Annotated in this window: 60 protein-coding genes, 1 tRNA gene and 1 pseudogene (2 of these 62 only partly in view); 34 read left to right on the top strand and 28 right to left on the bottom strand. The window is 62.7% G+C overall.

Annotated features, from left to right (window positions below; translation table 11 throughout):
- From NKH28_RS12465 to NKH28_RS12475, 3 genes are all read left to right on the top strand, one after another.
- Positions 1-616, top strand: the 3' portion of a protein-coding gene (locus tag NKH28_RS12465) for an adenosine deaminase (RefSeq protein WP_352469476.1). The gene continues 359 nt to the left of window position 1, outside the view; only the last 616 of its 975 coding nucleotides appear in the window; its start codon lies beyond the left edge, outside the window; the stop codon is at positions 614-616.
- Between the two features lie 128 nt (positions 617-744).
- Positions 745-1,374, top strand: a complete 630-nt coding sequence (gene upp / locus NKH28_RS12470; RefSeq protein ID WP_023675320.1) for a uracil phosphoribosyltransferase — start codon at positions 745-747, stop codon at positions 1,372-1,374.
- Between the two features lie 100 nt (positions 1,375-1,474).
- Entirely contained in the window at positions 1,475-2,035 is a 561-nt protein-coding gene (locus NKH28_RS12475) for a TIGR02281 family clan AA aspartic protease (protein WP_352539393.1), read from the top strand.
- Between the two features lie 110 nt (positions 2,036-2,145).
- On the opposite strand, the gene deoA is transcribed toward NKH28_RS12475, so the two are convergent.
- From deoA to NKH28_RS12505, 6 genes are read right to left on the bottom strand one after another with little or no spacing between them, the layout of a single operon-like run.
- Positions 2,146-3,465, bottom strand: a complete 1,320-nt coding sequence (deoA, locus tag NKH28_RS12480) for a thymidine phosphorylase (RefSeq protein ID WP_352539394.1) — start codon at positions 3,463-3,465, stop codon at positions 2,146-2,148.
- Positions 3,465-4,283, bottom strand: a complete 819-nt coding sequence (locus NKH28_RS12485; RefSeq protein WP_352539395.1) for a purine-nucleoside phosphorylase — start codon at positions 4,281-4,283, stop codon at positions 3,465-3,467. The genes deoA and NKH28_RS12485 overlap by 1 nt, the downstream gene beginning before the upstream one ends.
- Positions 4,280-4,672 (bottom strand): cytidine deaminase, encoded by a 393-nt coding sequence (cdd, locus tag NKH28_RS12490; protein ID WP_352488680.1) that lies wholly within the window; start codon positions 4,670-4,672, stop codon positions 4,280-4,282. Before cdd ends, NKH28_RS12485 begins: the two co-directional genes overlap by 4 nt.
- A 6-nt stretch (positions 4,673-4,678) precedes the next feature.
- Positions 4,679-5,650: an ABC transporter permease gene (locus NKH28_RS12495; RefSeq protein ID WP_352469471.1), complete on the bottom strand. Its 972-nt coding sequence runs from the start codon at positions 5,648-5,650 to the stop codon at positions 4,679-4,681.
- A 1-nt stretch (position 5,651) separates the two neighbouring features.
- On the bottom strand, positions 5,652-6,791 hold the full coding sequence (locus tag NKH28_RS12500) for an ABC transporter permease (protein ID WP_352979034.1): 1,140 nt from the start codon (positions 6,789-6,791) through the stop codon (positions 5,652-5,654).
- Entirely contained in the window at positions 6,788-8,320 is a 1,533-nt protein-coding gene (locus tag NKH28_RS12505) for an ABC transporter ATP-binding protein (RefSeq protein ID WP_352539397.1), read from the bottom strand. The genes NKH28_RS12500 and NKH28_RS12505 overlap by 4 nt, the downstream gene beginning before the upstream one ends.
- Before the next feature lie 180 nt (positions 8,321-8,500).
- Between NKH28_RS12505 and NKH28_RS12510 the strand changes: the two genes are divergently transcribed.
- Positions 8,501-8,710: a SlyX family protein gene (locus tag NKH28_RS12510; RefSeq protein ID WP_031211352.1), complete on the top strand. Its 210-nt coding sequence runs from the start codon at positions 8,501-8,503 to the stop codon at positions 8,708-8,710.
- An 84-nt stretch (positions 8,711-8,794) separates the two neighbouring features.
- Here NKH28_RS12510 and NKH28_RS12515 read toward each other — a convergent pair whose 3' ends face one another.
- The 3 genes from NKH28_RS12515 to NKH28_RS12525 all read right to left on the bottom strand — a co-directional run bounded on the left by NKH28_RS12515 (position 8,795) and on the right by NKH28_RS12525 (position 11,052).
- A complete protein-coding gene (locus NKH28_RS12515) occupies positions 8,795-9,784 on the bottom strand; it encodes a BMP family lipoprotein (protein WP_352469466.1) in 990 nt (329 codons plus the stop codon).
- A 215-nt stretch (positions 9,785-9,999) separates the two neighbouring features.
- Positions 10,000-10,662 carry a peptide-methionine (S)-S-oxide reductase MsrA gene (gene msrA, locus NKH28_RS12520; protein ID WP_352918295.1) on the bottom strand — a complete coding sequence of 221 codons (663 nt, stop codon included), beginning with the start codon at positions 10,660-10,662 and terminating at the stop codon, positions 10,000-10,002.
- A gap of 66 nt (positions 10,663-10,728) precedes the next feature.
- Positions 10,729-11,052 carry a hypothetical protein gene (locus NKH28_RS12525; protein WP_352469464.1) on the bottom strand — a complete coding sequence of 108 codons (324 nt, stop codon included), beginning with the start codon at positions 11,050-11,052 and terminating at the stop codon, positions 10,729-10,731.
- Positions 11,053-11,482: 430 nt separating this feature from the next.
- On the opposite strand from NKH28_RS12525, the gene NKH28_RS12530 reads away from it, so the two are divergent.
- Positions 11,483-11,572: transfer RNA gene (locus tag NKH28_RS12530), tRNA-Ser, on the top strand.
- Positions 11,573-11,773: 201 nt separating this feature from the next.
- On the opposite strand, the gene NKH28_RS12535 is transcribed toward NKH28_RS12530, so the two are convergent.
- The 4 genes from NKH28_RS12535 to NKH28_RS12550 form a co-directional block, all read right to left on the bottom strand.
- Positions 11,774-12,181: a hypothetical protein gene (locus NKH28_RS12535; RefSeq protein WP_352979036.1), complete on the bottom strand. Its 408-nt coding sequence runs from the start codon at positions 12,179-12,181 to the stop codon at positions 11,774-11,776.
- A gap of 270 nt (positions 12,182-12,451) precedes the next feature.
- Positions 12,452-12,724: a hypothetical protein gene (locus tag NKH28_RS12540; RefSeq protein WP_352469463.1), complete on the bottom strand. Its 273-nt coding sequence runs from the start codon at positions 12,722-12,724 to the stop codon at positions 12,452-12,454.
- A gap of 462 nt (positions 12,725-13,186) precedes the next feature.
- Positions 13,187-13,786 carry a YdeI/OmpD-associated family protein gene (locus tag NKH28_RS12545; protein ID WP_352501935.1) on the bottom strand — a complete coding sequence of 200 codons (600 nt, stop codon included), beginning with the start codon at positions 13,784-13,786 and terminating at the stop codon, positions 13,187-13,189.
- Between the two features lie 120 nt (positions 13,787-13,906).
- Positions 13,907-14,332: a cupin domain-containing protein gene (locus NKH28_RS12550; protein ID WP_352465923.1), complete on the bottom strand. Its 426-nt coding sequence runs from the start codon at positions 14,330-14,332 to the stop codon at positions 13,907-13,909.
- 321 nt (positions 14,333-14,653) lie between these two features.
- Between NKH28_RS12550 and NKH28_RS12555 the strand changes: the two genes are divergently transcribed.
- From NKH28_RS12555 to NKH28_RS12615, 13 genes are all read left to right on the top strand, one after another.
- Complete coding sequence (locus tag NKH28_RS12555) at positions 14,654-15,088, top strand: DUF3597 domain-containing protein (RefSeq protein ID WP_352979038.1); 435 nt, start codon at positions 14,654-14,656, stop codon at positions 15,086-15,088.
- A gap of 372 nt (positions 15,089-15,460) precedes the next feature.
- On the top strand, positions 15,461-15,691 hold the full coding sequence (locus NKH28_RS12560) for a hypothetical protein (protein WP_352469460.1): 231 nt from the start codon (positions 15,461-15,463) through the stop codon (positions 15,689-15,691).
- Positions 15,692-15,924: 233 nt separating this feature from the next.
- A complete protein-coding gene (locus NKH28_RS12565) occupies positions 15,925-16,113 on the top strand; it encodes a DUF3606 domain-containing protein (protein WP_352469459.1) in 189 nt (62 codons plus the stop codon).
- On the top strand, positions 16,113-16,295 hold the full coding sequence (locus NKH28_RS12570) for a hypothetical protein (protein ID WP_352469832.1): 183 nt from the start codon (positions 16,113-16,115) through the stop codon (positions 16,293-16,295). The genes NKH28_RS12565 and NKH28_RS12570 overlap by 1 nt, the downstream gene beginning before the upstream one ends.
- Before the next feature lie 113 nt (positions 16,296-16,408).
- A complete protein-coding gene (locus NKH28_RS12575; protein ID WP_352979040.1) occupies positions 16,409-17,890 on the top strand; it encodes a hypothetical protein in 1,482 nt (493 codons plus the stop codon).
- Between the two features lie 333 nt (positions 17,891-18,223).
- Entirely contained in the window at positions 18,224-18,313 is a 90-nt protein-coding gene (locus NKH28_RS12580) for a K(+)-transporting ATPase subunit F (RefSeq protein WP_023675300.1), read from the top strand.
- A gap of 25 nt (positions 18,314-18,338) precedes the next feature.
- Entirely contained in the window at positions 18,339-20,042 is a 1,704-nt protein-coding gene (kdpA, locus tag NKH28_RS12585; RefSeq protein WP_352684459.1) for a potassium-transporting ATPase subunit KdpA, read from the top strand.
- Between the two features lie 213 nt (positions 20,043-20,255).
- Positions 20,256-22,349, top strand: a complete 2,094-nt coding sequence (kdpB, locus tag NKH28_RS12590; protein ID WP_352979042.1) for a potassium-transporting ATPase subunit KdpB — start codon at positions 20,256-20,258, stop codon at positions 22,347-22,349.
- A 12-nt stretch (positions 22,350-22,361) separates the two neighbouring features.
- The gene (gene kdpC, locus NKH28_RS12595) at positions 22,362-22,931 is read left to right on the top strand and encodes a potassium-transporting ATPase subunit KdpC (RefSeq protein WP_352502664.1); all 570 of its coding nucleotides are present in this window, start codon (positions 22,362-22,364) and stop codon (positions 22,929-22,931) included.
- Positions 22,932-22,984: 53 nt separating this feature from the next.
- Positions 22,985-25,726: a DUF4118 domain-containing protein gene (locus tag NKH28_RS12600; protein WP_352539405.1), complete on the top strand. Its 2,742-nt coding sequence runs from the start codon at positions 22,985-22,987 to the stop codon at positions 25,724-25,726.
- Positions 25,723-26,415, top strand: a complete 693-nt coding sequence (locus NKH28_RS12605; RefSeq protein ID WP_352448298.1) for a response regulator transcription factor — start codon at positions 25,723-25,725, stop codon at positions 26,413-26,415. Before NKH28_RS12600 ends, NKH28_RS12605 begins: the two co-directional genes overlap by 4 nt.
- A gap of 160 nt (positions 26,416-26,575) precedes the next feature.
- Positions 26,576-26,842, top strand: a complete 267-nt coding sequence (locus tag NKH28_RS12610; RefSeq protein WP_352539406.1) for a hypothetical protein — start codon at positions 26,576-26,578, stop codon at positions 26,840-26,842.
- 130 nt (positions 26,843-26,972) lie between these two features.
- Positions 26,973-27,482, top strand: coding sequence for an NUDIX hydrolase (locus tag NKH28_RS12615; protein WP_352469451.1), 510 nt, complete (start codon positions 26,973-26,975; stop codon positions 27,480-27,482).
- 79 nt (positions 27,483-27,561) lie between these two features.
- Here NKH28_RS12615 and NKH28_RS12620 read toward each other — a convergent pair whose 3' ends face one another.
- From NKH28_RS12620 to NKH28_RS12645, 6 genes are all read right to left on the bottom strand, one after another.
- Complete coding sequence (locus NKH28_RS12620) at positions 27,562-28,413, bottom strand: citryl-CoA lyase (protein WP_352979044.1); 852 nt, start codon at positions 28,411-28,413, stop codon at positions 27,562-27,564.
- A gap of 19 nt (positions 28,414-28,432) precedes the next feature.
- Positions 28,433-29,617 (bottom strand): CaiB/BaiF CoA transferase family protein, encoded by a 1,185-nt coding sequence (locus NKH28_RS12625; RefSeq protein WP_352979047.1) that lies wholly within the window; start codon positions 29,615-29,617, stop codon positions 28,433-28,435.
- A 15-nt stretch (positions 29,618-29,632) separates the two neighbouring features.
- Positions 29,633-31,156: a tripartite tricarboxylate transporter permease gene (locus tag NKH28_RS12630; RefSeq protein WP_352979048.1), complete on the bottom strand. Its 1,524-nt coding sequence runs from the start codon at positions 31,154-31,156 to the stop codon at positions 29,633-29,635.
- A gap of 4 nt (positions 31,157-31,160) precedes the next feature.
- A complete protein-coding gene (locus tag NKH28_RS12635; RefSeq protein ID WP_352502673.1) occupies positions 31,161-31,694 on the bottom strand; it encodes a tripartite tricarboxylate transporter TctB family protein in 534 nt (177 codons plus the stop codon).
- A gap of 154 nt (positions 31,695-31,848) precedes the next feature.
- A complete protein-coding gene (locus NKH28_RS12640; RefSeq protein ID WP_352453995.1) occupies positions 31,849-32,826 on the bottom strand; it encodes a Bug family tripartite tricarboxylate transporter substrate binding protein in 978 nt (325 codons plus the stop codon).
- Between the two features lie 207 nt (positions 32,827-33,033).
- Positions 33,034-33,579 (bottom strand): GNAT family N-acetyltransferase, encoded by a 546-nt coding sequence (locus tag NKH28_RS12645; RefSeq protein WP_502896413.1) that lies wholly within the window; start codon positions 33,577-33,579, stop codon positions 33,034-33,036.
- 212 nt (positions 33,580-33,791) lie between these two features.
- On the opposite strand from NKH28_RS12645, the gene NKH28_RS12650 reads away from it, so the two are divergent.
- From NKH28_RS12650 to NKH28_RS12665, 4 genes and pseudogenes are all read left to right on the top strand, one after another.
- A complete protein-coding gene (locus NKH28_RS12650; protein WP_352979050.1) occupies positions 33,792-34,247 on the top strand; it encodes a DUF2214 family protein in 456 nt (151 codons plus the stop codon).
- A 185-nt stretch (positions 34,248-34,432) separates the two neighbouring features.
- Positions 34,433-35,410, top strand: a complete 978-nt coding sequence (locus NKH28_RS12655) for a tripartite tricarboxylate transporter substrate-binding protein (RefSeq protein ID WP_352469444.1) — start codon at positions 34,433-34,435, stop codon at positions 35,408-35,410.
- Between the two features lie 79 nt (positions 35,411-35,489).
- A pseudogene (locus NKH28_RS12660) lies at positions 35,490-35,956 on the top strand (tripartite tricarboxylate transporter TctB family protein).
- A 9-nt stretch (positions 35,957-35,965) separates the two neighbouring features.
- Positions 35,966-37,477 carry a tripartite tricarboxylate transporter permease gene (locus NKH28_RS12665; protein WP_352979051.1) on the top strand — a complete coding sequence of 504 codons (1,512 nt, stop codon included), beginning with the start codon at positions 35,966-35,968 and terminating at the stop codon, positions 37,475-37,477.
- Positions 37,478-37,505: 28 nt separating this feature from the next.
- Here NKH28_RS12665 and nth read toward each other — a convergent pair whose 3' ends face one another.
- Entirely contained in the window at positions 37,506-38,333 is an 828-nt protein-coding gene (nth, locus tag NKH28_RS12670; protein WP_352979053.1) for an endonuclease III, read from the bottom strand.
- Between the two features lie 22 nt (positions 38,334-38,355).
- On the opposite strand from nth, the gene NKH28_RS12675 reads away from it, so the two are divergent.
- On the top strand, positions 38,356-38,850 hold the full coding sequence (locus NKH28_RS12675) for a DUF2244 domain-containing protein (RefSeq protein ID WP_023675281.1): 495 nt from the start codon (positions 38,356-38,358) through the stop codon (positions 38,848-38,850).
- A 9-nt stretch (positions 38,851-38,859) separates the two neighbouring features.
- On the opposite strand, the gene NKH28_RS12680 is transcribed toward NKH28_RS12675, so the two are convergent.
- Positions 38,860-39,675, bottom strand: coding sequence for a class I SAM-dependent methyltransferase (locus NKH28_RS12680; RefSeq protein WP_352469440.1), 816 nt, complete (start codon positions 39,673-39,675; stop codon positions 38,860-38,862).
- A 115-nt stretch (positions 39,676-39,790) separates the two neighbouring features.
- Between NKH28_RS12680 and NKH28_RS12685 the strand changes: the two genes are divergently transcribed.
- From NKH28_RS12685 to NKH28_RS12705, 5 genes are all read left to right on the top strand, one after another.
- Entirely contained in the window at positions 39,791-40,684 is an 894-nt protein-coding gene (locus NKH28_RS12685; protein ID WP_352979055.1) for a methylated-DNA--[protein]-cysteine S-methyltransferase, read from the top strand.
- Between the two features lie 116 nt (positions 40,685-40,800).
- Complete coding sequence (locus NKH28_RS12690; protein ID WP_352502653.1) at positions 40,801-41,709, top strand: ribokinase; 909 nt, start codon at positions 40,801-40,803, stop codon at positions 41,707-41,709.
- 6 nt (positions 41,710-41,715) lie between these two features.
- A complete protein-coding gene (locus tag NKH28_RS12695) occupies positions 41,716-43,176 on the top strand; it encodes an amidase (RefSeq protein WP_352979056.1) in 1,461 nt (486 codons plus the stop codon).
- Between the two features lie 103 nt (positions 43,177-43,279).
- The gene (locus tag NKH28_RS12700) at positions 43,280-43,894 is read left to right on the top strand and encodes a LysE family translocator (protein WP_352469436.1); all 615 of its coding nucleotides are present in this window, start codon (positions 43,280-43,282) and stop codon (positions 43,892-43,894) included.
- 52 nt (positions 43,895-43,946) lie between these two features.
- Entirely contained in the window at positions 43,947-44,315 is a 369-nt protein-coding gene (locus NKH28_RS12705; protein ID WP_352979057.1) for a hypothetical protein, read from the top strand.
- A 489-nt stretch (positions 44,316-44,804) separates the two neighbouring features.
- Here the strand turns inward: NKH28_RS12705 and NKH28_RS12710 are convergent, their stop codons facing one another.
- Positions 44,805-45,746: a nucleoside hydrolase gene (locus tag NKH28_RS12710; RefSeq protein WP_352469434.1), complete on the bottom strand. Its 942-nt coding sequence runs from the start codon at positions 45,744-45,746 to the stop codon at positions 44,805-44,807.
- A 144-nt stretch (positions 45,747-45,890) separates the two neighbouring features.
- Between NKH28_RS12710 and NKH28_RS12715 the strand changes: the two genes are divergently transcribed.
- Both NKH28_RS12715 and NKH28_RS12720 read left to right on the top strand, forming a co-directional pair.
- Positions 45,891-46,316 carry an Hsp20 family protein gene (locus NKH28_RS12715; protein WP_023675270.1) on the top strand — a complete coding sequence of 142 codons (426 nt, stop codon included), beginning with the start codon at positions 45,891-45,893 and terminating at the stop codon, positions 46,314-46,316.
- 63 nt (positions 46,317-46,379) lie between these two features.
- Positions 46,380-46,637, top strand: a complete 258-nt coding sequence (locus NKH28_RS12720; RefSeq protein WP_023675269.1) for a BQ00720 family protein — start codon at positions 46,380-46,382, stop codon at positions 46,635-46,637.
- A 92-nt stretch (positions 46,638-46,729) separates the two neighbouring features.
- On the opposite strand, the gene ptsN is transcribed toward NKH28_RS12720, so the two are convergent.
- From ptsN to lptC, 6 genes are all read right to left on the bottom strand, one after another.
- Positions 46,730-47,194 (bottom strand): PTS IIA-like nitrogen regulatory protein PtsN, encoded by a 465-nt coding sequence (ptsN, locus tag NKH28_RS12725; RefSeq protein ID WP_023675268.1) that lies wholly within the window; start codon positions 47,192-47,194, stop codon positions 46,730-46,732.
- A 59-nt stretch (positions 47,195-47,253) separates the two neighbouring features.
- Positions 47,254-47,838, bottom strand: coding sequence for a ribosome hibernation-promoting factor, HPF/YfiA family (gene hpf / locus NKH28_RS12730; protein ID WP_023675267.1), 585 nt, complete (start codon positions 47,836-47,838; stop codon positions 47,254-47,256).
- A 291-nt stretch (positions 47,839-48,129) separates the two neighbouring features.
- The gene (gene rpoN, locus NKH28_RS12735) at positions 48,130-49,656 is read right to left on the bottom strand and encodes an RNA polymerase factor sigma-54 (protein ID WP_352469431.1); all 1,527 of its coding nucleotides are present in this window, start codon (positions 49,654-49,656) and stop codon (positions 48,130-48,132) included.
- 197 nt (positions 49,657-49,853) lie between these two features.
- Positions 49,854-50,672 (bottom strand): LPS export ABC transporter ATP-binding protein, encoded by an 819-nt coding sequence (gene lptB, locus NKH28_RS12740; protein WP_292664962.1) that lies wholly within the window; start codon positions 50,670-50,672, stop codon positions 49,854-49,856.
- Positions 50,672-51,280: an LptA/OstA family protein gene (locus NKH28_RS12745; RefSeq protein ID WP_292664963.1), complete on the bottom strand. Its 609-nt coding sequence runs from the start codon at positions 51,278-51,280 to the stop codon at positions 50,672-50,674. Before NKH28_RS12745 ends, lptB begins: the two co-directional genes overlap by 1 nt.
- Positions 51,267-51,980: an LPS export ABC transporter periplasmic protein LptC gene (lptC, locus tag NKH28_RS12750; protein WP_352469430.1), complete on the bottom strand. Its 714-nt coding sequence runs from the start codon at positions 51,978-51,980 to the stop codon at positions 51,267-51,269. The genes NKH28_RS12745 and lptC overlap by 14 nt, the downstream gene beginning before the upstream one ends.
- Before the next feature lie 306 nt (positions 51,981-52,286).
- On the opposite strand from lptC, the gene sppA reads away from it, so the two are divergent.
- The 4 genes from sppA to lhpI form a co-directional block, all read left to right on the top strand.
- Entirely contained in the window at positions 52,287-53,243 is a 957-nt protein-coding gene (gene sppA / locus NKH28_RS12755; RefSeq protein WP_352502648.1) for a signal peptide peptidase SppA, read from the top strand.
- An 81-nt stretch (positions 53,244-53,324) separates the two neighbouring features.
- Positions 53,325-53,609, top strand: a complete 285-nt coding sequence (locus NKH28_RS12760; protein WP_023675261.1) for an integration host factor subunit beta — start codon at positions 53,325-53,327, stop codon at positions 53,607-53,609.
- A 47-nt stretch (positions 53,610-53,656) separates the two neighbouring features.
- A complete protein-coding gene (locus NKH28_RS12765; RefSeq protein WP_352613047.1) occupies positions 53,657-53,989 on the top strand; it encodes a LapA family protein in 333 nt (110 codons plus the stop codon).
- Positions 53,990-54,022: 33 nt separating this feature from the next.
- Positions 54,023-54,953 carry the 5' portion of a bifunctional Delta(1)-pyrroline-2-carboxylate/Delta(1)-piperideine-2-carboxylate reductase gene (lhpI, locus tag NKH28_RS12770; protein WP_352979058.1) on the top strand. 38 nt of this gene lie beyond the right edge of the window, so only the first 931 of its 969 coding nucleotides appear in the window; the start codon lies at positions 54,023-54,025; its stop codon lies off the right edge, out of view.

Raw genomic sequence — 54,953 nt, forward strand, 5'->3', positions numbered from 1 at the left:
CGAAGGCCGCATGATCGTCACCGGCGTGCGCAATTTCGGTGTCGAATCGATCGAGCGGGCGGCGCGTTTCGCCGCGCGCTGCGGGCATCCGCTGGTCACCGGTTTCGGCGTCGCCGGCGACGAGCGGATAGGCGACCTGGAAGATTATGTCAGGGCCTTCGAGATCGCCCGCGAGGCCGGCCTCGGCATCACCGTCCATGCCGGCGAATTGATGGGCTGGGAGAGCGTCGAGGCGGCACTCGACCACATCCGCCCGTCTCGCATCGGCCATGGCGTGCGCGCCATCGAGAACCCCGAGCTTGTGCGGCGCATCGCCGACGAAGGCGTCGTGCTCGAATGCTGCCCTGGCTCCAACATCGCCCTGAAAATCTTCGACAGCTTCGCCGACCATCCCTTCCCCGCCTTGCGGGCAGCGGGCTGCAAGGTGACGCTCAACTCCGATGACCCGCCCTATTTCTGGACCTCGCTGAAACGCGAATACGACATCGCTGCCGAGCATTTTGCGATGGACGACAAGGCGCTCACCGCCGTCACCAGGACGGCCATCGAGGCAGCCTTCGTCGACAGGAAGACCAGGGCGGCGCTGCTGGGCAGGCTCGGCGCCAAGGGCAGGTGAATGGTGAATGGTTCACCCGGCGCTTCGGTCCGTCAGCCGCGAGTTTTTCCGCGCAACCAAGGACTCGCAAACCAGTTCACTATTCACTATTCACCATTCACCATTCACTTGCGCAGTTGGAGAACACCATGAAGGGCGTCACCGTCGTCGACCATCCGCTTGTCCAGCACAAGCTGACCATCATGCGCAAGAAGGAAACCTCGACGGCCGGCTTCCGGCGGCTGCTGCGCGAGATCTCGCTGCTGCTCGGCTACGAGGTCACCCGCAACCTGGAACTGACGACGACGACCATCGAGACGCCGATCGAGACGATGGAGGCGCCGACGCTGGAGGGCAAGAAACTGGTCTTCGCCTCGGTGCTGCGCGCCGGCAACGGCTTGCTCGAAGGCCTGCTCGATCTGGTGCCGGCGGCGCGTGTCGCCCATATCGGCCTCTACCGCGACCATGAGACGCTGGAAGCGGTCGAGTATTTCTTCAAGGCGCCGGGCGACCTCGCCGACCGGCTGGTGATCGTCGTCGACCCGATGCTGGCGACCGCCAATTCGGCGATCGCCGCGATCGACAAGCTGAAAGGCCGCGGTGCCACAAACATCCGCTTTCTCTGCCTGCTGGCGGCACCAGAGGGCCTCGAGCGGTTTACCCAGGCGCATCCCGATGTTCCGGTCTTCACCGCTTCGATCGACCGCCAACTCAATGAGAAGGGCTACATCATGCCGGGTCTCGGCGATGCCGGCGACCGCATGTACGGCACCAAATAGATCCGTTTACCGATTGTTTACGCAAACGGCTGGTTTCCGCATTCGTTAGAGCGGCAAACACCATGTCGGACTAAGGATCGGCAACCACAAAGGCCGGTCCATGCTGCGCAAGCTTCTCATCCTTGGCGTGTTTGCCGGAACGTCGGCATCGCTGCCGATCGTGTATCAGTCCAATTCACAGGTAATCGAGCGGCTGTTGAAATCAGCCATCGGAGCCAGGCCGGCCGACACACAAACCGACCTGAATCTCGCCGCCGTCCCGAACAGGCCCGCAACGCCGCAGCCGCTCGGCCGCAAGGTCGTCGTCACCGCGGACGCGCGCGGGCATTTCATGTCGCTCTTCAAGTTGAACGGTCGCCAGGTCGACGGCATGATCGACACCGGTGCGACGCTCGTCGCCATCAACACCTCGACCGCGCGCAGGATCGGCATCTCGCTCAATTCGACCGACTTCAGCCATCAGGTCAACACCGCCAATGGTGCGATCAAGGCCGCCGTGGTGACGATTGATCGCCTGCAGATCGGCAAGATCACCGTCGAGGGCGTCGAGGCCGTCGTGCTCGACGACAGGGCGCTGCACACCAACCTGATCGGCATGAGCTTTCTGCAGCGGCTCGAAAAATACCAGGTCGAAGGCGGCAAGCTGCTGCTGGTTCAGTAGAACGTGATCCCGAACCGCAGGTCCGCGCCTGCGAAAAGTTGGGGACCAGTCTTCGGACAAGATCGTGGTCCAAAGAAAGATAGAACCCATCCGATACCGTCGGAATGGCTCTACCCGCGGGGCAGGATCCGCCGGATGACGGTTTTCTCCGTGGCCGGTTTGAAAGTGCCGATGGTATACGCCGAAAGCACGGCGGCCGCGGCCGCTTCGGCATCCCCGGTATTGCGGGCATGGACCAGCGCCAGCGCTTCGCCGGCCCGCACTTCAGCGCCGACCGGCAACAGCCTGGTGATGCCAACGGCGTGATCGATCCTGTCGTCGGGCCGCGTCCGCCCGCCGCCAAGCCCGACCACGGCAAGCCCGATCTCGCGGGTCGCGATGCCGGTGACAAAGCCGTTCGCGCTCGCCTTGACCGCGAATTCCGTTGCCGCTTTCGGCAGATATTTTTCCGGATTGTCGACAAAGTCGACGGGACCGCCCAGTGCCGCCACCATGCGCGCGAAGATGGAAGCGGCGCGGCCGCCGGCCAGCGTCTCGGCGGCGCGGCGCAGGCCGTCCTGGTTGGACGACACCAGGCCTGCCGATTGCAGCATCTCGGCGGCCAGCGCCAGCGTCACGTCCTCCAGCCGCCGGTCGCGAAAGCGGCCGGTGAGAAAATCGACGGCGTTGCGCACCTCGACCGCATTGCCGGCGGCGGACGCCAGGGGCTCGTTCATGCCGGTGACCAGCGCCGAGGCCTTAAGGCCGGCGCCATTGGCGACGTCGACCAGGCTGTTGGCCAGTGCGGTTGCGTCGCGCGATTTCTCCATGAAGGCCCCGTTGCCGACCTTGACGTCAAGCACCAGCGAATTGAGGCCGGCGGCCAGCTTCTTCGACAGGATCGAAGCAGTGATCAGCGGCACCGATTCGACCGTTCCCGTCACATCGCGGATGGCGTAGAGCCTGGCGTCGGCGGGTGCGAGATCGGCGGTCTGGCCGATGATGGCGCAGCCGGTTTCGAGCACCGTCTTGCGGAAGCGCGCAACATCCGGCTGGCTGATATAGCCGGGGATGGCATCCATCTTGTCCAGCGTGCCGCCGGTATGGCCCAGACCCCTGCCGGAAATCATCGGCACATAGGCGCCGCAGGCAGCGACGATCGGCGCCAGCATCAAGGAGACATTGTCGCCGACGCCGCCGGTCGAATGCTTGTCGGTGACCGGACCGGGCAGATCCGACCAGTCGAGCACATCGCCGGAATCGCGCATCGCCATAGTCAGCGCCACCGCCTCGTCGCGGCTCATGCCGTTGAAGAACACCGCCATGGCAAAGGCGCCGACCTGCGCGTCGGTGACTGTGCCGGCGGTCAGACCCTCGATGAAGAACGCTGTCTCCTCAGCCGAGAGCTTCTGGCCGTCGCGCTTGCGGCGGATGATTTCCTGGGGAAGCATCAGGCGTCGACCCTGTGCTCCGGAAGCCCGTCCTGAAAAACACGCTGCAGAATGGTCGCCAGCCGCGCGCCGCCGACCGGTGCCATGTCCTTGGTCTCCTGGTGCGACAGCTCGGCTCCGGTCATGCCGGCGGCAAGGTTGGTCACGACCGAACACGCGGCGACGCGCAGCCCGAGGAAGCGGGCGAGAATGACCTCCGGCACCGTCGACATGCCGACGGCGTTGGCGCCCATGACGCGCGCCATGCGGATCTCGGCGGGCGTCTCGAAGCATGGGCCGGAGAACCACATATAGACGCCCTTGTGCAGCTTGGTACCGGTGGCCTTCGCCGCCTGCTCGATGGCGGAGCGGAGACCGGCGTCATAGGCTTCGGTCAGGCCGACGAAACGGCGGTCGCTCGGTTCGCCGATCAGCGGGTTGGAGCCCGAGAAATTGATGTGATCGGTGATCAGCATCACCGAGCCCGGGCCCATCCCGGGATCGACCGAACCGGCGGCGTTGGTGAGGATCAGCCTGGAGATGCCGAGGCCGGCGAGCACCTCGAGTGCCGGCCGCATCGCCGCCGCGTTGCCGTGCTCGTAATAATGCGCCCGGCCGGACAGCATCAGCACCGGCGTGCCGGCAAAGAGCCCCGCCACCACCTCGCCGGCATGGCCGCTGACTCCGCTTCGGGGAAACCCCGGCAAGTCGGCGTAGGAGATTCGCACCGCATCCTCGACTTGGTCGACAAGCCCGCCAAGCCCTGACCCCAGCACCAAGGCGGTAGTCGGCGCCAGCCCGTCCAGCCTTTCGACGAGGTGATCGAGCGCTTCCTTCATTTCAGCACATCGCCTTCAAACCCGTATGGCAGCAACTCGCCCATGGTCACGGTCTCGACCACGCCGCTATCATCGCAGAGATAGAACTTCGTCTCCGGCCGGCAGAATTCCGCCAGCCGCTGCCGGCAGCCGCCGCAGGGCGAGCATTTTGCCACGCGTTCGGCGATCACGGCGATTTCCGTGATTTTGCCGCCGCCGCCCATGATGTAGTTGGCAAGTGCGGTGGTTTCGGCGCACCAGCCCTCCGGATAGGACGCGATCTCGACATTGGCGCCGGTGAAGACACGGCCGTCCTCGGTGCGCAACGCCGCGCCGACTGGAAATTTCGAATAGGGCGCATAGGCCTTGGCCATGGCGGCTTTCGCCGCTTCGAACAGATCATGAGCCATAATAGATCAGCGTTCCTTGACATAAGGCACGCCGCCGGCGCGCGGCGGGATTGCCTTGCCGATGAAGCCGGCAAGCAGGATGACGGTCAGCACATAGGGCAGCGCCTGCATGAATTGCACCGGCACCTTGCCGATCAGCGGCAGCGGCGTGCCTTGCAGGCGGATCGACGCGGCGTCGAGGAAGCCGAACAGCAGGCAGGCGAACATGGCGTTGACCGGTTTCCATTTGGCGAAGATCAGCGCGGCCAGCGCGATATAGCCCTTGCCGGCGGTCATGTCCTTCACGAAGCCGCCATTCTGCACCATCGACAGATAGGCTCCGGCAATGCCGGTGAGCACGCCGGTGCAGATCAGCGCCCGATAGCGCAGCCAGGCGACTGATATGCCGGCGGTGTCGACCGCGGCCGGGTTCTCGCCGACGGCGCGCAGGCGCAAGCCGAAGCGGGTGCGAAATAGCACCCACCAGGTGAACGGCACGGCCAGGAAGGCGAGATAGACCAGCACGGAATGGCCGGAGATGAGTTCCGAATAGATCGGCCCGAGAATCGGAACGCTCCTGAGCGCCTCTGCGCCCGGCCAGATGATTGCCTCGAAGCGCTCGCCGGCGGCCAGCGCCGGCGTGCGCCCGCCTTGCTGGAACCAGGCCTGGCCGAGCATGATCGTCGATCCGGCGGCAATGAAATTGATCGCGACGCCGGAAACGATCTGGTTGCCGCGATGGGTGATCGAGGCAAAGCCGTGGATCAGCGCGAAGGCAACCGAGATGAGGATGGCCATGCCGAGGCCGAGATAGGCCGAGTGGAAGACCGAGGCGGCGGCCGCACCGGCGAAGGCGCCGACAAGCATCTTGCCCTCGAGCCCGATGTCGAAGACGCCGGCCCGCTCCGAATAGAGGCCGGCGAGACAGGCGAGCAGCAAGGGCACAGACAGGCGGATGGTCGAGTCCAGGACCTGTACGATGGCGTTGAAGAAATCCATCTCAGGCGCCCTTCCCCTTGACCGCTTCCATGCCGACCGATTTCGGGCTGAGCGAGGCGAACAACGCCTGGACGTAGGGCCGGAACATATGCTCGAGCGCGCCGGCGAACAGGATCACGAGGCCCTGGATGATGACGATCATGTCGCGGCTGATCACCGGCATCTCGAAGGCGAGCTCGGCGCCGCCCTGGTAGAGCATGCCGAACAGGATCGCCGCCAGCACGATGCCGACCGGGTGCAGGCGTCCCATCAGTGCCACCGCGATGCCGACGAAACCGGCGCCCGAAACGAATTCGAGCGCGACATTGTGCTGGTCGCCCATCGTCGGGTTGAGCGCCATCATGCCGGCCAGCGCGCCCGAGATCATCATCGCAATGATGATGATGCGGATCTCCGAAATCCCGGCATAACGCGCCGCTTTCGGGCTGTGGCCATAGGTGCGCATCTCGTAGCCGAGCTTCGTGCGCCAGATCAGCACCCACACCAGAAAGGCCATGGCTAGCGCCAGCAGGGAACTGACGTTGAATGGCGCCGAACGGATTTTGGCGCCGAACAATTCGATGACCCAGTTGAGCTTCGGCAATTGCGCGCCTTCGAGGAAGGTGCGCGTCTGCGGCGCCATCGAGCCGGGCGGCTTCAGCATCCCCACCAGCGCATAGACCATGACGCTGGCGGCGATGAAGTTGAACATGATGGTGGTGATGACGATATGCGAGCCGCGCTTGGCCTGCAGATAGGCCGGGATCAGCGCCCACAGCGCGCCCATCGCCGCGGCGGCGATAATGGCGATCGGGAAGGTCAGCCACCAAGGGAGCAGGCTGTCGAAGGCCAGGCAAACGATGCCTATGCCGAGACCGGCGATGTAGCCCTGGCCCTCGCCACCGATGTTGAACAGGCCGCAATGCGCCGCAACCGCCACCGAAAGCCCACTGAAGATGAAGGTGGTGGCATAGAAAAGCGTGAACGCGATGCCTTGGCCGCGGCCGAAGGCACCCTCGACCAGGATGACGGCTGCACGCAGCGGGTTCTCGCCGACCAATATGACGACGAAGCCGGCGACGACGAATGCGACGAACAGATTGATCAGCGGGATCAGCACGTAATCGGCCCAGGCCGGCAGCTTGGCATAGGGGGTGCTCACTCGGCGGCCTCCCGGTGCTCGACGCCGGCCATCAGCAGGCCGAGCTCGCCCTCGGTCGCGTCGGGGCCGCGTTCGCCGACGACGCGGCCGGCAAACATCACCAGGATGCGGTCGGACAGCGAGCGGATCTCGTCGAGCTCGACCGAAACCACCAGCACCGCCTTGCCCTGGTCGCGCATGGCTATGAGGCGCTTGTGGATGAATTCGATGGCGCCGACATCGACGCCGCGTGTCGGCTGGCCGACGATCAACACGCCGGGATCTTGTTCCATTTCCCGCGCCAGCACGATCTTCTGCTGGTTGCCGCCGGAGAAATTGGCGGTCTTGAGGCGGCAGTCCGCCGGGCGGATGTCATATTTGACGATCTTGTCCCTGGCATCGTTACGGATGGCATCGATGTCGAGGAACGGCCCCTTCAGATAGCGCGCGTCGTCCTGATAACCGAGGATCGAATTCTCGTTCTCCTCGAAGGCCAGCACGAGCCCGACATGATGGCGGTCCTCCGGCACATGGGCAAGGCCGCGCTCGCGCAACTCGCCAGGGTCGGCGGCGCCGGTGAGGTCGATCGGCTTGCCGTCGAGCATGACCGAGCCCGAAACGGCATGCCTGATGCCGGAAATCGCCTCGAGCAATTCGGACTGCCCGTTGCCGGCGACGCCGGCAATGCCGACGATCTCGCCGGCATGGACGTCGAAGGAGACGTCGTCGACCATGGTGACGCCGCGGGAATCCTTGACCGTCAGGTTCTTGACCGCAAGCTTGACGCCGCCGGCCTTCGCCTCGCCCTTTTCGACGCGCAGCAGCACGCGCCGGCCGACCATCAGCTCGGCCAGCTCCTCGACCGTGGTCTTCCTGGTTTCGCGTGTCGCCACCATCGTGCCCTGGCGCATCACCGACACCGTGTCGGTGATCGCCATGATCTCGCGCAGCTTGTGGGTGATCAGCACGATCGTCTTGCCCTGCTCCTTCAGCTGCCTGAGGATGCGGAACAGGTGGTCGGCCTCGGCCGGCGTCAGCACGCCTGTCGGCTCATCGAGGATCAGGATCTCGGCGCCGCGATAGAGCGCCTTGAGGATTTCGACGCGTTGCTGCAGGCCGACCGGCAACTCCTCGATGATGGCGTCGGGATCGACTTCGAGCCCGTATTCGCGCTCGAGCCGCTCCAGCTCGGAACGCGCCTTGGCAATGCTCTTCTTCAGCAGCGCATCGCTTTCGGCGCCGAGAATGACGTTTTCCAGCACCGAGAAATTGTCGACCAGCATGAAATGCTGATGCACCATGCCGATGCCGAGCGCGATCGCATCATTCGGTGTCTTGATCGATGCCGGCTGGCCGCCGACACGGATCTCGCCGGAATCGGCTTGGTAGAAACCATAGAGGATCGACATCAGCGTCGACTTGCCGGCGCCGTTTTCGCCGACGATGCCATGGATGGTGCCGCGCATAATCTCCAGATTGATGTCACGGTTGGCGCGCACGGCGCCAAAGCTCTTGTCGATGCCGATCAGCTCGATTGCGGCTTGCGCCATGCAGCCTGTTCCCACTGTTATTTTTTTACCGCTTGGTCAAACGCCTAGCATGACGCCCAGTCTGTGCCAATTGGGTCCGTAGCAATTGGCCGGAGCAGGTTCACTCTCGACAAATCCCGCCATGCTTGTCAATTTCCAACGTGGCCGCAGCCTGCACAATCGCCTGATCGAGGATTTCAAATGACCATGCCCGAGGACCGGCTGACGACGCTGGAAATCCGCGCCGCCGAGCAGGAGAAGACCATCGAGGAACTTTCCGGCCAGATCGCCGAGCAGTGGAAGGTGATCGAGCGCATGCAGCGCAAGCTCGACGCGCTGGCCGAGCGCTTCCTGGCGCTGGAGGAACAGGCCGCGCCCGACGTGCCGGTGACCAAGCCGCCGCACTGGTGAGCGGGCCGACAAGACAAAACCGCCGGGCTTTCACCCGGCGGCTCGTCACTTCAGCAGTGCCAGTCGATCAATAACAGCAATCGATCAATACGGGCAGGCATTGTCCGACATGTAGTCGTGCACCTTGATGGTGCCGGCGATGATGTCGGCCTTGGCTTTTTCGACCGCCGCTTTCATCGCATCGTCGACAAGCGCCTTGTTGTTGTCGTCCATGGCGTAGTCGACGCCGCCTTCCTTGAGGCCGAGATCGTTGACGCCCGCCGTGAACTTGTCGTTCTTGGCATCCATGAAGGTGTTGTAGACGGCAACGTCGACGCGCTTGACCATCGAGGTCAGCACCTTGCCGGGCTGCAGGCCGTTCTGGTTGGAATCAACGCCGATGCCGAGCTTGCCGGCGTCGGCCGCTGCCTGCAGCACACCGACACCGGTGCCGCCCGCCGCTGCGTAGATTACGTCGGCGCCCTGGTCGATTTGCGTCTTGGCGATCTCGCCGCCCTTGGCCGGATCGTTCCAGGCTGCCGGCGTATCGCCGGTCATGTTCTGGATGACGTCGGTGGCCCCGGCCGCCTTGGCGCCGCCGACATAGCCGCAGCCGAACCTGCGGATCAGCGGAATATCCATGCCGCCGACGAAGCCGACCTTCTTGGTCTTGGAAGCCATCGCCGCCATCACGCCGACGAGGTACGAGCCTTCCTGCTCCTTATAGACCAGGGAGCGGACATTGGGCTTGTCGACGACCATGTCGATGATGGCGAATTTGGTGTCGGGGAACTCGGTTGCGATCTTGTCAAGCGCGTCAGCCCACGAGAAGCCCGCCATGACGATCGGGTTGCGGCCGTCCTCGGCGAAACGGCGCAGCGCCTGCTCGCGCTGGGTGGCGTTGCTGACCTCGAATTCCACATAGGGGATGCCGGTCTCGGTCTTGAACTTTTCAGCGCCGTGGAAGGACGCCTCGTTGAACGACTTGTCAAACTTGCCGCCGAGATCATAGAGGATCGCGGGTTGAATGTCCGCGGCGAAGGCCGGAAGAACCATTGCAGCTGCGGCCATGAGGCCGAGAACGATACGTTTCATGTGATCCACACCCCTGTCGGTTATTTGTCCATTATGCACCGCATGCCGGCCCGGTTCTCCGGCAGGCATACGGTGTCGGGCAGGAGTGTCTTCCTCCCGCTTCGGGTCAATCTGGCACGGCCCGAAACAAAATTCACGTGGAATTTTGACCCTTTGGAAAAGCATGGCGCCGCATCGCGGCGCCACAGCATATTCCTTGCGTCAGGGGCATAAAATCAGGCGGAGACGGCGGCCGGAATGGCGCAGGTGACGCCGGTTCCCTGCAGGCCGCAATAGCCGTAAGGGTTCTTCGCCAGATATTGCTGGTGGTCTTCCTCGGCGAAGTAGAATTCCGGCGCCGGCGCGATCTCGGTGGTGATCTTGCCGCGTCCGGCACCGCGCAGCGAAGCCTCGTAGGCATCGCGCGAGGCGAGCGCCGCCTGGTACTGCGCGTCGTTGAACGTATAGATCGCCGAACGGTAGGTGGTGCCGACATCATTGCCCTGGCGCATGCCTTGCGTCGGGTCGTGGCTTTCCCAGAACAGCTTCAAGAGCTCGGCATAGGACACGATCTTGGGATCGTAGATGACGAGCACGACTTCGGCATGGCCTGTCAGGCCCGTGCAGGTTTCCTGATAGGTCGGGTTGGGCGTGACGCCGCCGGCATAGCCGGCCGCCGTGACCCATACGCCCTCGACTTGCCAGAACAGGCGCTCGGCGCCCCAGAAGCAGCCCAGCCCGAACGTCGCCATTTCCATCCCTTCGGGATAAGGACCCTTGAGCGGCCTGTTCGAGACAAAGTGCTTCGATGCCGTCGGGATCGGCCGGTCGCGGCCGGGCAACGCCTCGGAGGGTTTCGGCAGGTTGAGCTTCTTGTTCAGCATGTCGCTGAGAAACATGTGTGGCTTCCTTTTCTTCTTGGTTGAGCCTTCCTGGTACGGGATCACCGGGTCAGGCTGGAAATGTCAGGTTGCGGCGAACCGCCCGCTGGGGCGCTGCCGCCTGTAACCGATGGCATAAAGAATGAACGCCAGCACCGCGAACACGGCAAAGCCGGGCTGGCTGAGCACCCAGGCGATGGCACCGTCCCACAGCAGCGGGTTGACCTTGTCGCGGACGAAGCTTTCGAAGGCGCTGCGCGTATCCGGCGAAACCGCGAGCCAGCTGGTGTTGAGCGGAGTCATCACCAGCGCCGAAGCCGCCACCGAGCGGGTCGCATCGAGCACGGCCATGATGACCGAAACCGAAAGCGCGATCATTGCGGCAAGACGGAAGATAAAGCGGAACATCCGGACCCTTCCTCCCCAGGAGTTTATCAGAATGTCGTGTGGACTGTTAAATAGGATCTGCGTGCTTTATCCGCAATCGCGACACGCGAAGTTGAACCTGCGGCCGCCGGTTCGCCGGGACCGGTGGCGCGCCGGGGACGGCAAGCACACCTCCGCCGCCCCTTTCGATAGGCTCCCAACGGGTGCCCCAGCGGCATGGGCTGAGCATCCGTATCCGGCAAAGCGAATAGACTGCCGTTATGTCTTGGCATTCGGCACCGGATCGACTAGATGAGCCCCGCGCCTGTTGCTTTGACGGCTCAGGTGCGGGGAAAGGGTATCCGCTGGTTGACGGCGCCCACGGCCGGAATTCCGGCACCGGAATCCCAAAGGAGATGCATCTCCCCAACCCGCGCGGCGAAACCGGCCGCGTCGAAAATGCTAAAGAGACGGAGAGGTGGCCGAGTGGTTGAAGGCGCACGCCTGGAAAGTGTGTTTACGGGAAACCGTAACGCGGGTTCGAATCCCGCTCTCTCCGCCAGTTAAATCTCACCGGCTCGCCGAGTCTGAAGGGACACTGGACGGCGACTGCCGCTGCGATGCAGTATCTTGAGGCAGGCAGAGGGGGGCGCGAGCGGCTTTCATCTTCGCCGCACTCTTACCTCAGATCAGCCTACAACCGATCGGCCCGCGCTTCACCAGAAGCACGGGCTTGGTCGACTCGGCACCGTCGCCGCCCCGTCTAGCGCGGGACCGCTTGTATTCCCGAGACCGAGCGCTCTGTTTCGGCGGAGAAAACCACGAAGGCAAAGATCAGCACGGCGGCAGCGACAATCATTGAGCCGGTGGCGACGATCGGCTCGAGCGCCGGATTTCCCTGCAGCATCAGGTAAAGCGCCGGCAGCATCACGACCAGGCCGAGATTGTAGACGCCATAGTGGATCATCGCGCTCCTGCGGGCAGCCTTCGCCGGGTTCAGCGCATAATAGCCGCCGAATATTGCACTGGTGACCCACCCCAGCAGATTGATGTGCGCGTGAGCCGGAAACGCGCCGTGATCGCTTGAAATTGCCATCTGCAGGCCAGCTGCAATTCCCAGAATAAGAAAGATGATGGCTGTCTTGAAAAAGAGTTCCGAAACCTTAGGCATGTCATTCTCCCAAACCCGTTTTGCCGCCGCATCATGCTGTGGTTCCGGCGATCTTGCCAAGGGACCGTCGGGCCTGCGGAGCCATTTGTCGCCGGCCTGACAGCCCGTTGGCGGCCGGCCGCCGGGCCTGGCCGGTTGCGAGTCCAGCCAGCAAAAAAATATGCACTCACGCTAATTTAATTGCAACATTACCGGCCAGGCTTGCATGTCGTTCTCGCCAGGGAAGTGTCCTGCACGATGGTGGTGCCATACGCGCCAAAGGTCTGCCCGTCAGTGTTGCAGCAAGGCCTCGCCGAACTTCTCCCACAGCTGTGCGCAATCTGTTGCTCTGAGGCTGGGGGTTCCGACTGGGCCATATCTGATGACGGCGGCGTGAACATCATAGCCAACGATAGGTGCATTGGCGACAAAGTGGATAGCCTCGCCCAATCGGCGGGGGCCAATTGGCGCATCGGTTTTGTTGGTGATATCGAAGACACCACGAATATCCGCTTCCTGATTCCTGGCTGCCAACGCAGCCGCCATTACCCTTTCTTGCATCATCGAAATCTCTCCTATCGGTCTAAGTCTAAGAACCGCGGCTTGTGCCGATCCGGCAGCTGACAACCGGCAAATCGAAGTGCCTTTTGCAGCATCTCGATTGGCTCTTGCTGCGGGCCATTCCGCCCGCTCCCGCGGCAAGCCGATAAGGCAACTGCCAGCGAAATCCGCAGGCACATCCACGGTCGCATCAAACACGGCCCACGTGCCAGTCGGCTCCTGAACGGGCAAAAACCTCATAACAGCGCCTGCTAATATACTATGCCGACTGTGAGGACGAGACTTTTTCCTGCATCAACTAAACGAATGAGAGCTGGTGTCGAAGTGCCGGGCGACGCTCGTCGAAAACAAATCGTCGGCGACATCGCCTGGATCGAAGGTGGGCCTGAGCAGTGATCCGGCCGCATTCGGGGCTCGCCGACAGGGACAAGCACAAGACGCAGCGCCGGCACGCCTCGTCAGATGTTACTTTCTGCCCTGCGGATAGATCGTCTCGCCGCGCTTCAGCATCTCCACGAACGCCGCGATCTTCTTCTTGCGTCCGGCTTCGGTTTTCATGTTGTGGATGCGGAAGGCGAGTGCGAAGCGGTTTTGCCCGCTGAGCTTTGCCAGCATCTCTTTCGCCGTGGGCTCGGCGTCTATTGCCGCCTGGAGGTCGTCGGGGATCTTCATCTCCTTGCCGCTCTTGTAGGCGCGCGCCCAGCGGCCGTCGGCCTTGGCCGCATCGACCTGCCTCAGCCCGTGCTCGGTCATCCGGCCCTCCTCGATCAGCCGGGCGACATTGTCGACATTGATCTGGCTCCAGGTGCTCTTCCTGCCGCGCGGGGTGTAGCGCTGCAGGTAGCTTTTGCCGTCCAAGGCCTTGCGCACTGCATCGATCCAGCCCCAGCACAACGCCGCGTCGATGGCTTGCTTCGGCGTGATCGACGGCAGTCCCGAATCGAGCTTATGGATCTTGATCCAGACTTCGTCCTCGCTGTCGTGATGCTCGCCAAGCCAGGCATGGAAGCTTTCGGCATCCCTGAACTCGCGCACCTTGGCGGGGTCGACCTTGACGGGCGCCATCAGCCGGTCCGCCCATGACGCGAGCGCGTAACGACGCCAAACCGCTGGCCGGCCGCGCGCGCGCTCACCTCAGCTCCGAGTCCGCAATCCGCAGGCCTGGTGATTCTCGCCGGCACGCATTCAGCCCGCACGATTGGGCGTTCCGAGGACATGGGATTTCGGCGGCAGCATGACGTTGTCGAATGTCTGCGTGAACATCGCCGCCGCAAAGAAAGCGACGGCGCGCAGGGTTTCGGTGCCGGTGTTGACGAGGTCGTGCCTGACCGGCGTCGGAAGTACCAGGACGCTGCCCGGCCCGACCGGGTGGGTGGTGCCGCCCTCAATGTGTAGCTCGCCGGTGCCGGCGATGATGTATTGCGTCTCTTCGGTGGCGTCGCTGTGCCAGCCGAGCCGCTTGCCGGGCTCGATCTCGTAGACAATGACCGAGGACTGGGTGGTGCCGTGCCCGCCGTAAACCGCGAAAGCGCCGGCCCATTTGACCGACGGATCGTCCTCTGCCCAAACCAGCGAACGTTCGAGCCTGTCGGATGCGACGACTGCTGTCATGGCTTCGTTCCTCTCAGCGAATTGCGAACACGAATCTAGATGATTTTTCTGGTCTGCGTCAGCAAAACTGGCTGCTGACCGTTCCCTCGTGCATTGCGCGTGACGATTTGTCGGGCCGCGATCCGACCTATTCTACTCTCGGGCCGGATCACTGAGCCGATCCCCCAATGCAACCAAGCCTTTACCTTTTAGTCAGTTTTGAGTTGCCCCTGCGTTGCGTTCGTGGTCCGGTACAACCAGGGCGCTCAATGCGGCATTCGGCAACGGTCGCCTCACCGACCGTCAGGGCAACACACCGTCGAGCCAATACAGGAGATAGCAATGGGCATTTTCGACAGTATCAAAGGTGCGATTTTCGGAAACGCGGTTGCGGCCGAAGCGCCGCCGGCGCAACCGTCTCCCGCGCCTGCTTCGAGCACGGCCACCCAGCCGACGGCGCCTACCCGATCCGCCCCGGCTGCAACCCCGGCTCCGGCCGCGCCGGCCGCGCCGTCCTCTGCCCCGGACATCGCTGCCATTCTCGACAAGGCGGTGGCCGCGAGGGGGCAGAAACTCAACTGGAAGAATTCGATCGTCGACCTTATGAAGGCTCTGAATATCGACAGCAGCCTCGGCGCCCGCAAGGAGCTTGCCCACGAGCTGAACTACACCGGCGATATGAACGACACTGTAACGATGAATCTGTGGCTGCACGACGCACTGATGAAAAAGCTGGCCGAGAACGGCGGCGAGCTTCCGAGCGACCTGGCCGCCTAGAGTCACAAGACAAGCAATTCCAGGAAAACGTGTGAACGGTTTTCCGTCCGGAATTGCGTCAAACGAAAAAGACAGACCGGTTCTGCCCGCACCGTGGTTCTTGCTGCGCCGGCTTCGGCCGCAACCGAGCAGACCACACTGCCAAGCATCAGACTGCCATTAGATAAAACTGAGACCGATCCCGGCCGCCGGGATTGGGTCCATGGGAAGTCGCATGGCACAAAGCGCTGCCGCCTCGCGCCCGGATTGCCTCCCGCAAAACCGACGATTTCGGTCGCTGCCCACGCGCTGGTAGGACCACCATTTTGCTGGCGAAACGCGACGTTCGGCGTATCATTCTCTCGGGAGAGGGTTCATGGTGGGAGGAAGCCAATGAACGTGGTGAAGCGGGTGACGGTCGCCGACTTGACAGCCCAAGAGCTTGTTTCATCTGCGCTTTCACGGTTCGGTGCCGGCGACACCATATCGACGAGGGCGATGCTGGACATCGTTCGCAGGACGGCTCCGGCCTGCGGCAACAGTGACGACGATCTGGTCGAGCTTATCGTCATGACGGCGGTTGGTAGGACCATGGGCGTCGTGTTCGACCATCGCTCCCATTAAAACAATCTGGAACGAACATCAGGCTGCGCCCAGGAGCAGTGGCGGGCGGTGGCAGCGCCGCCAAAGAGGCCGGCCTGTTTGTGCGTGAAGGTCGGCCTGGCACCAAGCCCTTGCTTTGAGCAAAACCGCTGCTCATGCCGGGTCATGCCCGAAGCCGGTAGTTGGGCGACACGCTCGAAGGAACTCGCTGAAATCTTGCCCGTTATGCTCTCGTTGAGATGAGGAGAGCTGCCATGGCCGACGACAAAACCAAGACCGACAGTCGCGACCGCTCACGAATGGCGGGCGGCGAAGACTATGAGGTACGTCACTTCGCCGAGGAAGCGGGCATTACCCCTGAGCAGGCACGCACGCTGATCAAGCGCCACGGCACCGACCGCAAGGTGCTGAACGAAATCGCCGAAAGCATAAGAGCGTCGTAATGGCTGACAAGAAAACCGCAATGGCCGACCGCAAGACGCGCGATCTGGACGAAAAGGAGGCTCTGCGCCTGGCCGAAACCACCGACGTTTCGCCGAAGCAGGCGAAGGATCTGATGCGCAAGCACGGCAAGGACAGCCCGAAGGTCGAGAAGGAAGCCAAGAACTTCAAGGCCGAGGGCTGAGCCGCCGAGCCGGTTGGACGCGCGGCACAGGGTTGTGGCCGCAATCCTGCAGCTTATCGGTTTTCTAAGAAATTCGGCCTATTCCTTCCGCTATCGCGGCTCAGGGATGCCATATGCGCGGGATATCTGGTGAGGCGAGGCCGTCGATAGACGACATACGGCATGTGAGGCTGATGTTTTGCCTGCTGGCGGCGGTCGTGATGGCGGCGGCGCTCCTCGCCTTTGCCCACTCCCTCCTGCAGGATCCCGATAGCTGGTGGCACATCAAGGTCGGCATGGATATGCTGGCACGCCGCACATTCCCCACCGTCGACATCTATTCCTATACTTTTGCCGGCCAGCCATGGATCGCCAAGGAATGGCTTAGCCAGGTCCTCCTTGCAATTGCCTTTCAAGCCGGCGGCTGGAACGGCGTGGTGCTGCTGGCGACTGCAGTAATCGCGCTTACGGCCTTCTTGACGTCGTGGCATCTCAGCGCGTGGTTGAAGCCGACGCTGGCGATAGGACTGACGCTGGTTCTCGCGCTCTTGATCGGGCCAATCTATGTCGCCCGGCCGCACATCTTTACCTTGCCCATCATCGTCGTCTGGACCGCCGGTCTTTTCCAGGCCGCACGCAACGAGAAAGCACCGCCCTTATGGCTGCTGCCGCTGCTTTGCCTCTGGGCCAATCTCCATGCCACCTTCACCTTCGGTTTCGTCATCGCCGCCTTCGCCGGCCTCGATCTCGTCATGCGCACACGCTTGTCGAACCCCCGGCTGCTGGCCAAGTGGATCCTTTTCGGGCTGCTTTGCCCACTGGTCAGCCTGCTCAATCCCTATGGCGTCAAGGCCATACTCGCCACATTCACCGTGGCCTATGGCAATGAGGCGGTGCCTTACATTGCGGAGTGGCAGCCCTTCGACGCCGCGCGGCACACCCTCCAGGAGGTGGCCCTGCTGGTGGCGCTTTTCGGGCTGCTCGTGTCGAGATTGCGCATTGGCTGGGCCAAGGCGCTGTTCCTTGTCTTCACGTTGCACGTCTATCTCACCCACATACGGTTCATGTACCTGTTCTTTCTTCTCGTGCCGGTGGTCCTTGCCGTCGAGGTCGCGCAACAATATCCAGCGCTTTCAGCCGAGAAATGGGCGGCGGAAAAGCGTGACGGACTTGAACAATTTTTCACACGGCAATTTTCCAGGATTTGTGCTGGACTTGCCGTTTTGCTGGTTTTGGCGGCTGCCGCCTTCACGAGCTATCCGGTCGCGCCGAGCCAGAAGACCTCGGCGAGGGACGCACTGGCCTTTGCCCAAACCCATAATCTGTCGGGCAATCTGCTGAACTCCTACGATTTCGGCGGCACGCTGATTTTTCATGACATCAGGACGTTTATTGACGGCCGCGCGGATCAGCTCTTCCTGAATGGCTTTACGGAAACGGATGAGCAGACTGGGCACAGCCGGGGCAAGCCGATCCTGAAAGCCCAACTCGACAAATATACGATAGGCTGGGCATTGTTGACCGCCGACGACAGCCGCATTCCGTTCTTCGACCAACTGGGCTGGAAGCGGGCCTATGCGGACGATTACGCGGTGATCTACACCCGCGCGGACTGAGCCCCGGCAGCTTCGCGCGCCGGTGCGCACCTCCCCCCTGAAGCTTCGGCCAGCGCCGAGGCGGCGAAATCCTTATGGGATTTTGATTTCTTTGCTCCGCGTCCCGTCTCGAACCTTTATGGCACTTTGATCCATATTCACGGGAGCGGTGTATCCAGCCGCCGATATGATGCGGCGACGGGTTTGGATAGTTTGTTAAAGTAAAAAAACAAATACAACATAAGGAAAACGCGCGGTGGACATAGTTTTTGTCGCGATTGGAATCGCGTTCTTTGCTCTATGCTTCGGCTACATCAAAGCTTGCGACAAGCTGTAAGTTTAGGGGATCGTAACATGCTTTTCGACTATATCCTCGGCGGCGCCGTGACCTTGTTTCTTCTCGCCTACCTGACATACGCCCTCGTTCGCCCGGAACGCTTCTGATCTCCGCTGGCAAGGAGCCAACCCCATGACAATCAACGGATGGCTGCAGATCCTCGTCTATTGCGGGATCGTCGTTCTGCTGGCCAAGCCGCTCGGCGGCTACATGCATCGCGTTTTCAGCGGCGAGCGCACATTCCTGTCGTCAATTCTGGCCCCGCTCGAGCTCGGGCTCTACCGCATATCAGGGACCAGCGAGCGCGAGGAGCAGCACTGGACCTCCTACGCGGCGGCCCTGCTGTTCTTTAACCTGGCCGGCTTCCTGGTGCTCTATTCGCTGCAACGGCTGCAAGGCGGCCTGCCCTACAATCCGGCCGGCATGACCGCCGTCGAACCTGGGCTGGCCTTCAACACCGCCGCCAGCTTCATGACCAACACCAACTGGCAGAACTACGGCGGCGAAAGCACGATGTCCTATCTCGTGCAGATGGCCGGCTTGACCGTGCAGAATTTTCTGTCGGCGGCGACTGGCGTCGCCATTGCGGTCGCATTGATCCGCGGCTTTGCCAGGGCCTCAGGCAAATCGATCGGCAATTTCTGGGTCGATATGACCCGCGGCACGCTCTACCTGCTTTTGCCCTTTTGCATCGTGTTAACTCTGGTCTATGTCTATCTCGGCATGCCGCAAACGCTCGCTGCCTACGTCAACGCGACGACGCTCGAAGGCGCGCAACAGACTATCGCGGTCGGGCCGGTCGCTTCCCAGGTTGCCATCAAGATGCTCGGCACCAATGGCGGCGGTTTCTTTAACGCCAATGCAGCGCATCCCTTCGAAAATCCCGATGCAATCTCCAACCTGATCCAGATGGTGACGATCTTCGCCCTCGGCGCGGCGTTAACCAATGTCTTCGGCCGCATGGTAGGCAACCAGCGCCAGGGCTGGGCAATTCTGTCGGCTATGGGCGTGCTGTTCATCGCCGGCGTTGCCGTCTGCTACTGGGCGGAAGCCGCCGGCAATCCGCTCGTCCATGCGCTGGGCGTCGACGGCGGCAACATGGAGGGCAAGGAGAGCCGCTTCGGCATCGCCCTGTCGGCACTGTTTGCCGTCATCACCACGGCCGCATCCTGCGGCGCGGTCAACGCCATGCATGACAGCTTCACCGCACTCGGCGGCATGATCCCCATCATCAACATGCAACTCGGCGAGGTTATTGTCGGCGGCGTCGGCGCCGGCTTCTACGGTATCCTGATGTTCATCGTCATTGCCGTTTTCGTCGCCGGGCTGATGGTCGGACGCACGCCCGAATATCTCGGCAAGAAGATCGAGGCCAAGGAGGTCAAGATGGCTATGCTGGGCGTGCTCTGCCTGCCGCTTGCAATGCTGATCTTCACCGCTATCGCGGTGGTGCTGCCGACCGGCGTTGCTTCCATCGCCAATGCCGGCCCGCACGGCTTCTCCGAGGTTCTCTATGCCTACACCTCGGCCGCGGCGAACAATGGCTCCGCCTTTGGCGGCCTCAGCGGCAACACGCCCTGGTACAACGTAACGCTCGGCATCGGCATGCTGATGGGCCGGTTCCTGGTCATTATTCCGGCGTTGGCGATTGCTGGCTCGCTGGTTGCAAAGAAGACCGTCCCTGCCTCCGCCGGCACCTTCCCGACCGACGGTCCGCTGTTCGTCGGGCTGCTGGCCGGTGTCATCCTGATCGTCGGCGGCCTGACCTTCTTCCCGGCCCTGGCGGTCGGACCGATCGTCGAGCACCTGGCGATGATTCACGGTCAGACATTCTGAAACGGCGATGCCCTGGTTCAAGATCATACCTCGAAAGGTCCGGCATCGCCCCGAGCCGGAGGGGGAGAAAACGCCCCCTCCTTTCCCGACGCTGTCCACATTCCTCGCTATTGCGGCAGCCTTGATCATGATCTGGCTGCTGGCTTACGGGCCGCCGCACCTTCGTTCGGCACACGATCGACCGGTCAACAACATCGACACTGGAGCTACCAAATGAGCCCGTCGAAATCCGTGAGCATCATGGATACCCGCATTCTGTGGCCCGCTATCGGCGGTTCCTTCAGAAAACTGAACCCGCGCACCTTGATGCGAAACCCGGTGATGTTCGTCGTCGCCGTCGTCTCGGCGCTCACCACCGTGCTGTTCGTCAAGGATCTCGTTACCAGCGGCGGCGATCTTGGCTTCACGCTGCAGATCATCATCTGGCTGTGGTTCACCGTGCTCTTCGCCAATTTCGCCGAAGCGGTGGCCGAAGGCCGCGGCAAGGCGCAAGCTGACTCGCTGCGTCGGGCGCGAACCGAGACGCAGGCCAAGCTGTTGAACGGTGGCGACCGCAGCAAGTTCAAACTGGTGCCCGGCACCAGCCTGAAGGTCGGCGACATCGTGCTTGTCGAAGCCGGCGACATCATCCCCTCGGACGGCGAGGTGGTCGAAGGCGTGGCGTCGGTCAACGAGGCGGCCATCACCGGCGAATCCGCACCGGTCATCCGCGAATCCGGAGGCGATCGTTCGGCGGTGACCGGCGGCACGCAGGTCTTGTCCGACTGGATCCGCGTGCGCATCATTGCGGCTGCCGGTCATACGTTCCTCGACCGCATGATCTCGCTGGTCGAGGGCGCCGAGCGCCAGAAGACACCCAACGAGATCGCGCTCAACATCCTGCTCGTCGGCATGACGCTGATCTTCGTGCTGGCGACGGCGACGATCCCGAGCTTCGCCTCGTATTCGGGCGGCTATATCTCGGTGACCGTGCTGGTCGCCCTGTTCGTTACCCTGATCCCGACCACAATTGGCGCCCTGCTGTCGGCTATCGGCATTGCCGGCATGGACCGCCTGGTGCGCTTCAACGTGCTCGCCATGTCGGGCCGCGCCGTCGAGGCGGCCGGCGATGTCGACACGCTGCTGCTCGACAAGACCGGAACCATCACGCTGGGCAACCGTCAGGCGACGGCATTTCGTCCGGTCAAGGGCGTCACCGAACAGGAACTGGCCGACGCGGCTCAGCTTGCCTCGCTTGCCGACGAAACGCCGGAAGGCCGCTCGATCGTCGTCCTGGCGAAGGAAAAATACGCTATCCGCGCCCGCGACATGGCAAGCCTGCACGCGACTTTCGTGCCCTTCACCGCGCAAACCCGCATGAGCGGTGTCGATCTGGAAGGCTCCTCGGTCCGCAAGGGCGCAGTCGATGCGGTACTTGCCCACGTCAACCTCTCGACCATTGCCACAGGCAGTATGCGCCCCGGCAGCGACACCGTCCGCGACCTTCAGGCGATCGCCGACGAGATCGCCAAATCGGGTGGCACTCCACTCGCGGTCGAGCGCGACGGGCGCCTGCTCGGCGTCGTCCATCTGAAGGACATCGTCAAGGGCGGCATCGCAGAACGCTTTGCCGAATTGCGCCGCATGGGCATCCGCACGGTGATGATCACCGGCGATAATCCGATGACCGCGGCGGCGATCGCGGCGGAAGCCGGCGTCGACGACTTCCTTGCCCAGGCGACGCCCGAGGACAAGTTGAAGCTGATCCGCGACGAGCAGGCCAAAGGCAAACTGGTCGCGATGTGCGGCGATGGCACCAACGATGCGCCGGCCCTTGCGCAGGCCGATGTCGGCGTTGCCATGAACACCGGCACGGTCGCGGCGCGCGAGGCCGGCAACATGGTCGATCTCGACAGCGATCCGACCAAGCTGATCGAGATCGTCGAAATCGGCAAGGCGCTGCTGATGACGCGTGGCTCGCTGACCACCTTCTCCATCGCCAACGACGTGGCCAAGTATTTTGCCATCATCCCGGCAATATTCGCCGTCTTCTACATCGCCCCGGGCCAGACCGCCGGGCCGCTGCAAGCGCTCAATGTCATGCATCTGGCGACGCCGCAGAGCGCTATCCTCTCGGCCATCATCTTCAACGCGCTGATCATCATTGCGCTGATCCCGCTGTCGCTGAGGGGCGTCAAATACCGCGCGGTCGGCGCCGGTGCGCTGCTCAGCCGCAATCTCATTGTCTATGGCCTTGGCGGCGTCGTAGTGCCCTTCGTCGGCATCAAGATGATCGACATGGCCATCACCGCTCTCGGTCTCGCCTAAGGAACCACGTCGATGCTCAATCAAATCAGGCCCGCGATCGTCATGATCGTCTTCTTCACCATTCTGACGGGTTTGGTCTATCCGATCGGCATGACCGGCATTGCCCAGGCGCTGTTTTCGCGCCAGGCCAATGGCAGCCTGATCGAGAAGGACGGCAAGCTCGTCGGTTCCGAGCTGATCGGCCAGGCTTTCGAAAGCGACCGCTACTTCCATGGCCGCCCGTCGGCTGCCGGCGACGGCTACAATGCCGCCGCCTCGGGCGGCTCGAATCTCGGCCCGACCAACCCGAAGCTCATCGACAGGATCAAGAGCGACGCCGAAAAGCTGAGAGCCGAAAACCCGAGCCAGCCGGTACCGATGAATCTGGTCACCACGTCCGGCAGCGGCCTCGATCCGCATATCAGCCCCGATGCGGCCTATTTTCAGGTTGCCAGGGTGGCCAAGGCCAGGGGCGTCGATGAATCCAGGATCAAATCGCTTGTCGACAGCCATGTCGAAGATCGCGAATTGGGATTCATCGGCGAGCCGGTAGTCAATGTGCTGGCCCTCAACCTTGCGCTGGACGATGCCATGAAACAGTGAAGGACCGGCGCCGGGATCGACACCGAAGCCGGCGCCGTTCATGATTGACCCGTATGCCAGACGACAGACGCACCGCCGAAACCAGGCCCTCTCCCGACGCGCTGCTCGAGCATGCCGAGCGGGAGGAGCGCGGCCGCCTGAGGATATTTCTCGGCGCCGCCCCCGGTGTCGGCAAGACCTACGAGATGCTGATGTCGGGCCGCGCCAGGCTGGCCGACGGGGTCGACGTGGTGATCGGCATCGTCGAGACGCACGGCCGCAAGGAAACCCAGACGCTGGTCGAAGGCTACGAGGTCATTCCTCGCCTTGAGATCGATTACAAGGGGCGGATCCTTGAGGAGATGAATCTCGACGCCATCCTCGCCCGGCACCCGGCGCTAGTTCTGGTCGACGAACTCGCCCACACCAACGTCGCCGGCAGCCGTCACCCCAAGCGCTATCTCGACGTCCAGGAAATCCTGACGCACGGCATCGATGTCTACACGACGCTGAATATCCAGCACGTCGAGAGCCTGAACGATGTCGTGGCGCAGATCACCCGCGTCAGGGTGCGGGAAACTGTCCCCGACTCCATAATCGACCAGGCCGACGACATCGAGATCATCGACCTCACCCCCGACGATCTGATCAAACGGCTTGAGGAAGGCAAGGTCTACATCCCCAGCACCGCCCAGCGCGCCATCGAGAACTATTTCTCGCCGGGCAATCTGACGGCGCTCCGGGAATTGGCGCTCCGCCGCACTGCCCAGCGGGTCGACGAGCAGTTGCTGACCCACATGCAGGCCCACGCGATACCCGGGCCTTGGGCGGCGGGGGAAAGGGTTCTCGTCTGCGTCGATGCGCGTCCGGGCGGGGCGGCCCGTGTACGTTATGCGCGGAGGTTGGCCGACCGGCTCCGCGCCCCTTGGACGGCGCTTCATGTCGATACCCCTCGTTCAGCTGCCATGCCCGAGGAGGACAAGGATCGGCTGGCGACGCAGCTGCGCCTTGCCGAGCAGCTCGGTGCCGAGGTGACGACCATTCCGGGTCAGAACGTCGCGCAAGACATCGTTCGGCATGCGACGGCGAACAACTTCACCCATATCGTGATCGGCAGGCCGACCCGATCGCGTTGGCGGGAATTGATCGAAGGCTCGCTCACTTACGATCTCATCCGCAATGCCGGCGACATCAGCGTCCATGTCATTTCGGGAAACGAACGCAACGCCGAGGCGACGTCGAGGACCGTCAAGGCGGCGGACGAGCAGTGGCAGTTCGAGATCTGGCCCTATCTCAGGGCCACGGCCTATGTTGTTGGCTCGCTCGCCTTCGCCGTCCTTCTCGACCAGTTTCTCGACGTCCGCAATCTGGCGATCATCTTTCTCATTGGGGTCCTGACGTCGGCGGTGACCGGCGGTCTCTGGCCGGCTTTGTATGCCTGCCTCATCAGCGCCATTGCCTTCAACTATTTCTTCCTGGAACCACGCTACACGCTGACGATCGAGGATCCGGAGAGCATCGTTGCGCTGGCTGTCTTCCTGGTTGTTGCGGTCATTGGCAGCAATCTAACAGCGCGCGTGCAGCGTCAGGCGGTCGCCGCGCGCTCGCGGGCACGCGCCACAGAAGATATTTATCTCTTCTCAAAGAAGCTCGCCGGCGCTGGGACGCTTGATGACGTTCTCTGGGCGACTGCCTTCCAGATCGCCTCGATGCTGAAGCTGCGCGTGGTGCTGCTTCTGCCGGAGAACGGCACAATTGCGGTCAAAGCCGGCTACCCACCCGACGACACGCTGGCCGAGGCCGACATCGCAGCAGCCCGCTGGGCCTGGGAGCATAACCGCGCCGCCGGGCGCGGCGCCGACACGCTGCCCGGAGCAAAGCGCCTCTATCTGCCCTTGCGGACCGGACGCACGGCGGTAGGCGTTGTCGGCCTCGACAACGACAAGCAAGGTCCGCTGCTGACACCCGAGCAGCAGCGTCTGCTCGATGCGCTCGCCGACCAGGCGGCGGTCGCCATCGAGCGCATCCAGCTCGTCGCCGATGTTGACCGGGCCAAGCTTGCGGCCGAGGCAGACCGTCTGCGCTCGGCCTTGCTCACCTCCATTTCCCACGATTTGAAAACGCCGCTTGCCGCCATCATGGGCGCGGCCGGAACACTCAGGGACTTCGAGGCCGCGCTTCCCGAGCAGGACCGGGCGGAACTGCTGTCGACCGTGCTCGATGAAGCGGAGAGGCTTAACCGCTTCATCGCCAATCTGCTCGATATGACCAAGATCGAATCCGGCACGATGGAGCCGAACTATGCGTTTCACTATCTCGGCGACATTGTCGGTTCAGCTCTGTATCGGGCCCGCAAGATCGTCGGCGAGCATAAGACCGAGATCGACATTCCATCGGATCTGCCGATGTTGCGGGTCGACCCCGTTCTGTTCGAACAGGTGCTGTTCAACCTCCTCGACAATGCTGCAAAATACGCGCCGCCAGGTTCGACGATCCGCCTGCAAGCCTGGGCCGACAACGGCTTCGTCATCCTGCAGATCATGGATGAGGGACCAGGCATTCCGCCAGCGGATCTAGAGCGCGTTTTCGACACTTTCTACCGTGTGCGCAAGGGTGACCAGGTGCGTGCCGGCACGGGGCTCGGCCTGTCGATTTGCCGCGGCTTCATCGAAGCGATGGGCGGGACGCTCTTGGCGGCAAACAGGTCCGACCGCTCGGGGGCGGTTTTCACGATCAAGATGCAACTGGTGCCGGCGGAACTGCCCAATCTCGGCGAACCCGAGACGGGCCATCAAAATATGGACGATCTGGCATGACGAGCCTGGACGTCAGGATATTGGTGGTGGACGACGAACCGCCGATCCGGAAACTGCTTCGCGTCGGGCTTGGCAGCCAAGGCTATGCGATCAGCGAGGCGCCGAACGCCAGGGCGGCGATTGAACTCATCGCGACGGAAAAGCCGGACCTTGTGCTGCTCGATCTCGGCCTGCCCGGCATGAGCGGGCATGAGTTGCTCCGCAAATGGCGGGATGATGGCCTGGACATTCCCGTGGTTATTCTTTCCAGCCGCACCGACGAGGCCGGCATCGTCTCGGCCCTCGAACTCGGCGCCGACGATTATGTCACCAAGCCATTCGGTATGAACGAGCTTGTCGCACGCATCCGCGTCGCGCTTCGCCACAAGTTCCAGCAGCAGGGTGAGAGACCGGTGTTCCAGACCGGCGACCTCTCCGTCGATCTGGTGAAGCGCATCGTCAAGGTCGAGGACAAGGAGATAAAGCTCTCGCCGAAGGAATACGACATTCTTCGCACCTTGGTGCAGCACGCCGGCAAGGTTCTCACCCACCAGTTCCTGCTGAAGCAGGTCTGGGGCGATTCCACCGACGTTCAATATCTCAGAGTCTATGTCCGGCAACTCAGGCTAAAGATTGAGAAGACGCCCGACCAGCCCCGCTATATCACGACCGAGACCGGCGTCGGATACCGGCTGCGCGAAGTCGACTGACGCGACGAGCATCCGAAGCCGAAATGCCTCTTCCAATCTGCTTCAAATCAGCGGCGGCCATGGCGTCGCCGGACAAAAGCCCTATATTAAGCGAAGATTGGTTTTGTGCGGGAATGAACGAATGCCACGGCTTCGTCTATTGACGTTTCTAGGGTCGGCAATGCTGACTGCGGCGATGCTGTCGGGCGTAAATCCAGCTGCATCGGCACAGGTCGGCAGTCCCGCCGATCGCAACGTGTTGATCCAGCAAGACCAATTGCAGATGTTGGAGAACAGGCTGCGGCGGCAGCAATACCAGCAGCAGCAACAGCAGTACCGTGCCCTGGATCGCCAAATCCCAATACCGCAACGGCAGGAGGTGCCGCAGATGAGGCCAACTTGCCAGTTGCTGCCGTCAGGGAGCGGCTTTGTCAGCACCTGCCGCTGACGACCGGTCCCTTTCATTTATTTAGCCGACTTATATACTGGGGAAACCGCTCCGCCTGCGCCCCATTGAAAGCGGGCGAGTTTGCAACGCTGCCCTTGCCGTCTGGGCACCGATTCGACTGGATTATCGAATGGCAGCCAGCAAGAAGAAGGTTGTACGCAAGGCAAGGAAGGGCGACGGGGTTCGCCAGGTCGCGGCGATTCCCTTTCGGCTGAACGAGCATGGCGATGTCGAGGTGATGCTGGTCACATCGCGAACGACGAGGCGCTTCATCGTACCGAAGGGCTGGCCGATGAAGGGCAAGAGCGGCCGCAAGGCAGCCACCATTGAAGCACAGGAAGAAGCCGGTGTTCTCGGCAAGACACTGAAACAGCCTGCCGGCACCTACCACTACTGGAAGCGGCTGGCGAACCGCTTCGTTCGCGTCGATGTCGTCGTCTATTTGCTTGAGGTAACCGAGGAACTTGCCAAGTGGCAAGAAGCCAAGAGACGGCAGCGGGCATGGCTGACGCCGACCGACGCGGCGTTGCTGATCGACGAGCCGGATCTTTCGACGCTGGTGAGGAACATCAGGATTGCCGAGCTGGAGCATAATCCCAAAAAGCAGAGTCCGGCGTTCGGAAAAGATCCCGCTCAATAGAAGATGGAGGCATGCCCCGACTGTGTCGGGATGGAATTGGTTTCCAGCGCCCGCCGCCCCCGTCTCTTGAACCGATGCCTCACTGACTGCCATCGTCTTCCTCGGGCAGAGGCCGCGCCGGCGTGCCGGTATAGGCCCACAGCCATTCGCGCGGCAGTGGCCCTTTGTTGCGTTCGCTCTCCTGCGACTGTTCCCATGCATGTGCGAGGATGCCGACGGAGCGCGACAGCACGAAAAGGCCCCGCGTCAGCGGCGGCGGGAAGCCGAGCTCGCCGTAGATGACGGCCGTGGCGCCGTCGATATTGAGCGGGATTTTTTTGCCCTTGCGCCGCGAAACCTCGGCCTCGACCATCTCGGCGATATCGGCGAAGCGCCCGCTGACGACGCCGCGTGCGGCAAAGTCACGGGTCAGCTCGATGAGGCGGGGCGCCCGCGGGTCGACCGGGTGGAAGCGATGGCCGAGCCCGGGCACATAACCGTCCTCCCCAGCAAGGAAATGATCAACCCGCAGCGACACGGCGCCCGTGAGGGGCACGCCGGCGTCCACTTCAGCGGCGATGTCGCCGTAGAAGGAAAGCGCCTGTTCGCCGGCGCCGCCATGCACATCGCCAAGCACGTTGATGGCAGATGCCATGGCGCTGTTGATGCCGACGCCGCACGTGATCGCCATGCGGGCGATGGCGATCGACGGCGCCTGCGGCCCATGGTCGACGGCAGCACCCAGCGCGATGCCGAGCAGCGCCGCCTGCTCCTCGCTCGGCAGTTCGCCGCGCAGCATGAGCCAGATCATTGCCGGAAAGCTGACGCGACCGATCAGATCCTGGATTTCATAGCCGCGCAGCCGGATGACGCCGGGGCGCATCTCGATGATGCCGGTCTGCCACCATTCCTCGCCGCGCGCGCGGCCAGACTTGTTTTCCGTGTCGCTCATGGCTTCTTTTCCGTGCCGCTCATGCCTTCGCTCTTTTCTTGGCGCGCGGCGGCAGGCCGGCAAAAACCTCGTCCATATGCTCGCCGAGCCCCGGCGGTGGCCTGCTCGGCAAAGGTGCCTCGCCATCGACCATGAAGCCGCCGCGCACCACGGTCAGCGGCCTGTCCATCCCGGACACTGCCGGGAAGCGCGCCGTCATGCCGCGCTCGATCACCTGTCGCTCCTGCAGTACCTGCGGGATTGTCAGCACCCGGCCTGCCGGCACGCCGGCGCGACTGAACGTCTCCTCCCAGGCGGCGGCCGAGCCGCTCGCCAAGGCATCCTCGATCAGCGCTTTCAATGCAATGCGGTTCTGCTTGCGCGTTTCGCGCTCGGCAAAGCGGACATCCGACGCCAACTCCGGCCGACCGATCAATCGGCAGAGCGCGACGAACTGCTCCTGCTTGTTGGCGGCGATGTTGAGCAAGCCGTCGCCGGTGCGAAACGCGCCAGACGGTGCGGCCGTCATGTTTTCATTGCCCATCGGCTGCGGCTCGATATCCGCCGTCAGATAGTTCGACACCGGCCAGCCGAGCGCAGAAAGCGTGCATTCGAGCATCGACACGTCGAGGAACGCGCCCTCGCCTGTCGTCTTCTGCTTGACCAGTGCGGCGGTAATGGCGAACGCCCCTACCAGCCCGCCAAGCGTATCGGCGACGGGATAGCCGACACGCAGCGGCGCCGTTTCCGGTGTACCGGTGATGCTCATAATGCCGGAAAGACCCTGGATGATCTGGTCGTAGGCTGGATTGTCGCGCATCGGCCCGGTCTGGCCGAAGCCCGATATCGCACAATAGACAAGACTTGGCCGGACCTCTTTCAGCCTGGCGTGGCCAAGCCCCAGCCGGTCCATTACGCCGGGGCGGAAATTCTCGACCAGCGCGTCGGCCGAAGCGACCAGATCGAGGAAGCGTTCGCGGTCAGCCTCCTGCTTGAGATCGAGCGCCACCGAGCGTTTGCCGGCATTCTGCGCCAGGAACGAAGCGCCCATGCCCGCCCGGTTGAGCTCCGGAGAGGCGCCGAGCTGGCGCGCCAGATCGCCGCCTTGCGGCGTCTCGACCTTGATGACGTCGGCCCCGAGCAACGCCAGCTGATAGGTGCAATAGGGGCCGGCCAGCACATTGGTCAGGTCGAGAACGCGGATGCCGGAAAGCAGGTCGGTCATGACGTCACGAACAGCTCAGGCATCGCCCGGCACGTGCTCCGGCCCGCGCAAGCGCCTGTGCTCGATGTAGGCCCAGATATGCGGTCCAACCAGGCCGATGAAGGCCAGCGTCAGCAGCGTCAGCGACAGCGGATGCTTGTAGAACACCGTCCAATCGCCGTTCGAGATGGTCATCGCGCGGCGGAACTGCGTTTCGGCAAGCGGCCCGAGAATCATGCCGATGATGACCGGCGCGGTCGGGAAATCGAAACGCCGCATCAGGAAGCCGGCGGCACCGAGCAGATAGAGGATGACGAGGTCGATCGGCGATTGCGAGATACCGTAGGTGCCGACCGTGGCGAACACGAGGATGCCGGCATAGAGCTGCGGCGCCGGGATCTTCAGCAATCGCACCCAGAGCCCGATCAGAGGCAGGTTGAGGACGACGAGGATGACATTGGCGATGAACAGGCTGGCGATCAGCCCCCACACCAGGTCGGCCTGCGTCGTCAGCAGCAGCGGCCCCGGATTGATACCGTAGCTCTGGAACGCCGACAGCATGATCGCGGCCGTCGCCGAGGTCGGCAGGCCGAGCGTCAGCATCGGCACCAGCACGCCGGCCGCGGATGCATTGTTGGCGGCCTCCGGCCCGGCAACGCCCTCAATGGCGCCGACCGTGCCGAACTCCTCCTTGTGTCTGGAGAGTTTCTTCTCGATCGCATAGGAGAGGAAGGTCGGGATTTCGGCGCCGCCGGCCGGCATGGCGCCGATCGGGAAGCCGATCAGGGAGCCGCGCAGCCATGGCCTCCACGAGCGCGACCATTCAGCCGCGGTCATGTAGAGCGACCCTTTCAACGGCACGATGTCGTCCTTGCCGGCATAGCGGCGTGAGGCCATGTAAAGCGTCTCGCCAACGGCGAACAGGCCAACGGCGACGACGATGACGTCGACGCCGTCCAACAATTCGCTCATGCCGAAGGTGAAGCGCGGCTGCCCCGTCTGCAGGTCGACGCCTATCATGCCGACAACGAAACCGACGAACAGGCTGGTCAGGCCGCGCACCGACGACGAGCCGAGCACTGCCGAAACCGTGATGAAGGCCAGCACCATCAGCGAGAAATATTCGGCCGGGCCGAAGGCCAGCGCGAATTTGACGACGATCGGCGCCAGGAAGGCAACGCCGATGGTGCCCAGCGTGCCGGCGACGAAGGAGCCGATCGCCGAGGTTGCCAGGGCCGCACCGCCGCGGCCGGAGCGGGCCATCCGGTTGCCTTCCAGCGCGGTGACGATGGTGGCGCTTTCGCCAGGCGTGTTGAGCAGGATCGATGTCGTCGAGCCGCCATACATGGCGCCGTAGTAGATGCCGGCAAACAGGATGAACGACGCCTCCGGCGCCACCTGGTAGGTGATCGGCAACAGCAGCGCGATGGTCAGAGCCGGCCCGAGGCCGGGCAGTACGCCGATGGCAGTCCCCAGCGTGGTGCCGACCAGGCACCATATGAGATTGATCGGCGAGAAGGCGACCGAAAATCCGTGCGCGAGATGGCCGAGCGTTTCCATGGCGTCAGCCCCTCAGCATGGCGACGACCGAATCGACGATCGCATTCAGCTGGTTTTCGATGAAGCCGGCACCGATATTGACGCCAAGCGCCCTGGCAAAGCCGAAATAGGCGGCCAGCGCCAGGATCAGCCCGAGCAGCACGTCACGCAGCGGACGCCGGCTGCCGAAACCGTGGCAGATGAGAACGAACATGATGACAGATGCAGCGGTAAAGCCGAGCGGCTGGATCAGCACCAGATTGGCGATCAGTCCGAGGGCGACGATGCCCATCGCCTTCCAGTCGGTCGGCGTCTCCTTTTCGTCCTCCGGCTGCCATCCGCCCCGCAAGGCGGCAATGATGAGCAGCAGCGACAGGATCATCATCCCGGTCATGGTGATGTAGGGAAAGACGGTCGGACCGACCTTGGAATAGAGCGGCGAGACCGGGATTGCCAGCGTCTGCCAGGCAACCGCACCCGCACAGGCGAGGAGCCCAACGCCGATCAGCAGTTCGGGCACTGCAAGGCGCGGCGGCGCCTGCTGGTCGCTGGTGCTCATCATCGTCCTCCCAATGCCAGCCCCGAGGGCCGGTTCTCCCTGGACCGGTCTCACTCGGCCGATCTCGGCCTAGTTTCACCTCCGGCGCCGCGTATGTCCATGCGGCTGGCGAAAGTCGGCAAGGGTTGGCGCAGGCCGCCCCTTGCCGAGAGCATCACGCCAGGCCGAGGTCCTTGAGGATCGTCCCGATGCGGGCCGTGTCTTCGGCGACGAATTTCGCATAATCGTCACCGGTGAGCAGGATCTGCGTCCAGTTACGGTTCTTGCATTCGGTGGCCCAGGCGTCGCTCTTGGCCATGGTCTCGATCAGCTTGATCATTGCTGCCTTGTCGGCGTCCGAGACGCCGGGCGGTGCGAAGACGCCGCGCCAGTTGAACAGCTCGACATCGATGCCGGCTTCCTTCATCGTCGGCGCATCGATTCCCTCCTGGCGTTTATCCGCGGAGATGGCCAGCAGCCGCAGCGCACCCGCCTTGACCTGTTCGGCGAACTCGCCATAGCCGGAGATGCCGGCCGCGACCTGGTTGCCGAGCAGCGCCGACAGCGCCTCGCCGCCGCCGGCAAACGGCACATAGGAGAGATTGGTGGCCGGAACACCGACGGTCTTGGCGATGAGGCCGAACAAGATGTGGTCCGAGCCGCCAGCCGAACCGCCGGCGACCGGAACCTGCGTCGGGTCGGCTTTGAGGGCGGCAACAAAGTCGGCCGCAGTCTTGAATGGCGAGGCGGCCGGCACCACAAGCGCCTCGAACTCGCCAGTAAGGCGGGCGATTGGCGTGACCTCGGTAAGGTTGTTAGCCGCCTTGTTGGCGATGATCGCGCCGACCATGACCATGCCAGCCACCATCAGCGCATTGCCCTTGCCCTTCCACTGGTTGACGAATTGCGGCAGGCCGACAGTACCGCCGGCGCCGCCGACATTGGTGATCTGCGAGCCGGAGATCAGTTTTTCGCTGCGCAGCACCTGGTCCATGGCGCGCGCCGTCTGGTCCCAGCCGCCGCCCGGCGCCGCTGGCACGAAAATCTGCAGCTGCGGCGCGTCCTGCGCGAAGGCGGGAATAAAATGCGATGCCGCGAGTCCGGCAGCACCTGCTGCCGCGGTGCTCATCAAGAATCGGCGTCTGTTCAGCATGGGATTCCTCCAAATCGCGACACCTCCTCCGGTGCCTGCCAGAAACGTGGCCTGACTTCAGACCCGCTCGATAAAATTCATGCAGAGTTTGCGTCTTCCTGTCAAAGACAGAACACGCCGCATGCGGCACAATCGGCCTGCGCGATTTTCAGGCTGGCGAACCGGACGCCCGAAGACGACGTGGCAGGCAGTGCCAAACAACATCCGTCAGGGTTGCCGCTCCAGCAGGATGGTCGGCTTGCCTTGGTAGACGGTTCGCAGCACTTCGCCATAACCACATTTTGCCGCGACGTTCAGCGATCCGGTGTTTTCCGGATCGATGATGCAGACGGTCTTCGCGGCGCCGAACGTCTCGTCGCCCCAGGCAAGCACCCGTGCGACGACTTCGCTGGCCAACCCGTGGCCATGCGCGCCCAAAACCAGAGCCCAGCCGGCCTCCGGAATGCCCTCGATCGACGGCGTCATGTCGCGTTTCAGATCGTGAAAGCCGGCCTCGCCGATGAAGCGGCCAGTCGCTTTTTCCTCGATCGCCCAGAAGCCGTAGCCCAGAAGCGACCACAGGCCGGCGTGGCGCAGGAAGCGCATCCAGCTTTCCTCCCGCGTGCGCGGCTTGCCGCCGATAAAGCGGGTGACGGCGGGATCGGCCCACATCGCGACATAGGCGTCGAAATCGTCAAGCCGGTGCGGCCGCAGGACCGTGCGCGAGGTCTCAATTACTGGGGCGACAATTGTATGCGGACTGGCCATGGTCATGTCTCGGTTGTTGCCCGTGCAGGTCTTCCAAAAGTGGGGACAGCGACACGCCCGAGACGGGAAATCCAAATCCGTTGCGAAAAACAAGAGCCAAGGCTGTGTAGATCATCTTCCAGGCTGATGTGAATCCTGCCAGGCGGTGTTAGTTTTTCTCCAGTACTGGTTCAGGCGCGTTGGGTTTCGGCGCTGCCGTCCGACAGAGGGAAAACAGCATGGACACGACCGACCTTGTGCTTGCCATCTTCTATCATCTGCTGGTGTTTTCGCTGGCAGGCATCATCGGCGCCGAGTTCGTCCTGATCCGCAGCGACTTGTCCGCCGCGACGCTGAAGCGGCTTGTCGGCATCGATCGCCACTACGGCATCATCGCCATGCTGATCATCGTCGCAGGCATCGGCCGCGTCATCTATGGTCTCAAGGGCTGGGAATTCTACGTCTACAACTGGATGTTCTGGGCAAAGATGGCCGCCTTCGCAATTGTCGGCCTGTTGTCGATTATCCCGACCGTCCGATTCCTGTCCTGGAATAGGCAGGCGAGCGCCAGTCCCGGCTTCCAGGTGCCTGCGGCGGAGCTAGCGTCCGTTCGCAGCTATGTCCGCACCGAGGCCTTCATCTTCCTCTTGATCCCGGTGTTCGCGGCGGCGATGGCGCGCGGCTACGGTTATTAAGATAGGTCGGAGGAAGGGCATCGCGCGGCCCAACCTTTCCACTCATTTGCGCGGACAAACGTGCAGTTTGCCGTTCGAGGCTGATTGTCATTTGTCGGGTTGCGCTAGTTATTGCTCCATCTACATTCGGTTTTGAGAGGAACTCCGCGCAGCGGTTGGTAATTCGTATCCTGGGAGGAATCACGATGAGAAAATTCGTCGCCGCGCTGGCTGCCGTTGCGGCCGCCATGCTTTACCCACCGGCCGCTGGCGCGCAGACCTACCCCGAACGCACGATCAGCATTGTCGTGCCGTTTTCGGCCGGCGGCCCGACTGACACCGTCACGCGTCTTGTCGCGGAAGCCATGTCGAAGGACCTCGGCCAGCAGGTCATCGTCGAGAATGTCGGCGGCGCCGGCGGCACACTGGGCGCGGGCCGCGTCGCAAATGCCGAGCCTGACGGCTACACGCTGCTCCTCCATCACATCGGCATGGCGACAAGTGCTACGCTCTACAGAAAGCTCGCCTACGACACGCTGAACGCATTCGAATATGTCGGCCTCGTCACCGAGGTGCCGATGACCATCGTCGGCCGCAAGGACCTCGAGCCGACCGATCTGAAGGGGCTGGTCGACTACGCCAAGGCTAACAAGGACAGCATCACCGTTGCCAATGCCGGGATCGGTGCCGCCTCGCATCTGTGCGGCATGCTGTTTATGAGCGCCATCGGCACGCCGCTGGTCACCGTACCATATAAGGGCACCGGCCCGGCCATGACCGATCTTCTCGGCGGCCAGGTCGACATCATGTGCGACCAGACGACCAATACCACCAAGCAGATCCAGGGCGGCACGATCAAGGCTTATGCCGTAACCTCGCCGCAACGGCTAGACGTGCTGCCGGACGTGCCGACGACGATAGAGGCCGGTCTTCCCCAGGTGCAGGTCGGCATCTGGCACGGCATCTATGCACCCAAGGGCACGCCGGCCGAGATCACCGAACGCCTGTCGAAATCTCTGCAGGTGGCGCTGAAGGACCAGAACGTCGTCGCCCGATTTGCCGAACTCGGCACCAAGCCGTCGCCCGAGGCCGATGCCACGCCGGCCGCGCTCAAGGCCAAGCTGGAAAGTGAGATTGCGCGCTGGAAGCCGATCATCGAAGCGGCCGGCCAGTACGCCGACTAAAGGTTTTTAACGGGGCGCCGCCGGCGCCCCGTTTTTACACCGGCATCGGCACGCCCGTGAGGCGGGCCGGGAGGACGTCATGAAACCTTTCGCAATCGACAGAGCCAACGGCATATGCGCCGCGCTGTTGATCTTTATTGGCGTCTTTTTCGCGCTGCAGTCGCTGGGCCTCGAAATCGGCACCGCCTTCGCATGGGGCCGGGCTATTTCCCCCTGGTTCTGGCGATCGTGCTCATTCTGCTCGGCGCCGTCATCCTAGTCGAGGCAGTGCGCTTCGAGAGCGAGCCGATCGGTTACATTGCGTGGCGCGGCATGCTGTTCATCCTGCCTGCTCCGATCTTCTTCGGCCTGACGGTGCGCGGCCTCGGCTTCATCCCATCGATCTTCCTGGCGGCGCTGATCGCATCGTTTGCCAGCGGCCGCATGAAGCCGCTGACCGCGCTCGTGCTGTCGGCCGGCCTGACGCTGTTCGCGTTCGCCATCTTCAGCTACGCACTCGGCCTGCCGTTCCGGCGTTTCGGCCCGTGGTTGCCACTGTCGTTGTGAGGAGATGAAATGGAACTCCTCAACAATCTCGCACTCGGCTTTTCGACGGCCACATCTTTGGCAAACCTCGGTTTCTGCCTGATCGGTGTCCTTCTCGGCACGCTGATTGGTGTCCTGCCCGGTATCGGCGCCACCGCAACCATTGCCATGCTGTTGCCGATCACCTTCCAGATCGGCGATCCGGTTTCCTCCCTGATCATGCTCGCCGGCATCTATTACGGCGCGCAGTATGGCGGCTCGACTACCGCTATTCTCATCAACATGCCCGGCGAATCCTCGTCGGCCGTCACCGCCATCGACGGCTACCAGATGGCCAGGAAAGGCCGCGCCGGGGCGGCACTGGCGACCGCGGCGATAGGCTCGTTCTTTGCCGGCACGGTGTCGACCTTCCTCGTCGCCATCTTTGCCCCGCCGCTGACGGCGATAGCGTTGAAATTCGGTGCTGCCGAGTATTTTTCGCTGATGATTGTCGGTCTGGTCTCGTCCGTCGCGCTCGCCCACGGCTCGATCGTCAAGGCGCTGGCCATGGTCGTGCTCGGCCTGCTGCTCGGCCTTGTCGGCACCGATATCTACACCGGTACACCCCGTTTCACGCTCGGCATCCGCGAATATGCCGACGGGCTGAATTTCGTCGCAGTGGCGGTCGGTGTCTTCGGCGTCGCCGAGATACTGCGCAACCTCGAAAACGAGTATGAGCGTTCCGTGCTGATCCGAAAGATCTCCGGCCTTATGCCGACCCGCGAAGATTTTCGGCGCATGGCGGCTCCCATCGTGCGCGGAACGATCATCGGTTCGGCGCTCGGCATCCTGCCGGGAGGCGGCGCGATCCTTGCCGCCTTTGCCTCCTACACCGTCGAAAAACGTGTCTCGAAAAATCCCGGGGAATTCGGCAAGGGCGCCATCGAAGGCGTCGCCGGACCGGAATCGGCCAACAATGCCGGCGCCCAAACCTCCTTCATCCCGATGCTGACGCTCGGCATTCCGGCCAACCCGGTAATGGCGCTGATGATCGGCGCTATGATCATCCAGGGCATCGTGCCCGGCCCCAATGTCGCCATCGAACAGCCTGCGCTGTTTTGGGGTATCATCACCTCGATGTGGATCGGCAATCTGATGCTGATCATCTTGAACCTGCCGCTGATCGGGCTTTGGGTGAAACTGCTTACGATCCCGTATTACGTGCTCTTCCCGATCATCATGGCGTTCTGCTCGATCGGCGTTTACAGCGTCAACACCAACGTCTACGACCTCTATGCCGTCGCCTTCTTCGGCTTGCTTGGCTACCTCCTGACCAAGCTGCGCTGCGAACCTGCGCCGCTGCTGCTCGGCTTCGTGCTCGGCCCGCTGCTCGAGGAAAACCTGCGCCGCGCCATGATCCTCGCGCGCGGCGATCCGAGCACCTTCGTGACGCGGCCGATCAGCGCCAGCCTGCTCCTCATCGCGCTTGCCGTGCTCGTCATCGTGTTTCTCCCCGCGGTCAAGAAGAAGCGCGAGGAGGTGTTTGTCGAAGAGAGTTCCTGAACGTGGACGGCGCCACATGCGAGGAACTTCACAGTCGCTTGCCGGGCACTGACTCAGTAGCCGCTTCTCCTGGCCCGAGCGGCGCGATCTCCACCAGCGGTGCAGGCACGCTGGTCGTCTTTTCCTTGGCCTTGCAGATATCGGCGATGACGCAGGCCGGGCAATCCGGCTTGCGCGCCTTGCAGACATAGCGGCCGTGCAGGATCAGCCAATGATGCGCGTGCCGCATATATTCATCCGGAATGATCTTCAGGAAACCTTGCTCGACCTGTTCCGGCGTCTTGCCCGGCGCCAGGCCGAGCCTGTTACCGATGCGGAAGATGTGCGTGTCGACCGCCATCGTATACTGGCCGAATGCCACATTGAGCACGACGTTGGCGGTCTTGCGGCCGACACCCGGCAGCTCGACCAGTTGATCGCGATCCTCAGGCACCTCGCCGCCATGGTCGCGGATCAGCGCCTCCGAGAGCGCGATGACGTTCTTGGCCTTGTTGCGCCATAGCCCGATGGTGCGGATATGGTCGCCGAGCCTGGCCTCGCCCAGCGCCAGCATCTTTTGCGGCGTGTCGGCAATTTTGAACAGCGCCCGCGTCGCCTTGTTGACGCCGGCGTCCGTCGCCTGAGCCGAAAGCACCACCGCCACCAACAGCGTGAAGGCGTTGATATGTTCGAGCTCGCCCCTCGGTTCCGGCCGCTGAACGGAAAAGCGCCGGAAAATCTCATGCACCTCGGCCGCGCTGTAAAGCGCCCGCGATCTTGCGGGCCGCGGACGCCGCTTGGCGTTCGAGCCGTCGCGGCGGCCGGGCAACAGGTCTTTTTTTAGCGCAGAAGAGTTTTTGGGCTTGGGGCTTGTCATTGCCTTCCTATAATATTCCCCAATGAGCGACACAAACGCCTCATTTCAGGCCGACGAGCCATTTTTCCAGGCGCTGCTGACACCGCACCGGTCGCTGGGCAAGACCGGCTTTGCCATACTGATGGGCGCCCTGCTGTTCGGCTGGCTGGTGACCGGAGCTTTTTTTCTGTCGCGCGGCGCCTGGCCGGTGTTCGGCTTCTTCGGCCTCGACGTGATCGCCGTCTACATCGCCTTCCGCGCCAATTATCGTGCCGCCCGGGCTCGCGAAGAGGTATCGGTGTCGCGCACCAGCCTCGACATCCGCAAGACTGCCCCGTCAGGCAAATCGGAAGCACACCGCTTCAATCCGTTCTGGGCGCGCTTTTCGATCGCCCGCCACGCCGAGATCGGCATCACCAGAATGGCGGTCGAGGCGCAAGGAAAAACCGTCTCGATCGGCGGCTTTCTCAACCCCGCCGACCGCGAGAGTTTTGCCACCGCATTTTCGCGCGCCCTGGCAGCCGCCAAGGCGCGCTGAGCCAGCGTTTCAGAACCGATAGCGCAACAGCCTGCCGATCTTGCGCAATGCTGGAATGTATTTCCAAAGGCGAACAAACAGTTTCGCGAACCAGCGCATGCGAGCGGCATGTTCCGGCTTATAGGCAGGGATGTCCTCGACGAACCGCAGCTTCGGAACGGCTCGCTCCAACTCATGCGGGTTCTCGATGCTCCAATGGACCTCGGCACCGGTGGCGCGGAAGGAGGAATTGAGGCGAATGATCTTCAGGCCCAGGCGACTATAGGCATCGAAAACCAGTTCGCCGCTCGAAAGATGTCCCACCAAACGAGAAAACAGTTGCTGCCCCTCTTCGGCGCCCAGGTAGGGAGTCAGGCCTTCCGCCACGACTATGGCCGGGCGATCCCGAGGTACTTCGTTCAGCCATCCCGGTTCGGTGACCGATGAAGCGATCAGGTGGTAGTGATCCCGCACGGGATAGAGCTTGCGCCTGAGGTCGATGACTTCGGGATAGTCGACGTCGAACCAGTCCACGCCGGCTGGCGGATCGATACGGAATACGCGCGTATCGAGCCCACACCCGAGATGCAGTACGATGGCGTCAGGATTTCGGGCGAGAAAGTCCTGAACGCAGACGTCCAGCGTCTTTGCCCTGATTGCTAGACCGACGCCGAGATTGTTGTCGACCTTGAGCCGTGAGAAATCATAGTCGATGTTGCGCACCGCCTCGTCGGCAAAGTAGTCCCTGAGCAGCGAATTGGGCAGCCGGCTCTCCAGCGCCTTGCCGTAAAGTGTCAAAAGCAAAGTCTCCTTTGCCCCGGTCAGGTTTACTTTTTCACCAGCCACGACCGTCCTCCCCATTCAAAGCCCAGCTCTATCTGGGTACATGCCGCGGGAAAGCAAGTTTCGGGTGGTGATCGGCGCCGCGAAGGACGATATTCGCACTCAAGGAGATACTGCCATGAACGCCCAAATGCCTCTCAAAACGACAGCAATCCTTCAGAAAGACATCACGCCTGAAGGTGGAGACTACGAAATCGTCCGTCGTGCCATCGAAAAGATCAGCCTCGACTATCGCGACCAGCCTTCGTTGGAAGTGCTGGCCGAGGAGGTCGGCGAGACGCCGACCGGGCTGCAGAAGCTGTTCACCCGCTGGGCCGGCCTGTCGCCCAAGGCTTTTCTGCAGGCCGTCACCCTCGATCATGCGCGCAAGCTGCTCGATGCCGGCATGCCGCTGCTTGAAACCTCGTTCGAACTCGGCATGTCCGGCCCAGGCCGGCTGCACGATCTGTTCGTCACCCACGAAGCGATGTCGCCGGGCGATTACAAGACCCGCGGCGCAGGGCTCACCATCCGCTACGGCTATCATATCTCGCCTTTCGGCATCGCGCTGATCATGGTGACGGACCGCGGCCTTGCCGGCCTCGCCTTCAACGACCCCGGCGGCGAGCGTGCGGCCTTTGCCGACATGTCCAGCCGCTGGCCTAATGCGACCTATGTCGAGGACATGGCGGCGACGGCGCCCTATGCCGCGCGCATCTTCGATCCGTCGCTGTGGCGCGCCGACCAGCCGCTGCGCGTTGTCATGATCGGCACAGACTTCCAGGTCCGTGTCTGGGAGGCCTTGCTGCGCATTCCGATGGGCCAGGCCCGCACCTATTCCTCGATCGCCGCGCGCATCGGCGCACCGAGTGCCAGCCGGGCTGTCGGTGCCGCGGTCGGTGCCAATCCGATGTCCTTCGTCGTGCCGTGCCACCGGGCTCTCGGCAAGTCCGGCGCACTCACCGGCTACCATTGGGGTCTGACCCGCAAACGCGCTATCCTCGGCTGGGAGGCGGGACAGGTCTCTTCTTGAATAGCCAACGAATGGAACGATAGGAGCGATGCAAGGACCGCTAGGGTGACAAGCAGCGATCTTACGGAGTAGCTTCCCGCGCAATTAGAGTGGTATGCGCTAGCGGGAGGCACTTCTTGATCGTCGTCATCGGCTCCATCAATCTCGATCTCATCGCCAGTGTCGACCGCTTGCCCGGTCCCGGCGAGACCGTGCGCGGCTCCGGTTTCGCTACTGCCCCCGGCGGCAAGGGCGCCAACCAGGCGCTGGCCGCCGCCCGCGCCGGCGCCAAGGTGCGCATGGTCGGCGCGGTCGGCAAGGACAGCTTCGCCAGCGACGCTCTGGCGCTGCTGCGCGACGGCAAGATCGACCTGTCCGGCGTCGGCGAGACCTTTGCCTCGACCGGTACCGCGTTGATCATGGTCGGCGCCGACGGCGAGAACGTGATCGCCGTTGTGCCGGGCGCCAATGATTCGGTCGTGCCGGGTGACCTTTCCAAGGCTTTCGTAAAAAACGGCGACGTCGTGCTGCTGCAACTGGAGATCCCGCTGCAGACCGTCGAGGCAGCACTCGACGCGGCAAGCACGGCCGCCGCGATCACCGTGCTCAACACCGCACCTTTCCATGGCGACGCGGCCGGCTTCCTCGGCAAGGCCGACTATCTCGTCGCCAACGAAACCGAGTTCGACCTCTATGGCGAGGCGCTGTCGTTGAATGGCCGCGACCGCCCGGCACGGATGCGCGACTATGCCGCGAGAACCGGCCGCACCATCGTCGTCACGCTTGGCTCGGACGGCGTTCTGGCGGCAACGCCGGACGATCTCCTGATGGTTCCGGCGCTGAAGATCACCCCGCTCGACACGGTCGGTGCCGGCGACACGTTCTGCGGCTATTTTGCAGCCGGGCTGGCAGCCGGCCTGCCGCTCGACCAGGCGCTAGCCCGCGCTGCCGCAGCCGGTTCGCTGGCCTGCCTGAAAGCCGGTGCACAGCCGGCCATCCCGCTGGCCAGGGACGTCGATGCCGCCCTGCAGAAATCTGCAGGCTAAAGCGGGATGACAGCCATGCGCCCGACGACGAAGCACGCGGTGCCGCCCGCCGGCGACATCTGCCGCCTGTCTGCCGTGGCGCTTGCCGGGAAGATCAGGCGCCGGCAGCTTTCGGCGCGCGAAGTGGTCGCGGCATTCCTCGACAGGATCGAGGCGGTGAACCCGCTGGTCAACGCTATCGTTTCATTGCGTGAGCGTGCCGACATCCTGCGCGAGGCCGACAGCGCTGACGCTCATCTGGCGCGAGGTGGAGATACCGGATCGCTGTTCGGCCTGCCGATCGCGATCAAGGATCTTGCGCTGACAAAAGGCCTGAGAACCGCCTTCGGCTCGCCGATCTTCGCCGATTTTGTGCCTGAGGAAGACGACTTCTTCGTCGAGCGCGTCCGCAAGGCCGGCGCGATCATCATCGGCAAGACCAATGTTCCCGAATTCGGGCTCGGCTCCAACACCTACAACACCGTGTTCGGACAGACGCTCAACGCATTTGACCCGGCGCTGACCGCCGGCGGCTCGAGCGGCGGTGCGGCGGTCGCGCTGGCGCTCGACATGGTTCCCGTTGCCGATGGCAGCGATTTTGGCGGTTCCCTGCGCAATCCCGCTGCCTACAACAATGTCTATGGCTTCCGTCCATCGCAGGGATTGGTGCCGGCCGGCCCAGACCTTGATGTGTTTCTTGCGCAAATGGGCGTCGAAGGGCCGATGGGGCGTAACGTGCGTGACATGGCGTTGCTGCTCGACGTTCAGGCCGGCTATCATCCTCGCGCGCCGCTGTCGCATGATAAGCCAGGCTCGTTCCTCGAAGGGCTGGACGCACCGGCGGCCGGCGGGCGCATCGCCTGGCTCGGCGATCTCGAAGGCCATCTGCCGGTTGAAGCAGGCATTCTACAGCTTTGCGAGGCAGCACTCGGCCGGTTCGCGGATGTATCCTTCGAGGCCGAGCCGCTGATGCCGAAATTCGACTTCGAAGCGCTGTGGCAAGCCTTTGTAACGCTTCGCCAGGCGAGCAGCGGTTGTGCGCTCAAGGCGCATTACGACGATCCCACGAAACGCAGCCTGCTGAAGCCGGAGGCCGTGTGGGAGGTGGAACATGCACTGCGCCTCACCGCGCCGCAGATCCACGCCGCCACGGTGAGGCGCTCGTCCTGGCACCGAATGCTGCTATCGCTCTTCGAGCGTTTCGACCTGATTGCGCTGCCAGCCGCACAGGTCTTTCCCTTCGATGTCGTCACCCACTGGCCAAGGCAAGTGGCCGGGCGTGCCATGGACAGCTATCATCGCTGGATGCAGGTTTCAGCGTTCGCCACGCTGGGCGGCTGCCCGGCGATCAATGTGCCGGCGGGCTTCGACGCCAGGGGCAGGCCAATGGGCATGCAATTGATCGGGCGGCCGCGCGGTGACCTCTCCGTGCTGAGGGCGGCTGCCGCCTATGAGACAACGCTGCCATGGCAGGCCGGCGCCTGCTGAAATCAACTCCGCATTGTCGGCGCCTCGCCGGCTTGCACGCAACTCATCGCCATGCATTGATCGCGACAGCGCGCCGCACGAGCGGCATCTGTGGAGGGAAAAAATGTCGTTGGAACTCTACGCCACCTATGTCGTCGCCTGCATCGTCATCATCCTGGTGCCGGGGCCGACGGTGACGCTGATCATTGCCAACAGCATCCGCCACGGCTCGCGCGCAGGGCTCGCCAATGTCGCCGGCACCCAGGCCGGGCTAGCCATCATGATCGCCATCGTCGGCATCGGATTGACTTCGCTGATCGCGGGCATGGGCCACTGGTTCGAGTGGGTCCGGCTGATCGGCGCCGCCTACCTGATCTGGATGGGCGTGCAGATGTTCCGCTCGAAAGGCAAGCTGAACGCCGACGGAACGGCAAAAAGGCCACGTGGCGGCTTCTTCCTGCAGGGCCTGCTGGTGGCGATCAGCAATCCAAAGACGCTAGTGTTCTTCGGCGCCTTCTTTCCGCAGTTCATCGCTCCCGAAGGCAATTACGCACTACAGATCGGCGTCATGGGTCTCACCGCGATGATCTTCGCCGCAGTCTCGGATTCGACCTACGCGCTGGCCGCCGGCCGCGCCGGACGCCTGCTGTCGGCCGGCCGCCTCAAGCTCTTGTCGAGGATCAGCGGCAGCTTCCTGGTCGGCGGCGGCCTGTGGCTGGCCTTTTCCAAGGCGAAGTAACGGCCGCGAGCCCGGCGACGCCAACAGCAACATCCTGGAATAGGAAAGCCGATTGAAAGTCGGCCTTCAGGCCACCACATGGATCAACAGTTGGGGATTCATGTCTATGCCGTGGAGTTACGCGGATTTGAAAAGGAACGCGTTTGGCGTGATCCTGTTCATCGCTTTGTTCGCGGCGATGGTTCCGTCGGCTCTGAACAAATGGGCGAATGACGCAAGTCCGATCCGATCGGTCGACCCGGTCGATGCGACGATCAAAAGTGGACAGGGTAAAGGGCGCAATATCCAATATCTGCTGGTCCTTGAGAACGGTTCGACGGTCCTCGTTTACGACGACCTCCCGCATCTGATCGGCTCGCGCGTAGGCCTCGAGCGCGTCACGCGCGACAATGGCTTCGTCTTTTACCGGTTTGCAAATTGAACGACGATCGATCGATAAGCTGTTTTCAAAGGTGACGCGAGTGACATGGCTTTTTCGGGGAATCGCTCTTGAACAAAGCCCCTATGCTACTCAACTCTAAGGTATGGGGCCGGCAAATCTTTCTCTTAGAACCCGCATTCTTTGCTTCGGGAAGAGTTTCGCGACAGAGTTGTTGGCATCACAATCTTGTGTGCGCTCGCTCTCGCGATCGCTGTGCCGATTGTAACCAGGCAGAACAGTCCGATCACTGGCACACAACTCGTAGGAGGCACCGTCGAAGATGTTGCGACGATGCCTCTAAATCCGAGGGGTTCCGTCGGACATGGACTTTATTATAGATATGAAGTCCGCCTCTATGAGGGCAACGCTCGGATATTTGTCGATGGTGAGGTGGAAACACCCCACATGATTGGATCGGAAGTCTCGATCGAAGAACAACAACGCCAGGACGGTACCACCACCTACCGCCTGCTCAACTACTGAGCAGCCCTAAAGCCGCCCCAGCCGTTCCAGCAACAGCGCGAAAAACGCATCATGGTCGATGTCGCGCATCACCATGGCGTTCTTCGGCCGCTTGGTCACCCCCCACCAGTCGATCACCGTCATGCCCATGGTGAGCTCCGAGGCGGTTTCCACGCTGACATTGCAGTTGCGCCCCTTGAACAGCTTCGGCTTCAGCAGATACGCGATCACGCAAGGATCGTGCAGCGGGCCGCCGTCGGTACCGTATTTCTCCTCGTCGAAACGTTCGAAGAATTCCAGCATGTCCGCGGTGGCCGTGCCGACCCTGGTGCCGAGCTTGCGGAAGGCCTTCGTACGCTTGGCGGTGGTCAGCGCCTTGTGGGTGACGTCGAGCGGCATCATCACGATCGGAATGCCGGATTTGAACACGACATCGGCAGCATGCGGATCGACATAGATGTTGAACTCGGCGGTCGGCGTGACGTTGCCGCCCTCGAAGAAGCCGCCGCCCATCAGCACGATTTCCTTGATGCGCGGCGCGATTTTCGGCTCGCGGATCAGCGCCAGCGCAACGTTGGTGAGCGGCCCGAGCGCGCACAGCGTGATCGTGCCGCTCTCCTCGTTCATCAGCGTCTCAACGATGAAATCAACCGCATACTCGTCCTGCAGTTTCATCTTTGGTTCGGGCAGTTGCGGCCCGTTGAGGCCGGTCTTGCCATGCACTTCCTCGGCGGTGACGAGTTCGCGCGCCAGCGGCCGGATGGCGCCTGCATAGACCTTGACGTCCGGCCGGCCGGCCAGCTCGCAGATCTTGCGGGCGTTTTTTTCGGTAAGTTTCAGCGGCACGTTGCCGGCCACCGCGGTGATGCCGACGATCTCCAGCTCGGCGCTGCCCAGCGCCAGCAATATGGCGACGGCATCGTCCTGGCCGGGGTCAGTGTCGATGATGATCCTGCGGGATTGGGGCATTTCAATTCCTTGTTTTGGCAAGTCTTTTTGGGCGGGACGTGTGACGGCTTGAAGTCTGCCGGGCGGCGGACCATATCAAGACCATCGGGAAAAATGCCATCCGGGTTTTTCCACTTTATGTCGCTCTTGAGAGGACACTGTAACATGAGCCGAATGACGCCTTTTTCCAGCCCGCTTCTCCTCGGTTTCGATTCCATGGAAAAGACGCTGGAGCGGTTGGCAAAGTCCGGTGACAGCTATCCTCCCTACAACATCGAGCGCCTCAGCGGTGCCGACGGCAAAACCGAAAGGCTGCGTATCACGCTCGCCGTCGCCGGTTTCGCGGAAAGCGATCTCGATGTCACAACGGAGGAGAACCAGTTAGTCGTGCGCGGCCGTCAGAACGACGACACCGAGCGCGAATTCCTCCACCGCGGCATCGCCGCGCGCCAGTTTCAGCGCTGTTTCGTGCTGGCCGACGGCATGCGGGTGATTGCGGCGGAATTGAAGAACGGCCTTCTGTCGATCGATCTCGATCGGCCGGAATCCGAACGGCTGGTACGAAAAATAAACATATCGGTGAAAGACTGATTTTTGCCGATAGCTCTCATGCGGGATGGCCTTGAGCGGCATCTCGCGGCAAGGAGGCTTGAAATGACCAGAACTAACGAAAATATCATCATGACCAGCGGCGAATTCGCCCATCTCGGCGAAGGTTCTGTCGCCTATCTCAGGAAAGTGTCGAGCGACGATCTGCGCGGCCGTTTCCCGGGCCTCGGCGAAATCGCGCCCGGGCTGGAACTGTGGGCCCTGTTTGCCGCCAATGGCCAGCCGATCCTGCTTTCGGACGCTCGCGACCGGGCACTGGCTGGCGCGCTGGAAAACGATCTGACCCCGGTCGCTATCCACTAACGTCGTTATCCACTGACAAATACGGCGCAGCGATCTGGTTGGAAACGGACAGGGCCGCTCACGGCGGCCCTTCAACGGATTTAATCAAAACCTCAGGCGGCGTGCGAGGCCTGTGTGTCCGACAGCAGCGCGTGGATGGCTACGGCGTCGCGCGTGCCCCTGATCTTGGCAACCGTGTCGGCGTCGCGCAGCACCCGCGCAATGCGCGACAGCGCCTTGAGGTGGTCGGCGCCGGCGCCTTCGGGAGCCAAAAGCAGAAACACCAGGTCGACCGGCTGATCATCGAGGGCCTCGAAGTCCACCGGTGTCTCCAGCCGGGCAAAAACGCCGGCGATCCGCTTCACCCCGGCCAGCTTGCCGTGCGGAATGGCGATGCCGTTGCCGACGCCGGTGGAGCCGAGCCGCTCGCGCTGCAGGATGGTGTCGAACACCTCTCGCTCCGGAATGCCGGAAATCGCCGCCGCCCTTTCGGACAGCAATTGCAGCAGCTGCTTTTTGGAGTTCGCCTTCAACGCCGGCATGATTGCCGGAACGCTGACGAGATCGCTCAGATCCATGCTTGAAATCCCTTGTTCGCCTGCCGTCGCCAGTCCCCACGCTCGCGTGCGGCTGGTTTTTACCCCTGCGCGACCTTGGCCGTGGACGGGTCGATCCAGCCAATATTCCCGTCCGGCCGGCGATAGACGATGTTGAGATGGTCGTTTCCGGCATTGCGGAAGACCAGGACCGGGCTGTCCTTGGTGTCGAGTTCGATCACCGCTGACGCCACCGACATGGTCCGCAGCGTCATGGTCGATTCGGCGACGATGGCCGGCGCGAAATTCTCCGGTATGTCCTCCTCGTCGTCGGCAAGCGGCGCCATCACCGTATAGGCGACGTCGGTGAGCTCGCCGTTGCTATTGCCTGAATTGTGCGACTTCAGCCGGCGCTTGTAGCGCCTGAGGCGTGTTTCCAGACGGTCCGCCGCGGTATCGAAGGCAAGCGTTGGATCCTGGGCATCGCCGGTCGCCTGCAGCGAAGCACCGGAGTCCAGCCGGATCATGCAATCGGCCGTGTAGCGCGACCCCGATTTGACGACTACGATTTGCCCTGAAAAGCCCCGATCGAAATATTTCCCGATCACTTCCCCGACACGGTCGTTGATGCGCGTACGGAACGCATCGCCGATATCCATGTGTTTTCCCGATATGCGCAGTGTCATCTGAAAACTGACCTTCCTTGCTCAGGCTTCAAACTGTCCCGAGTTTATACTCGTGGTCCGCGCGCACAAGCTTTTGCGGCGTCACTTGCGCCGATTTTAGATCCGAACTTTCCGGTTGATCACAAGCCGCCTTCTTGGCCGTCCCGTGGCCTACATCGTGACGGACCATCTCTCGTGCGGGCATCGGCGAACTCAAATCCACTCGCCAGCCCGTCCCATGCGGGCGGGCTTCTAGCCACTTCGTCGCCGCTTGTCAATGAAGGGCGAAAGCTGTGGAAATTCCGCCGGAGATCAACGGCCGGCGCTGGCCAAAGCGCGTTTTTCACGCCGCCGCTGCACCGAAGAGGGTATGTTCATGCCTTCCCGGTATTTGGCCACCGTGCGCCTGGCGATGTCGACGCCGCTTTCCCGCAGCATGTCCACGATGGCATCGTCGGAAAGCACATCGATGGCTTTCTCCTCGTCGATCAGCTGCTTTATGCGGTCGCGCACCGCTTCCGACGAATGCGCATCGCCGCCACCTGACGAAGCGATCGAGGCGGTGAAGAAATAGCGCAGCTCGAACACGCCGCGCGGCGTCAGCATGTATTTGTTTGCCGTGACCCGGCTGACCGTTGATTCGTGCATGCCGATGGCGTCCGCCACCGTGCGCAGGTTGAGCGGCTTCAGGTGCCGCACGCCGTGGACGAGAAAAGCGTCCTGCTGGCGCACGATCTCAGAGGCCACCTTGAGAATGGTCTTCGCCCGCTGGTCGAGGCTGCGCGTGAGCCAGTTGGCGTTCTGCAGGCATTCGGCAAGGAAATCCTTTTCCGCCTGGTTTTTCGCATGTGGCGTGACCTGGGCGAAATAGATGTGATCGACCAGCACGCGCGGCAGCGTCTCGGCATTGAGCTCGACCGTCCAGCTGCCGTCATTGGCTGCACGCACCTCGATGTCGGCCACGATCGCATCGCTGGCACCGCGCGAAAACGCCATTCCCGGCCGTGGGTCGAGCGCCCGGATCTCGGCCAGCATGTCGAGCAGATCCTCTTCGTCGACGCCGCAAATCCGCTTCAGCGTCTGGAAATCGCGCCGTGCCAGGAGTTCGAGATTGGCGATCAGCGCCTTCATCGCCGGATCGAGCCGGTCGCGCACGGCCAGCTGCAGCAACAGGCATTCGGCGAGGTCGCGGGCGAATATGCCGGCGGGCTCGAATGTCTGGCAGACCGCCAGGACCGTTGCCATCGCCGTGGCGTCCGCGCCGAGGCGGGCGGCGATCTCGGCCATATCGGCACGCATGTAGCCGGCCTCGTCGAGGCCGTCGGCAAGCTCGCCGGCGATCAGGCGCGCCGCCGGATCGGCAAAGGCGAGCGCCACCTGCTCGCCGACATGGTCGCGCAGCGTGATGGCCGCCGCCGCCATATCCGCGACGTCGAAGCCGTCGGAGGAAGAGGTGGAACCATTGCCGGACGCCGATTTCCATTGTGCCGTCAGGTCGGGCCCGAGCCGCTCGCTCGTACCAGGATCGTCAGGAAACAGGTTTTCCAGCGACGTATCGAGCTTTTCCGAGATCGCCTCGGCGCTCCATGCCGTTTCCGCCTCGAACCAGTCGCCGTCGGCAGCCGGTTCCGATGCGGCGTCGCCCTTCTGCGCCTGGTCGCTGGCGGCGTCCTCCTGCGGTTCGGCGCGTTCCAGCAAGGGATTGCGTTCGATCTCGTCGTCGATGAAGCGTTCCAACTCGAGATGGGTGAACTGCAGCAGGCGGATCGACTGCATCAGCTGCGGCGTCATCACCAGCGACTGCGACTGTCGTAGCTGTAGTTTTGCCGCCAACGCCATGGTTCGGTTTCAAACGCCCCGTCTACGCACCCGCACTGCTGGAAGGAATTTTCCAGGCCAGCATAGAAACTGGCCCGGCTTTTGCTTGTCAAGGCGAGGAGCGGTAAAACTCGCCTGCCGACGCGTTTTCAGGCAGAAAATTGAAGAAAAAGCTGTTGGACTACGCCGGAAATCCCGTTCGAACCGGAATTTCGCATTTAGAGTGTAAATCCCTCGCCGAGATAAAGCCGCCGCACGTCGGCATTTGCGACCACTTCGTCGGCTCGACCATGGGTCAGCACCTGGCCGGCATGGATGATGTAGGCGCGGTCGATCAGGCCAAGTGTCTCGCGGACATTGTGGTCGGTGATCAGAACGCCGATGCCACGTGCCGTCAAGTGGCGCACGAGTTGCTGGATGTCGGCGACGGCGATCGGATCGATGCCGGCGAAAGGTTCGTCGAGCAGCATATAGGCGGGGCGGGTTGCCAAGGCGCGGGCAATTTCGAGGCGTCGCCGCTCACCGCCGGAGAGCGACAGCGACGGAGCCTTGCGCAGATGGCTGATGTGAAATTCCTCGAGCAATTCGTCGAGCAGGCGCTCACGCTCCTTGCGGCTCTTTTCGACGACCTCGAGCACGGCCCGGATGTTTTGCTCGACATTCAGGCCGCGAAAAATCGACGCTTCCTGCGGCAGATAGCCGATGCCGAGACGGGCGCGGCGATACATCGGCATCGACGTGACGTCGAAACCGTCGATTTCGATCGTGCCTTCATCGACCGGCACCAGGCCGGTTACCATGTAGAAACAGGTCGTCTTGCCGGCGCCGTTGGGGCCGAGCAGCCCAACCGCCTCGCCGGCGCGCACGCCCAGCGTCACGCCGCTGACGACTTTGCGGCCCTTGTAGCTTTTGGTCAGCCCCTTGGCGATCAAGGTTCCCTTGAACTTTGCCGCTTCGACGGTGACCCTGGCCGGTGCCGCAAGTTTGCTGGCGGCGCGCCCTGGAAGACGCGCCAGCAGCGACGATATGCCGGTCATCAGGGTTTCGCTGCTCCAGACTTCGCCGGCGGCGTGATCGACATCATGACGCGGCCGCCGCAAGCGTCGACCTGGGCAAGGCCGCTCTTCATCTGCACGGTAAGCTTGCAGCCGACAAGCACGTTATCGCCTTGCGAGAGCACGACCTTGCTGCCCGAAAGCACCAGCACTTCGGTCTTCATGTCGAAGGTGCCGCGGTCGCCGGTGGCAACCTGATTGTCCGATTTGATGTAGACCTTATCGTCGACCTCGAGATGGTCGATGTTGGCGGATCCGGTCATTGCCGCGGCACCCGCGGGCTGGGCGCCTTTAGCGGCGCCTGCATCCCTGACGTAATAGACCGTCATTTTGCCGGCCTTGAGCACGGTTGGACCCTGGACGACGTTGACGTTGCCGGTGAAGACGGCGACGCTTTCCGCCTGGCGCACCTCGAGCTTGTCGCTTTCGATCTGGATAGGCTTGTCGCCCGACAGCCTGAGGCCGGACATTTGGCTGGTGGCACTGGATTGCGCCAGCGACGGCGCCGTCCCGAAGGTCAGCCCCAAGGGCAACCCGAGCGTCAACGCCGAAATCGCGGCGAGGCGCCGTGCCGAACTACTGAACCGCATTGGTCTCTCCGCTCTTTGCCTCTGCCGCCTTCAAACTGGCGGGATCGATGTCGACGCGCACCTTGTTCTCGAAAACCAGGACCTTGCCATTGTCCTGGACCGACATCGAATCCGCCCTGATCCGCGACCCGCCGCGGCTGACATCGACGGGCTCGCTTGTCTTCATAGTGCCTTCGCCCATGTCGAGATAGACTGATTTGAATTTTGCCACCACACCATCCGTGGTCGACACGGTCACATCGCTGGTCAGGCTGAGCGTGTTGCCGTCGCGATCATAGGTGCCGTGCGTGGCATCGATGGCGGCCGTGTTGTCGGCCGCAATCGGCAGCTTGGCCTTGATGCCCTCCAGATCGATGATGCCTTGTTTGCTGACATCCTGTATGGCGCGCAGGGCTGTCATCGAATAGGGCAGGTTCTGTTTGGTGAAGCCGTTGAGCTTGGGGTTCGCCATCACCAGCTTGCCATCGGCAAAGGCGCCGCCGTCGGCCTGCACCTCGATTGCGGCGGGAGCCATGAGATAGGAATAGACGGGAAACGCGACCGCAATCACGGCAGCGACCAGCGGCACGGCCAGCTTGAGGACACGGACCCGGCGCGAATGACGCTGCGCAACGTCAAACGCGTCGACCCGCGCCCGGCCTGCGGCCTTGGGAGCCAACTCCGTCTCGGTGTTGGTCGGTTCGATTGGTCCCGCTAACATGACTGCTTCTTCTAAACCCCTGCCCGCCAGGCCGCCCTATAGGTGGGGTGCCGGCGCCCTCAAGCAAGCACAAGCCGAGGAAAACCGCAAAAATGTGACAGCCGCCCCTGTACAATGAAAATGGCCCCAGCGCAGCCTGTACCTCATACCAGATATGGGCGCACAGTGTTAGAGCCTGTGGAACGTGACAGGTTGAGGCTTGCCGCGAATGCCTAACGGCCTTTGGCGCAAGGCCGTCAGGAAACGGTAGCCGGGCGCGAATGGTTGCTTTAAAAGCATCTGCTCCCACCGACTACGAGGCTGACCATGGTATTGAGAGCCGACGACCTGATCGACCGCCGCCGCTTGCGCCGCAAGCTGACATTCTGGCGTGTTGCGGCGATTATCGTCGCAGCAGCCGGACTGATCGCCTTCTCGGCATGGATCTATGGTGACGACTTCACCGGCGCGGCTGTCGACCACATCGCCAAGGTCAAGATCGAAGGTACCATCACCGAAGACGAAGAACTGATCAAGCGGCTGGAGGCAATCCGTCAGTCGCCGCGCGTCAAGGCTGTGATCCTGTCGATCGATTCACCCGGCGGTACCACCGTCGGTGGCGAATCGATCTATGAGGCAGTGCGCAAGCTTGCCGCCGAAAAGCCGGTGGTGGCCGAGGTCGGCACGCTCGCGGCTTCGGCGGGCTATATGATCGCCACCGCGGCCGACCATATTGTCGCACGCAAATCCTCGATCGTCGGCTCGATCGGCGTGCTGATTCAGTACCCGGACGTCAGCGGCCTCATGGACAAGCTCGGCGTCAAGCTGGAGGAGGTGAAATCCTCGCCCTTGAAGGCCTCGCCTTCTCCCTTCAAGCCGACCAATGACGATGAGCGCGCCATGGTCCGCAAGCTCATCCTCGACAGCTACGACTGGTTCGTCGGCATCGTCGCCGAGCGCCGCAACATGACCAAGCCGGAGGTGCTGGCGCTCGCAGACGGGTCGATCTTCACCGGCCGGCAGGCGGTCACCAACAGATTGATCGACGCGGTCGGCGGCGAGGCCGAAGCAATCGACTGGCTTGCAGGCAAGGGTGTCGATGCCAAGCTCAAGGTGGTGGAATGGAAGGACACGGAAAAACGCGGCGGTTTCCTGTTCTCCAAAGCGATGGCGCAGACCGTCGGTGCTGCGCTTGGCCTGGCCGGCCATGACGGCGACGTCCTTCACGAAATTGGAGCGGACCGCTTGTTTCTTGACGGTCTCGTTTCCGTCTGGCACCCTTGAGGAACCGCTTGGGACGAGTGAAAAACCAAATAAAATCATTCTGATAATTTCGGCGGCACTGCTTTTACGGGGAGCCTTTTCATGATCAAATCCGAACTTGTGCAGATCATCGCCACGCGTAATCCGCATCTTTTCCTGCGCGACGTCGAAAACATTGTCAGCGCCATCTTCGATGAAATCACCGACGCGCTTGCCGAGGGCAACCGGGTCGAGTTGCGCGGCTTCGGCGCGTTTTCGGTGAAAAATCGCCCTGCCCGCACCGGCCGCAACCCGCGCACCGGCGAATCCGTAGAGGTCGAGGAGAAATGGGTACCGTTCTTCAAGACCGGCAAGGAATTGCGTGAAAGGCTGAACGGAGGCAAGTAGGCGCCGCGCCCGCCGTCCCGCTCCGATAGCAGTCCCTACGGAAAAACATGTTCAATCGCTTAATCCTCATCGTGGTCTTCGTGCCGCTGGCCATCATCCTGATCGCGCTGGCCGTTGCCAACCGCGAACCGGTCGCCTTCACGCTCGACCCGTTCAATCCGGGCAACCCGGCGCTGACGCTGACCTTGCCGCTGTTCATATTCCTGTTCCTTGCCCTTGCCATCGGCATGATCGTCGGCAGCCTGGCGACCTGGATCAAGCAAGGGCGCTATCGCAAGCTGGCGCGCCAGCGCGGTGCCGAGGCCGAGAATCTGCGCCAGGCGGTAAGCCGCGCGCCTGCCGCGCCTCGGGGCCCGGCTTTGCCGAAGCCGACAAACTGAAGCGTCGCTGACACATCTTTCGCGGAGCCTTTCATGCTGACCATTTCGGCCGCCGAGGTCGACAGCGCGCTGACCTTTCCCGGACTGATCGAGACGCTGCGCGCCGCGTTTCGCGATGGCGCCATACAGCCGGTCAGGCATCATCATACGATAGAGCGGCCCGACGGCGCCGCTTCAACGCTGCTTTTGATGCCGGCCTGGACCGACTTCCACACGGCTGGCACCTCCGCCGGCGGTCACATCGGCATCAAGATCGTCACCGTGTCGCCCGACAACAACGCTGTCGGAAAACCCGCGGTGATGGGCCTTTACCTCTTGCTCGACGGCGCCACTGGCGAGCCGCAGGCCATGATCGATGGCCAGCGGCTGACACAGTGGCGCACTGCCTGTGCCTCGGCGCTGGCCGCCTCCTATCTGGCCCGCGAGGACGCATCGCGGCTGCTGGTGGTCGGCGCCGGCGCGCTGTCGCCATTCCTTGCAAAGGCGCATTCGGCTGTGCGGCCGATCAAGAACATCCGCATCTGGAACCGCACGCCGGCCAATGCCGAAAAGGTCGCTGCAAGATTGCGTGCGGAAGGTTTTGCGGCCGAAGCCGCAGGCGATCTCGACGCCGAACTCGGCCAGGCCGACATCATTTCCTCGGCGACCATCACCACCGAACCGCTGGTCAAGGGCGCCTTGTTGCGACCCGGAACGCATGTCGACCTCGTCGGCGGCTTCACTCCGGCGATGCGCGAAAGCGACGACGACACGGTTGCGCGGGCCCGCGTCTATGTCGACACCCGCGCCGGCGCCACCAAGGAAGCCGGTGACATCGTCCAGCCGCTGGCCTCCGGCGTGTTGAAGCCGGAAGCCATCGTCGCCGACCTCAATGAACTGACGCGTGGAGACAAGAAGGGCCGGCAGAGCGCCGGTGAGATCACGCTGTTCAAGTCGGTCGGCGCAGCCCTCGAGGACCTCGCCG

It is taken from the genome of Mesorhizobium sp. M1227, from assembly GCF_040318315.1.
In the GTDB taxonomy this organism is placed as follows: Bacteria; Pseudomonadota; Alphaproteobacteria; order Rhizobiales; family Rhizobiaceae; genus Mesorhizobium.

Excerpts from the sequence above, each read along its gene's own strand:
- NKH28_RS12605 (WP_352448298.1), top strand. The coding sequence starts at position 25,723 with ATGACGAGCCTGGACGTCAGGATATTGGTGGTGGACGACGAACCGCCG.
- NKH28_RS12555 (WP_352979038.1), top strand. The coding sequence starts at position 14,654 with ATGGGCATTTTCGACAGTATCAAAGGTGCGATTTTCGGAAACGCGGTT.
- NKH28_RS12620 (WP_352979044.1), bottom strand. The coding sequence starts at position 28,413 with ATGAGCGACACGGAAAACAAGTCTGGCCGCGCGCGCGGCGAGGAATGG.
- kdpB (WP_352979042.1), top strand. The coding sequence starts at position 20,256 with ATGAGCCCGTCGAAATCCGTGAGCATCATGGATACCCGCATTCTGTGG.
- NKH28_RS12645 (WP_502896413.1), bottom strand. The coding sequence starts at position 33,579 with ATGACCATGGCCAGTCCGCATACAATTGTCGCCCCAGTAATTGAGACC.
- NKH28_RS12535 (WP_352979036.1), bottom strand. The coding sequence starts at position 12,181 with ATGCCTAAGGTTTCGGAACTCTTTTTCAAGACAGCCATCATCTTTCTT.
- NKH28_RS12560 (WP_352469460.1), top strand. The coding sequence starts at position 15,461 with ATGAACGTGGTGAAGCGGGTGACGGTCGCCGACTTGACAGCCCAAGAG.
- NKH28_RS12760 (WP_023675261.1), top strand. The coding sequence starts at position 53,325 with ATGATCAAATCCGAACTTGTGCAGATCATCGCCACGCGTAATCCGCAT.
- lptB (WP_292664962.1), bottom strand. The coding sequence starts at position 50,672 with ATGACCGGCATATCGTCGCTGCTGGCGCGTCTTCCAGGGCGCGCCGCC.
- NKH28_RS12640 (WP_352453995.1), bottom strand. The coding sequence starts at position 32,826 with ATGCTGAACAGACGCCGATTCTTGATGAGCACCGCGGCAGCAGGTGCT.
- rpoN (WP_352469431.1), bottom strand. The coding sequence starts at position 49,656 with ATGGCGTTGGCGGCAAAACTACAGCTACGACAGTCGCAGTCGCTGGTG.
- cdd (WP_352488680.1), bottom strand. The coding sequence starts at position 4,672 with ATGGCTCATGATCTGTTCGAAGCGGCGAAAGCCGCCATGGCCAAGGCC.
- deoA (WP_352539394.1), bottom strand. The coding sequence starts at position 3,465 with ATGCTTCCCCAGGAAATCATCCGCCGCAAGCGCGACGGCCAGAAGCTC.
- nth (WP_352979053.1), bottom strand. The coding sequence starts at position 38,333 with ATGACAAGCCCCAAGCCCAAAAACTCTTCTGCGCTAAAAAAAGACCTG.
- NKH28_RS12720 (WP_023675269.1), top strand. The coding sequence starts at position 46,380 with ATGACCAGAACTAACGAAAATATCATCATGACCAGCGGCGAATTCGCC.
- NKH28_RS12505 (WP_352539397.1), bottom strand. The coding sequence starts at position 8,320 with ATGGCGCAAGCCGCAATCGAGCTGATCGGCATCGACAAGAGCTTTGGC.
- NKH28_RS12635 (WP_352502673.1), bottom strand. The coding sequence starts at position 31,694 with ATGAGCACCAGCGACCAGCAGGCGCCGCCGCGCCTTGCAGTGCCCGAA.
- NKH28_RS12665 (WP_352979051.1), top strand. The coding sequence starts at position 35,966 with ATGGAACTCCTCAACAATCTCGCACTCGGCTTTTCGACGGCCACATCT.
- NKH28_RS12565 (WP_352469459.1), top strand. The coding sequence starts at position 15,925 with ATGGCCGACGACAAAACCAAGACCGACAGTCGCGACCGCTCACGAATG.
- sppA (WP_352502648.1), top strand. The coding sequence starts at position 52,287 with ATGGTATTGAGAGCCGACGACCTGATCGACCGCCGCCGCTTGCGCCGC.
- NKH28_RS12545 (WP_352501935.1), bottom strand. The coding sequence starts at position 13,786 with ATGGCGCCCGTCAAGGTCGACCCCGCCAAGGTGCGCGAGTTCAGGGAT.
- NKH28_RS12525 (WP_352469464.1), bottom strand. The coding sequence starts at position 11,052 with ATGTTCCGCTTTATCTTCCGTCTTGCCGCAATGATCGCGCTTTCGGTT.
- NKH28_RS12625 (WP_352979047.1), bottom strand. The coding sequence starts at position 29,617 with ATGACCGACCTGCTTTCCGGCATCCGCGTTCTCGACCTGACCAATGTG.
- NKH28_RS12510 (WP_031211352.1), top strand. The coding sequence starts at position 8,501 with ATGACCATGCCCGAGGACCGGCTGACGACGCTGGAAATCCGCGCCGCC.
- NKH28_RS12710 (WP_352469434.1), bottom strand. The coding sequence starts at position 45,746 with ATGCCCCAATCCCGCAGGATCATCATCGACACTGACCCCGGCCAGGAC.
- NKH28_RS12475 (WP_352539393.1), top strand. The coding sequence starts at position 1,475 with ATGCTGCGCAAGCTTCTCATCCTTGGCGTGTTTGCCGGAACGTCGGCA.
- NKH28_RS12715 (WP_023675270.1), top strand. The coding sequence starts at position 45,891 with ATGAGCCGAATGACGCCTTTTTCCAGCCCGCTTCTCCTCGGTTTCGAT.
- NKH28_RS12615 (WP_352469451.1), top strand. The coding sequence starts at position 26,973 with ATGGCAGCCAGCAAGAAGAAGGTTGTACGCAAGGCAAGGAAGGGCGAC.
- NKH28_RS12540 (WP_352469463.1), bottom strand. The coding sequence starts at position 12,724 with ATGATGCAAGAAAGGGTAATGGCGGCTGCGTTGGCAGCCAGGAATCAG.
- NKH28_RS12700 (WP_352469436.1), top strand. The coding sequence starts at position 43,280 with ATGTCGTTGGAACTCTACGCCACCTATGTCGTCGCCTGCATCGTCATC.
- NKH28_RS12610 (WP_352539406.1), top strand. The coding sequence starts at position 26,576 with ATGCTGACTGCGGCGATGCTGTCGGGCGTAAATCCAGCTGCATCGGCA.
- NKH28_RS12550 (WP_352465923.1), bottom strand. The coding sequence starts at position 14,332 with ATGACAGCAGTCGTCGCATCCGACAGGCTCGAACGTTCGCTGGTTTGG.
- NKH28_RS12655 (WP_352469444.1), top strand. The coding sequence starts at position 34,433 with ATGAGAAAATTCGTCGCCGCGCTGGCTGCCGTTGCGGCCGCCATGCTT.
- NKH28_RS12675 (WP_023675281.1), top strand. The coding sequence starts at position 38,356 with ATGAGCGACACAAACGCCTCATTTCAGGCCGACGAGCCATTTTTCCAG.
- msrA (WP_352918295.1), bottom strand. The coding sequence starts at position 10,662 with ATGTTTCTCAGCGACATGCTGAACAAGAAGCTCAACCTGCCGAAACCC.
- NKH28_RS12695 (WP_352979056.1), top strand. The coding sequence starts at position 41,716 with ATGACAGCCATGCGCCCGACGACGAAGCACGCGGTGCCGCCCGCCGGC.
- NKH28_RS12685 (WP_352979055.1), top strand. The coding sequence starts at position 39,791 with ATGAACGCCCAAATGCCTCTCAAAACGACAGCAATCCTTCAGAAAGAC.
- lptC (WP_352469430.1), bottom strand. The coding sequence starts at position 51,980 with ATGTTAGCGGGACCAATCGAACCGACCAACACCGAGACGGAGTTGGCT.
- NKH28_RS12650 (WP_352979050.1), top strand. The coding sequence starts at position 33,792 with ATGGACACGACCGACCTTGTGCTTGCCATCTTCTATCATCTGCTGGTG.
- hpf (WP_023675267.1), bottom strand. The coding sequence starts at position 47,838 with ATGACACTGCGCATATCGGGAAAACACATGGATATCGGCGATGCGTTC.
- NKH28_RS12630 (WP_352979048.1), bottom strand. The coding sequence starts at position 31,156 with ATGGAAACGCTCGGCCATCTCGCGCACGGATTTTCGGTCGCCTTCTCG.
- NKH28_RS12600 (WP_352539405.1), top strand. The coding sequence starts at position 22,985 with ATGCCAGACGACAGACGCACCGCCGAAACCAGGCCCTCTCCCGACGCG.
- ptsN (WP_023675268.1), bottom strand. The coding sequence starts at position 47,194 with ATGGATCTGAGCGATCTCGTCAGCGTTCCGGCAATCATGCCGGCGTTG.
- NKH28_RS12575 (WP_352979040.1), top strand. The coding sequence starts at position 16,409 with ATGCGCGGGATATCTGGTGAGGCGAGGCCGTCGATAGACGACATACGG.
- NKH28_RS12485 (WP_352539395.1), bottom strand. The coding sequence starts at position 4,283 with ATGAAGGAAGCGCTCGATCACCTCGTCGAAAGGCTGGACGGGCTGGCG.
- NKH28_RS12495 (WP_352469471.1), bottom strand. The coding sequence starts at position 5,650 with ATGGATTTCTTCAACGCCATCGTACAGGTCCTGGACTCGACCATCCGC.
- NKH28_RS12765 (WP_352613047.1), top strand. The coding sequence starts at position 53,657 with ATGTTCAATCGCTTAATCCTCATCGTGGTCTTCGTGCCGCTGGCCATC.
- NKH28_RS12745 (WP_292664963.1), bottom strand. The coding sequence starts at position 51,280 with ATGCGGTTCAGTAGTTCGGCACGGCGCCTCGCCGCGATTTCGGCGTTG.
- kdpC (WP_352502664.1), top strand. The coding sequence starts at position 22,362 with ATGCTCAATCAAATCAGGCCCGCGATCGTCATGATCGTCTTCTTCACC.
- kdpA (WP_352684459.1), top strand. The coding sequence starts at position 18,339 with ATGACAATCAACGGATGGCTGCAGATCCTCGTCTATTGCGGGATCGTC.
- NKH28_RS12580 (WP_023675300.1), top strand. The coding sequence starts at position 18,224 with ATGCTTTTCGACTATATCCTCGGCGGCGCCGTGACCTTGTTTCTTCTC.
- upp (WP_023675320.1), top strand. The coding sequence starts at position 745 with ATGAAGGGCGTCACCGTCGTCGACCATCCGCTTGTCCAGCACAAGCTG.
- NKH28_RS12515 (WP_352469466.1), bottom strand. The coding sequence starts at position 9,784 with ATGAAACGTATCGTTCTCGGCCTCATGGCCGCAGCTGCAATGGTTCTT.
- NKH28_RS12570 (WP_352469832.1), top strand. The coding sequence starts at position 16,113 with ATGGCTGACAAGAAAACCGCAATGGCCGACCGCAAGACGCGCGATCTG.